Annotated in this window: 57 protein-coding genes and 2 pseudogenes (2 of these 59 running past the window's edge); 28 read left to right on the top strand and 31 right to left on the bottom strand. The window is 68.1% G+C overall.

All coding sequences use genetic code 11. From position 1 onward, the window contains the following. From AC3RCE_RS08725 to cysS, 5 genes and pseudogenes are all read right to left on the bottom strand, one after another. Positions 1-412 (bottom strand): annotated as a pseudogene (locus tag AC3RCE_RS08725) (ACT domain-containing protein); its annotated part reaches 302 nt to the left of the window's first position; the annotation flags it as partial. A 42-nt stretch (positions 413-454) separates the two neighbouring features. Continuing rightward, positions 455-1,420, bottom strand: coding sequence for a tRNA lysidine(34) synthetase TilS (gene tilS / locus AC3RCE_RS08720; RefSeq protein ID WP_492254935.1), 966 nt, complete (start codon positions 1,418-1,420; stop codon positions 455-457). A gap of 202 nt (positions 1,421-1,622) precedes the next feature. Beyond that, positions 1,623-2,600, bottom strand: coding sequence for an acetyl-CoA carboxylase carboxyltransferase subunit alpha (locus tag AC3RCE_RS08715; protein WP_218294027.1), 978 nt, complete (start codon positions 2,598-2,600; stop codon positions 1,623-1,625). A 226-nt stretch (positions 2,601-2,826) separates the two neighbouring features. Continuing rightward, entirely contained in the window at positions 2,827-3,498 is a 672-nt protein-coding gene (locus AC3RCE_RS08710; protein ID WP_218340742.1) for a DNA-3-methyladenine glycosylase family protein, read from the bottom strand. A 48-nt stretch (positions 3,499-3,546) separates the two neighbouring features. Then, entirely contained in the window at positions 3,547-4,929 is a 1,383-nt protein-coding gene (cysS, locus tag AC3RCE_RS08705) for a cysteine--tRNA ligase (RefSeq protein ID WP_369641971.1), read from the bottom strand. A gap of 214 nt (positions 4,930-5,143) precedes the next feature. On the opposite strand from cysS, the pseudogene AC3RCE_RS08700 reads away from it, so the two are divergent. The 6 genes and pseudogenes from AC3RCE_RS08700 (at position 5,144) to AC3RCE_RS08675 (ending at position 10,425) form a co-directional block, all read left to right on the top strand. Then, a pseudogene (locus AC3RCE_RS08700) lies at positions 5,144-6,230 on the top strand (L,D-transpeptidase Cds6 family protein). A gap of 89 nt (positions 6,231-6,319) precedes the next feature. Continuing rightward, a complete protein-coding gene (locus tag AC3RCE_RS08695; RefSeq protein ID WP_492254934.1) occupies positions 6,320-7,615 on the top strand; it encodes a L,D-transpeptidase family protein in 1,296 nt (431 codons plus the stop codon). Then, complete coding sequence (locus tag AC3RCE_RS08690) at positions 7,612-8,193, top strand: peptidylprolyl isomerase (protein WP_218294022.1); 582 nt, start codon at positions 7,612-7,614, stop codon at positions 8,191-8,193. The genes AC3RCE_RS08695 and AC3RCE_RS08690 overlap by 4 nt, the downstream gene beginning before the upstream one ends. A 36-nt stretch (positions 8,194-8,229) precedes the next feature. Continuing rightward, the gene (locus tag AC3RCE_RS08685) at positions 8,230-8,736 is read left to right on the top strand and encodes a peptidylprolyl isomerase (protein WP_218294021.1); all 507 of its coding nucleotides are present in this window, start codon (positions 8,230-8,232) and stop codon (positions 8,734-8,736) included. Positions 8,737-8,763: 27 nt separating this feature from the next. Beyond that, positions 8,764-9,555 (top strand): UDP-2,3-diacylglucosamine diphosphatase, encoded by a 792-nt coding sequence (locus tag AC3RCE_RS08680; RefSeq protein WP_218340738.1) that lies wholly within the window; start codon positions 8,764-8,766, stop codon positions 9,553-9,555. Between the two features lie 36 nt (positions 9,556-9,591). Further along, positions 9,592-10,425 carry a M90 family metallopeptidase gene (locus AC3RCE_RS08675; RefSeq protein WP_492254933.1) on the top strand — a complete coding sequence of 278 codons (834 nt, stop codon included), beginning with the start codon at positions 9,592-9,594 and terminating at the stop codon, positions 10,423-10,425. An 88-nt stretch (positions 10,426-10,513) separates the two neighbouring features. Here the strand turns inward: AC3RCE_RS08675 and mdeB are convergent, their stop codons facing one another. After that, entirely contained in the window at positions 10,514-13,183 is a 2,670-nt protein-coding gene (gene mdeB / locus AC3RCE_RS08670; RefSeq protein WP_492254932.1) for an alpha-ketoglutarate dehydrogenase, read from the bottom strand. Between the two features lie 101 nt (positions 13,184-13,284). On the opposite strand from mdeB, the gene AC3RCE_RS08665 reads away from it, so the two are divergent. After that, positions 13,285-13,752 carry an Lrp/AsnC family transcriptional regulator gene (locus tag AC3RCE_RS08665; RefSeq protein ID WP_218294018.1) on the top strand — a complete coding sequence of 156 codons (468 nt, stop codon included), beginning with the start codon at positions 13,285-13,287 and terminating at the stop codon, positions 13,750-13,752. Positions 13,753-13,764: 12 nt separating this feature from the next. Here the strand turns inward: AC3RCE_RS08665 and AC3RCE_RS08660 are convergent, their stop codons facing one another. Continuing rightward, the gene (locus AC3RCE_RS08660; protein ID WP_492254931.1) at positions 13,765-14,778 is read right to left on the bottom strand and encodes an AraC family transcriptional regulator; all 1,014 of its coding nucleotides are present in this window, start codon (positions 14,776-14,778) and stop codon (positions 13,765-13,767) included. Positions 14,779-14,852: 74 nt separating this feature from the next. Between AC3RCE_RS08660 and AC3RCE_RS08655 the strand changes: the two genes are divergently transcribed. Further along, the gene (locus tag AC3RCE_RS08655) at positions 14,853-16,100 is read left to right on the top strand and encodes an MFS transporter (protein ID WP_492254930.1); all 1,248 of its coding nucleotides are present in this window, start codon (positions 14,853-14,855) and stop codon (positions 16,098-16,100) included. Positions 16,101-16,146: 46 nt separating this feature from the next. Here the strand turns inward: AC3RCE_RS08655 and AC3RCE_RS08650 are convergent, their stop codons facing one another. From AC3RCE_RS08650 to AC3RCE_RS08625, 6 genes are all read right to left on the bottom strand, one after another. Beyond that, a complete protein-coding gene (locus AC3RCE_RS08650; RefSeq protein WP_492254929.1) occupies positions 16,147-17,016 on the bottom strand; it encodes a DUF3014 domain-containing protein in 870 nt (289 codons plus the stop codon). Positions 17,017-17,165: 149 nt separating this feature from the next. Further along, on the bottom strand, positions 17,166-17,837 hold the full coding sequence (locus tag AC3RCE_RS08645; protein WP_218340731.1) for an alpha/beta hydrolase: 672 nt from the start codon (positions 17,835-17,837) through the stop codon (positions 17,166-17,168). Positions 17,838-17,889: 52 nt separating this feature from the next. Then, complete coding sequence (locus AC3RCE_RS08640) at positions 17,890-18,726, bottom strand: DODA-type extradiol aromatic ring-opening family dioxygenase (protein ID WP_218340730.1); 837 nt, start codon at positions 18,724-18,726, stop codon at positions 17,890-17,892. A gap of 110 nt (positions 18,727-18,836) precedes the next feature. After that, positions 18,837-19,259, bottom strand: a complete 423-nt coding sequence (gene arfB / locus AC3RCE_RS08635) for an alternative ribosome rescue aminoacyl-tRNA hydrolase ArfB (protein WP_218294012.1) — start codon at positions 19,257-19,259, stop codon at positions 18,837-18,839. Positions 19,260-19,335: 76 nt separating this feature from the next. Beyond that, a complete protein-coding gene (locus tag AC3RCE_RS08630) occupies positions 19,336-19,815 on the bottom strand; it encodes a type II 3-dehydroquinate dehydratase (RefSeq protein ID WP_492245626.1) in 480 nt (159 codons plus the stop codon). Between the two features lie 220 nt (positions 19,816-20,035). Further along, on the bottom strand, positions 20,036-20,386 hold the full coding sequence (locus AC3RCE_RS08625; RefSeq protein WP_218340729.1) for a hypothetical protein: 351 nt from the start codon (positions 20,384-20,386) through the stop codon (positions 20,036-20,038). Positions 20,387-20,558: 172 nt separating this feature from the next. Here AC3RCE_RS08625 and AC3RCE_RS08620 point away from each other — a divergent pair, with 172 nt between their 5' ends. The 4 genes from AC3RCE_RS08620 to AC3RCE_RS08605 all read left to right on the top strand — a co-directional run bounded on the left by AC3RCE_RS08620 (position 20,559) and on the right by AC3RCE_RS08605 (position 24,031). Beyond that, on the top strand, positions 20,559-22,394 hold the full coding sequence (locus tag AC3RCE_RS08620; RefSeq protein ID WP_492245625.1) for a glutamine--tRNA ligase/YqeY domain fusion protein: 1,836 nt from the start codon (positions 20,559-20,561) through the stop codon (positions 22,392-22,394). A gap of 190 nt (positions 22,395-22,584) precedes the next feature. Beyond that, the gene (locus tag AC3RCE_RS08615) at positions 22,585-23,079 is read left to right on the top strand and encodes a MarR family winged helix-turn-helix transcriptional regulator (RefSeq protein WP_492245624.1); all 495 of its coding nucleotides are present in this window, start codon (positions 22,585-22,587) and stop codon (positions 23,077-23,079) included. After that, positions 23,076-23,540, top strand: coding sequence for a hypothetical protein (locus tag AC3RCE_RS08610; protein WP_492245623.1), 465 nt, complete (start codon positions 23,076-23,078; stop codon positions 23,538-23,540). The genes AC3RCE_RS08615 and AC3RCE_RS08610 overlap by 4 nt, the downstream gene beginning before the upstream one ends. Before the next feature lie 173 nt (positions 23,541-23,713). After that, the gene (locus AC3RCE_RS08605; protein WP_492245622.1) at positions 23,714-24,031 is read left to right on the top strand and encodes a hypothetical protein; all 318 of its coding nucleotides are present in this window, start codon (positions 23,714-23,716) and stop codon (positions 24,029-24,031) included. 78 nt (positions 24,032-24,109) lie between these two features. Here AC3RCE_RS08605 and AC3RCE_RS08600 read toward each other — a convergent pair whose 3' ends face one another. The 3 genes from AC3RCE_RS08600 to AC3RCE_RS08590 form a co-directional block, all read right to left on the bottom strand. Continuing rightward, positions 24,110-24,274: a hypothetical protein gene (locus tag AC3RCE_RS08600; protein ID WP_218294007.1), complete on the bottom strand. Its 165-nt coding sequence runs from the start codon at positions 24,272-24,274 to the stop codon at positions 24,110-24,112. Positions 24,275-24,448: 174 nt separating this feature from the next. Further along, a complete protein-coding gene (gene rbp, locus AC3RCE_RS08595) occupies positions 24,449-24,814 on the bottom strand; it encodes an RNA-binding regulator (RefSeq protein WP_492254928.1) in 366 nt (121 codons plus the stop codon). 122 nt (positions 24,815-24,936) lie between these two features. Then, the gene (locus AC3RCE_RS08590; RefSeq protein ID WP_218294005.1) at positions 24,937-25,176 is read right to left on the bottom strand and encodes a hypothetical protein; all 240 of its coding nucleotides are present in this window, start codon (positions 25,174-25,176) and stop codon (positions 24,937-24,939) included. Between the two features lie 356 nt (positions 25,177-25,532). Between AC3RCE_RS08590 and AC3RCE_RS08585 the strand changes: the two genes are divergently transcribed. Then, on the top strand, positions 25,533-25,862 hold the full coding sequence (locus AC3RCE_RS08585; RefSeq protein WP_218294004.1) for a hypothetical protein: 330 nt from the start codon (positions 25,533-25,535) through the stop codon (positions 25,860-25,862). Between the two features lie 151 nt (positions 25,863-26,013). On the opposite strand, the gene AC3RCE_RS08580 is transcribed toward AC3RCE_RS08585, so the two are convergent. The 3 genes from AC3RCE_RS08580 to AC3RCE_RS08570 form a co-directional block, all read right to left on the bottom strand. Continuing rightward, positions 26,014-26,640 carry a flavodoxin family protein gene (locus tag AC3RCE_RS08580; RefSeq protein ID WP_492245643.1) on the bottom strand — a complete coding sequence of 209 codons (627 nt, stop codon included), beginning with the start codon at positions 26,638-26,640 and terminating at the stop codon, positions 26,014-26,016. Between the two features lie 80 nt (positions 26,641-26,720). Beyond that, positions 26,721-27,194: an SRPBCC family protein gene (locus AC3RCE_RS08575; RefSeq protein WP_218340725.1), complete on the bottom strand. Its 474-nt coding sequence runs from the start codon at positions 27,192-27,194 to the stop codon at positions 26,721-26,723. 96 nt (positions 27,195-27,290) lie between these two features. Continuing rightward, positions 27,291-27,614 carry an ArsR/SmtB family transcription factor gene (locus tag AC3RCE_RS08570; protein ID WP_492245621.1) on the bottom strand — a complete coding sequence of 108 codons (324 nt, stop codon included), beginning with the start codon at positions 27,612-27,614 and terminating at the stop codon, positions 27,291-27,293. A gap of 209 nt (positions 27,615-27,823) precedes the next feature. On the opposite strand from AC3RCE_RS08570, the gene AC3RCE_RS08565 reads away from it, so the two are divergent. Together AC3RCE_RS08565 and AC3RCE_RS08560 are read left to right on the top strand one after the other, a co-directional pair. Next, entirely contained in the window at positions 27,824-28,141 is a 318-nt protein-coding gene (locus AC3RCE_RS08565; protein WP_492245620.1) for a DUF2322 family protein, read from the top strand. A gap of 148 nt (positions 28,142-28,289) precedes the next feature. Continuing rightward, the gene (locus tag AC3RCE_RS08560; RefSeq protein ID WP_492254927.1) at positions 28,290-28,754 is read left to right on the top strand and encodes an SRPBCC family protein; all 465 of its coding nucleotides are present in this window, start codon (positions 28,290-28,292) and stop codon (positions 28,752-28,754) included. Between the two features lie 132 nt (positions 28,755-28,886). Here the strand turns inward: AC3RCE_RS08560 and AC3RCE_RS08555 are convergent, their stop codons facing one another. Next, positions 28,887-29,669, bottom strand: coding sequence for a transporter substrate-binding domain-containing protein (locus AC3RCE_RS08555; protein WP_492245619.1), 783 nt, complete (start codon positions 29,667-29,669; stop codon positions 28,887-28,889). A 400-nt stretch (positions 29,670-30,069) separates the two neighbouring features. Here AC3RCE_RS08555 and AC3RCE_RS08550 point away from each other — a divergent pair, with 400 nt between their 5' ends. Next, positions 30,070-30,318: a hypothetical protein gene (locus AC3RCE_RS08550; protein ID WP_218293999.1), complete on the top strand. Its 249-nt coding sequence runs from the start codon at positions 30,070-30,072 to the stop codon at positions 30,316-30,318. Positions 30,319-30,450: 132 nt separating this feature from the next. Here AC3RCE_RS08550 and AC3RCE_RS08545 read toward each other — a convergent pair whose 3' ends face one another. Further along, positions 30,451-31,749, bottom strand: coding sequence for a phospholipase D-like domain-containing protein (locus AC3RCE_RS08545; RefSeq protein ID WP_492245618.1), 1,299 nt, complete (start codon positions 31,747-31,749; stop codon positions 30,451-30,453). Between the two features lie 148 nt (positions 31,750-31,897). On the opposite strand from AC3RCE_RS08545, the gene AC3RCE_RS08540 reads away from it, so the two are divergent. Together AC3RCE_RS08540 and AC3RCE_RS08535 are read left to right on the top strand one after the other, a co-directional pair. After that, positions 31,898-32,824 (top strand): peptidoglycan DD-metalloendopeptidase family protein, encoded by a 927-nt coding sequence (locus AC3RCE_RS08540; RefSeq protein WP_492245617.1) that lies wholly within the window; start codon positions 31,898-31,900, stop codon positions 32,822-32,824. A gap of 74 nt (positions 32,825-32,898) precedes the next feature. Then, positions 32,899-33,435 carry a pseudouridine synthase gene (locus AC3RCE_RS08535; RefSeq protein ID WP_492245616.1) on the top strand — a complete coding sequence of 179 codons (537 nt, stop codon included), beginning with the start codon at positions 32,899-32,901 and terminating at the stop codon, positions 33,433-33,435. 10 nt (positions 33,436-33,445) lie between these two features. Here AC3RCE_RS08535 and AC3RCE_RS08530 read toward each other — a convergent pair whose 3' ends face one another. Further along, positions 33,446-34,159: a glutathione S-transferase family protein gene (locus AC3RCE_RS08530; RefSeq protein ID WP_492245615.1), complete on the bottom strand. Its 714-nt coding sequence runs from the start codon at positions 34,157-34,159 to the stop codon at positions 33,446-33,448. Then, the gene (gene gstA / locus AC3RCE_RS08525; RefSeq protein WP_369641954.1) at positions 34,156-34,764 is read right to left on the bottom strand and encodes a glutathione transferase GstA; all 609 of its coding nucleotides are present in this window, start codon (positions 34,762-34,764) and stop codon (positions 34,156-34,158) included. Before gstA ends, AC3RCE_RS08530 begins: the two co-directional genes overlap by 4 nt. Positions 34,765-34,880: 116 nt before the next feature. On the opposite strand from gstA, the gene AC3RCE_RS08520 reads away from it, so the two are divergent. The 4 genes from AC3RCE_RS08520 to AC3RCE_RS08505 all read left to right on the top strand — a co-directional run bounded on the left by AC3RCE_RS08520 (position 34,881) and on the right by AC3RCE_RS08505 (position 37,790). After that, positions 34,881-35,771, top strand: coding sequence for a LysR family transcriptional regulator (locus AC3RCE_RS08520; RefSeq protein WP_492245614.1), 891 nt, complete (start codon positions 34,881-34,883; stop codon positions 35,769-35,771). A gap of 188 nt (positions 35,772-35,959) precedes the next feature. Continuing rightward, entirely contained in the window at positions 35,960-36,370 is a 411-nt protein-coding gene (locus tag AC3RCE_RS08515; protein WP_218293992.1) for a PaaI family thioesterase, read from the top strand. Then, positions 36,367-37,386 carry an IclR family transcriptional regulator gene (locus tag AC3RCE_RS08510; protein ID WP_492254926.1) on the top strand — a complete coding sequence of 340 codons (1,020 nt, stop codon included), beginning with the start codon at positions 36,367-36,369 and terminating at the stop codon, positions 37,384-37,386. Before AC3RCE_RS08515 ends, AC3RCE_RS08510 begins: the two co-directional genes overlap by 4 nt. 2 nt (positions 37,387-37,388) lie before the next feature. Continuing rightward, complete coding sequence (locus tag AC3RCE_RS08505) at positions 37,389-37,790, top strand: hypothetical protein (RefSeq protein ID WP_492254925.1); 402 nt, start codon at positions 37,389-37,391, stop codon at positions 37,788-37,790. A gap of 13 nt (positions 37,791-37,803) precedes the next feature. Here the strand turns inward: AC3RCE_RS08505 and AC3RCE_RS08500 are convergent, their stop codons facing one another. The 4 genes from AC3RCE_RS08500 to AC3RCE_RS08485 form a co-directional block, all read right to left on the bottom strand. Next, complete coding sequence (locus AC3RCE_RS08500; protein ID WP_492254924.1) at positions 37,804-38,784, bottom strand: Bug family tripartite tricarboxylate transporter substrate binding protein; 981 nt, start codon at positions 38,782-38,784, stop codon at positions 37,804-37,806. A gap of 32 nt (positions 38,785-38,816) precedes the next feature. Continuing rightward, entirely contained in the window at positions 38,817-40,019 is a 1,203-nt protein-coding gene (locus AC3RCE_RS08495) for a CaiB/BaiF CoA transferase family protein (RefSeq protein ID WP_492254923.1), read from the bottom strand. Positions 40,020-40,027: 8 nt separating this feature from the next. Next, positions 40,028-41,167 carry an FAS1-like dehydratase domain-containing protein gene (locus AC3RCE_RS08490; protein WP_218294456.1) on the bottom strand — a complete coding sequence of 380 codons (1,140 nt, stop codon included), beginning with the start codon at positions 41,165-41,167 and terminating at the stop codon, positions 40,028-40,030. A 99-nt stretch (positions 41,168-41,266) separates the two neighbouring features. After that, the gene (locus tag AC3RCE_RS08485; RefSeq protein WP_492254922.1) at positions 41,267-42,817 is read right to left on the bottom strand and encodes an acetate--CoA ligase; all 1,551 of its coding nucleotides are present in this window, start codon (positions 42,815-42,817) and stop codon (positions 41,267-41,269) included. A gap of 250 nt (positions 42,818-43,067) precedes the next feature. Here AC3RCE_RS08485 and AC3RCE_RS08480 point away from each other — a divergent pair, with 250 nt between their 5' ends. Further along, positions 43,068-43,610, top strand: a complete 543-nt coding sequence (locus tag AC3RCE_RS08480) for a dihydrofolate reductase family protein (protein ID WP_492254921.1) — start codon at positions 43,068-43,070, stop codon at positions 43,608-43,610. 80 nt (positions 43,611-43,690) lie between these two features. On the opposite strand, the gene AC3RCE_RS08475 is transcribed toward AC3RCE_RS08480, so the two are convergent. Continuing rightward, a complete protein-coding gene (locus AC3RCE_RS08475; RefSeq protein WP_218293986.1) occupies positions 43,691-44,128 on the bottom strand; it encodes an Lrp/AsnC family transcriptional regulator in 438 nt (145 codons plus the stop codon). A gap of 131 nt (positions 44,129-44,259) precedes the next feature. On the opposite strand from AC3RCE_RS08475, the gene AC3RCE_RS08470 reads away from it, so the two are divergent. Continuing rightward, positions 44,260-44,799, top strand: a complete 540-nt coding sequence (locus AC3RCE_RS08470; protein WP_369641948.1) for an RBBP9/YdeN family alpha/beta hydrolase — start codon at positions 44,260-44,262, stop codon at positions 44,797-44,799. Positions 44,800-44,844: 45 nt separating this feature from the next. Here the strand turns inward: AC3RCE_RS08470 and AC3RCE_RS08465 are convergent, their stop codons facing one another. Further along, positions 44,845-45,381: a DUF2242 domain-containing protein gene (locus AC3RCE_RS08465; RefSeq protein WP_370627835.1), complete on the bottom strand. Its 537-nt coding sequence runs from the start codon at positions 45,379-45,381 to the stop codon at positions 44,845-44,847. A gap of 362 nt (positions 45,382-45,743) precedes the next feature. Then, positions 45,744-47,780, bottom strand: a complete 2,037-nt coding sequence (locus AC3RCE_RS08460; RefSeq protein ID WP_492254920.1) for a tail fiber domain-containing protein — start codon at positions 47,778-47,780, stop codon at positions 45,744-45,746. 485 nt (positions 47,781-48,265) lie between these two features. Here AC3RCE_RS08460 and AC3RCE_RS08455 point away from each other — a divergent pair, with 485 nt between their 5' ends. The 4 genes from AC3RCE_RS08455 to AC3RCE_RS08440 all read left to right on the top strand — a co-directional run bounded on the left by AC3RCE_RS08455 (position 48,266) and on the right by AC3RCE_RS08440 (position 53,137). Next, a complete protein-coding gene (locus tag AC3RCE_RS08455) occupies positions 48,266-48,700 on the top strand; it encodes a thermonuclease family protein (protein ID WP_369641946.1) in 435 nt (144 codons plus the stop codon). Positions 48,701-48,906: 206 nt separating this feature from the next. Beyond that, positions 48,907-50,190 (top strand): MFS transporter, encoded by a 1,284-nt coding sequence (locus AC3RCE_RS08450; protein WP_492254919.1) that lies wholly within the window; start codon positions 48,907-48,909, stop codon positions 50,188-50,190. Positions 50,191-50,328: 138 nt separating this feature from the next. Next, positions 50,329-51,915: a DUF1800 domain-containing protein gene (locus tag AC3RCE_RS08445; protein WP_492254918.1), complete on the top strand. Its 1,587-nt coding sequence runs from the start codon at positions 50,329-50,331 to the stop codon at positions 51,913-51,915. Positions 51,916-51,925: 10 nt separating this feature from the next. Continuing rightward, positions 51,926-53,137: a DUF1501 domain-containing protein gene (locus AC3RCE_RS08440; protein WP_369641943.1), complete on the top strand. Its 1,212-nt coding sequence runs from the start codon at positions 51,926-51,928 to the stop codon at positions 53,135-53,137. A gap of 192 nt (positions 53,138-53,329) precedes the next feature. Here the strand turns inward: AC3RCE_RS08440 and AC3RCE_RS08435 are convergent, their stop codons facing one another. After that, positions 53,330-54,142, bottom strand: partial view of a DHH family phosphoesterase gene (locus tag AC3RCE_RS08435; RefSeq protein WP_218293980.1) — the 3' portion only. The gene runs 105 nt beyond the window's last position; the window shows 813 of its 918 coding nt (coding positions 106-918); the start codon falls outside the window, past its right edge — the gene reads right to left on this strand; its stop codon occupies positions 53,330-53,332.

Genomic DNA, 54,142 nt, shown 5'->3' with positions numbered 1-54,142 from the left:
TGAAGCTGAAGGTGGTCTTGCCGTCCTTGCCCACGTTCTGGATGATCACGTCGACCTCGATGTTGGCATCGGCCACGGCGCCCAGGATCTGGTGGGCGATGCCCGGCTTGTCGGGCACGCCCAGCACGGAGATCTTGGCTTCGTCGCGGTTGAATGTGATGCCGGATACGACGGCTTGTTCCATTTTTTGTCTTTCTCAAAAGTGATCCGCGTGCGGACCTGGCTTATTCGTTGATGTGGATGCCCCCAGGGCGTGAAGCTGGACAGCCCGCGCATGGACATCACTTTTGTTGTATTTGCCCGCGAGCTCCACCGAGCGGATCTTCGGCAACTTGCTGCCCAGGCTGGCCATCTCGCGCTTTTCCTCGAAGCTCACCGCCGCAGACTTCGGATTTCGGGCCTCAGACACCACGCTGAAGGACACTGCCTCGGCGCGCAGCCGTGGTTCGTGCGATCAGGGGGCCAACACCTCTGGACTGTACCAATCGAGTTCCGGCCCGGACCGGACGGCAAAACCATGCCCGACCTTGATGTGGATGCGGTGGCCGCGTGTGGTGCACGACTGCACCTGGTCGAGCAGTTCATTCAATTGCGCCGCGGCCGCCGTGGTGTGGTGCTCGACGCGCAGCCAGTGGCGCAGCACATTGGCCTGCCGGGCGCGGCTCAGGCCCTGCAAGGCCCGGATGCGCGGCGGTGCGCCCACGATGGCCAGGTCCTGCAGTGCAAGTTCTTCCAGCAGTTCGTCCGCCTGCGCCGCATGCAGGGCGGACCGCGCAAAGGTGTCGCGAAACGCAGGGAATGCGGCCTCCAGCACGGGCAAGATCCTCGCGCGGATGCGGTTGCGCGTGAAGCGCTCATCGGCATTGGTCGGGTCTTCCACCCATCCCTGCCCCTGTGCCCGCAGCCACTGGCGCACGTCAGCCCCGGCCACCCGCAGCAGGGGGCGGTACCAGTCAATGTCCGCGCGGCGCCAGCGGGCGGGCATCGCCGCCAGCCCGGCCACACCGGCCCCGCGCGACAGGGCCAGCACGAGCGTTTCGACCTGGTCATCCGCGTGCTGCGCGATTGCTATTGATTTAATAGCATCATGCGCTTGACTGGCAAGCGCTACCACCTCAAATGCCTTGTACCTTGCCTGCCGTGCAGCGTCTTCCGGGCTTTGCCCCGGCGCGTGGCGGGCGTCCGGGCGCTGCACCGCCAGCGGCACATCCAGGGCTTGGCACAGGTCTTCGCAGTGCCGCGCAAAACCGTCAGCCGCTGGCTGCAAGCCATGGTGCACGTGGATCGCCCGCACCTGGCCAGGCCAGCGCCGGGCGCATGCCAGCAGCAGCGCCGTGGAATCCGCACCGCCGCTGAATCCGACCGCCAGGGGCAGCGCAGGCTCGAAGGCCTGCATGGCCGCGTCGAAGGACAAGGTCATGTCCATGCCTCCCCGTGGCGCCAGGGCAAGGGCCAGGAACCTGTGGCGGCGTCAACAACAACAAGGGCAACAAGGGGGCGGCGGCACATGGCGGCCGATTATCGGCGCCTCCCGGCCACGGCAACGGCGGAGAACCCTGGCCAGAAGCACCAACGGCCCCGCAGGGCCGTTGGTGGTGGGCAGGAAAGCGTCCCCGGAACCGTCAGCGGCTCTCCGCCTTGGTGTCGCTGAACCGGCCGTAGCTTTGCAGGCGGTCATAGCGGCGGTCCAGCAGGTCCTTCGTCTTCAGGTCCGCCACCTGGCGGAACGCATCGCCCAGCGCGCGCTTGAGGAAGGCCGCCATCTGCTTGTGGTCGCGGTGGGCGCCGCCCACGGGCTCGCTGACGATCTTGTCCACCAGGCCCAGCGCTTTCAGGCGGTGGGCGGTGATGCCCAGGGCATCGGCGGCTTCCTGCGCTTTTTCGCTGGTTTTCCAGAGGATGGAGGCGCAGCCTTCAGGGCTGATCACGGAGTAGATGGCGTACTGCAGCATCACCACCTGGTCAGCCACGCTGATCGCCAGCGCGCCGCCAGAGCCGCCCTCGCCGATGATGGTGGTGATGATGGGCACTTCGAGTTGCGCCATCTCGAAGATGTTGCGGCCGATGGCCTCGGACTGGCCGCGTTCCTCGGCATCGATGCCAGGGTAGGCGCCGGGCGTGTCCACGAAGGTGAACACGGGCAGCTTGAATTTCTCGGCCGTCTTCATGAGGCGCAGGGCCTTGCGGTAGCCCTCGGGCTTGCTCATGCCGAAGTTGCGCATCGCGCGCTCCTTGGTGTCGCGCCCCTTCTGGTGGCCCAGCACCATGCAGGCATGGCCGTTGAAGCGTGCCAGCCCCCCCACGATGGACAGGTCGTCCGCGTAGTGGCGGTCGCCGTGCAACTCCACGAAGTCGGTGAAGATGTCGCGCACGTAGTCGAGCGTGTAGGGGCGCTCGGGGTGGCGGGCGATCTTGGTGATCTGCCAGGGCGACAGCTCGCTGTAGATGTCCTTGGTGAGCTGCTGGCTTTTCTTGCTCAGCTGGTCGATCTCTTCCGAGATATCGACGGCACTCTCGGTCTGCACGTAGCGCAGTTCTTCGATTTTGGATTCGAGTTCGGCAATCGGCTGCTCGAAATCCAGAAAGGTCTTTTTCGCCAACGTTGTTCTCCTTGGGGCGCGCCGGGGTGCGGGCGCCACGAATGGCACGCACTGTAACCGACGCGTTACGAGTTTGGTATGACGCTTGTCCAACAAATAAAAAGTCCGCTGTCCGGGGCGCTGCGCACCACCTACAGCCCACGAAACGGGCGCGCCCCACGAGGAGGGCCGCCGCGCTCGCGGCGCTCCCGGGCACGCGGCGCACGGGGACCCAGGGGCATCTCGCTCAGTACGCCACGGGAAGCGGATCCAGCGATCGCCAAATATACCAAGTCGCCACGCTGCACCAGGGCTTCCAGGCCTCGGCCACTTCGCGGGCATCGCTGCGGCTGACCGGATCGCCCGAAAAGTAATTCTGGCTGATGCCGGTGATCAGCCCCACGTCGTCCAGCGGCAGCACGTTGGGGCGCATCATGTAGAAGATGAGGAACATCTCGGCCGTCCAGCGGCCGATGCCGCGGATGGCCACCAGTTCGGCAATGATGGCCTCGTCATCCATCGCGGCCCAGTCCTTCACGTGCAGCTTGCCGCCCTCGAAGTGCATCGCCAGGTCCACCAGGTAGTCGACCTTGCGCGCAGACAGGCCCGCGGCCCGCATGTCGTCGATCTTGAGCTTGAGCACGCTGGCGGGCTTCATGCTGCGGGGCATCGCGGCAAAGCGCTCCCACACGGTCTGCGCGGCCTTCACCGAGATCTGCTGGCCCACGATGGAGCGCGCGAGCGTGGTGAACGCATCGCCGCGTGTCTGCAGCGCCGCATCGCCAAACTGGGGAATCAGGCGCTTCATCACCCGGTCCTTCTTGACCAGGTGCTTGCAGGCCTCCGCCCAGTAGTCGGGCGTGGCCAGCGCCGGCTCGGCCACGAGCACTTCGGATGCTATCTTTTTAGAAGCTGCCACCGGGCGTCCCATCTGCCCAGCAGGCGTTTTCCATGACAAACACAACGATCACTGCGCGGCTTCCCAGGTGGTGCCAGCGGCGGAGTCCTTGAGCACGATGCCCTGGGCCAGCAATGCATTGCGGATGCGGTCGGCCTCGGCGAAATCCTTGCCCGCCTTGGCAGCGGCGCGCGCGGCGATCCGGGCCTGGATTTCGGCTTCGTCCATACCGCCCGCCCCGGCCTGCAGGAAGGCCTTGGGGTCGCCCTGCAGCACCCCCAGGCAACCGCCCAGCGCCTTGAGCAGCCCCGCCAGTTCGGCAGAGCGGGTCTTGTTGACCTCGCCGGCCAGGTCGAACAGCACGGCCATGGCTTCGGGGGTGCCGAAGTCCTCGTCCATCGCGGCCTTGAAGCGGGCGGCATGCGGCGCCGCCCAGTCAATGGCCGCCACCTCGGCGGGCGCCACGAGGTTCAGGGCGGTGTACAGGCGCTTCAAGGCCTGGCGCGCGTCGTCCAGGTGGGCATCGCTGTAGTTCAGGGCGCTGCGGTAGTGGGCCCGCACGATGAAAAACCGCACCGTCTCGGCGTCGTACTTCGCCAGCACGTCGCGGATGGTGAAGAAGTTGCCCAGCGACTTGCTCATCTTCTCGTTGTCCACGCGCACGAAGCCGTTGTGCACCCAGAAGCGCGCCAGGGGCTTGCCATTGGCGCCTTCGCTCTGGGCGATCTCGTTCTCGTGGTGCGGGAACTGCAGGTCCATGCCGCCGCCGTGGATGTCGAAGGTCTCGCCCAGCGTGGCGCCGCACATGGCCGAGCACTCGATGTGCCAGCCGGGGCGGCCCGAGCCGAATTCGCTGTCCCACTTGGCCTCGGGTGGCTCCTCGGGCTTGGAGGCTTTCCACAACACGAAATCGAGCGGGTCTTCCTTGCCATCGAGCACGGCCACGCGCTCACCCGCGCGCAATTCGTCGAGCGACTTGCCCGAGAGCTTGCCGTAGCCGTCGAACTTGCGCACGGAGTAGTTCACGTCGCCATTGCCGGCGCGGTAGGCCAGGCCCTTGCCTTCCAGCGTGCCGATCAGCGAAAGCATCTGGGGCACGTATTCGGTGGCGCGCGGCTCCAGCGACGGGGGCTCGATGCCCAGCGCCGCGATGTCGGTGTGCATGGCGGCGATCATCTCGTCCGTGAGGGCACGGATGGTGATGCCCCGCTCCAGCGCGCGCTTGATGATCTTGTCGTCAATGTCCGTGATGTTGCGCACATAGGTGACGCGGTAGCCACTGCTTTTCAGCCAGCGCTGCACGACATCGAACGCCATCATCATGCGGGCGTGGCCGATGTGGCACAGGTCATAGATGGTCATGCCGCACACGTACATGCGCACATGGCCAGGTTCGAGCGGGGAAAACTCCTCCAATGCACGCGACAGCGTGTTGTAGATGCGCAAACTCATGGGATTTCAGTCACGGGGGATGGGGTGGTTGGGTGAAAAAGGTTCACCCGGCAGCAGGGGGCAAAGGCCCCTGGAGGGAGTTGGCCCAGCAAGGGGCCTCCAGCGAAATCACCCGCGGCAACAGCGCACCGTCATGACAACCCCCTCAGCTACAATCCGCCGCAGTATAAGCCCCCGCCCGGGACAGACGCTGCCCAACACCCTTGAATCCCCCATGAAGCAAGTCCGACGCACCCTCCCCCACCTGCTGCGCCTGCTGGCACTGACCGCGCTGCTGGGCACCGGTGCGGCCCATGCGGACGACTATGCGGAAATCACCCAGCTGATCAAGGCCGGCAAGCCGGCCGAAGCCCTGGTGAAGGCCGACCAGCGCCTTGCCGCCGCCCCGCGCGACCCGCAGCTGCGCTTCTTGCGCGGCGTGGCGCAGGCGGACTCGGGCAAGCCCGGCGATGCGATCACCACGTTCACCAAGCTCACGGAAGAGTATCCCGAGCTGCCCGAGCCCTACAACAATCTGGCGGTGCTGTATGCCAGCCAGAACCAGCTGGACAAGGCCCGCACGGCGCTCGAAATGGCGATCCGCACCAACCCGAGCTACGCCACCGCCCATGAGAACCTGGGCGACATCTATGCCAAGCTGGCCAGCCAGGCCTACAACAAGGCGCTGCAGCTGGATGCGGCCAACGCCAGCTCCGTCAAGCCCAAGCTGGCGCTGATCCGCGAGCTGTTCACTGCGGAAGCCGCAGCCGGCAAGCCCGCTCGCCCCGGGGCCGCGGCCCCCGCGCCGGCGCCAGCCGTGGCGGCCACGCAGCGGCCCGCCGCAACGGCACCCGCCGCCGCAGCGCCCGTGGCAGCCCCTTCACCGGCGCCTGCTGCGCCAGCCAGCGCCCGCACCCGCTGCCGCGGCATCCCCCGCTCCGGCCGTTGCCGCGGCGCCTGCCGCCGCTGCCGGCGATGCGTCCCTGCAGGCCGCCGTTACCGCGGCCGTGCAGGCCTGGGCCGCCGCCTGGTCCGCCAAGGACATGACCGCCTACCTCGGCGCCTACGACAAGTCATTCGATCCTCCCGGCCGCCAGACCCGTGCCGCCTGGGAAAAGGAGCGTGAAGCGCGCATCGTCGGAAAATCCAGGATCAGCGTGCAGATCTCCGACATCTCGGTCGCGGTCAACGGCGACAAGGCCACGGCCCGTTTCCGCCAGGCCTACACGGCCGATGCGCTCAATGTCGCCAGCCGCAAGACGCTGGACATGGTGAACCACAACGGCCGCTGGACCATCGTCCGCGAATCCACCGGCGGCTGACCGTGACGAAGCGCGGCGCAGCCGGCCCTGCGATGGCGGCGGCGCGCGCTTTTTCTGCCTCCCTGCCCTGACCTGAAACGATTTCGCACATGCTTCTGGCGTTGTCCGCACGAAGCCGCCCGGCCGTGGCGGGCGCCCTTTGCCTGGCGGCGCTCCTGCACGCAGCCCCGGTGCTGCCCCAGAGCGCCAAGTCCCGGGGCGCGGCGGCCGCCACCTCGGTCCGGCCCATGCAAGCCGCGGGCTCCACGGCACCCGCCCTGCGCGACGGCCAGGCGGAGGCGCGCCTCATGGGGGTGTACCAGCTCATCGCCGAGGGCCGCCACCGCGAGGCGCTGGCCCACGCCGAGGCCCTGGCGCGCGACTATCCCAACTTCCAGCTGGCGCAACTGGTGGTGGGCGACCTGCTGATGGCGCGCACGCGGCCGATCCGCCGCCTGGGCGATGTGCCCGAGCCCGATTCGGCCCGCAGCATCCAGACGGCTGCCACGCTGGAAGAGCTGCGCAACGAATCGCGCCAGCGCGTGGATGCCCAGCGCAGCCGCCCCCCGGCGCACACCATCCCGGCGCAGTTCCTGGAGCTCTCGCCCCGCTCCCGCCATGCCATCGCGGTGGATGCCTCGCGTTCGCGCCTGTACCTGTTCGAGAACACCCCCAAGGGCCTGCAGCTGGTCGCCGACTACTACGCTTCTGTCGGCAAGCTGGGCATCGAGAAGAACCTGGAAGGCGACCAGCGCACCCCGCTGGGCGTCTACTTCATCACCAGCCGGCTGGACCCCGCCACGCTCAAGGACTTCTACGGCGCGGGCGCGCTGCCCATCAACTACCCCAACCCCCTGGACCAGAGCCGGGGCAAGACCGGTGGCGGCATCTGGCTGCACGGCACGCCGCCCGACCAGTTTGCCCGCGCGCCCCTGGCCACCGATGGCTGCCTGGTGCTGGCCAATCCCGACCTCGAACGCATCCTGCGCACGGTGGAGCCCCGCTCCACGCCCGTGGTCATCGCGCGCCAGCTGCAGTGGGTGGCACCGCACGCGGTACAGGCGGACCGCAAATCCTTCGACGCGGTGCTCAACGCCTGGCGCAGCGCCAAGACCGAGGGCGACATGAGCCGCCTGATGGGTTTCTACGCGCCGGACTTCCAGAGCTACCGCAAGAAACCGCTGCAAGAGTGGTCCCAGGTGCTCCAGGCCGAGACCCGCGCATTGCGGGGCAGGGAACTACACCTCAAGGACAAGTCTTACCTGCGCTGGACAGATTCCGCCGACACCATGGTGGTAACGTTCGGCGAAGTCGCCGCAGGCGCCCGCACGGGCCCCGTCAAACGCCAGTACTGGGCGCGGCGGGGCCAACAATGGCAGATATTTTTCGAAGGAGTGATTGGATGATTTCCAGAAGAAATTCGACCCTGGCGCTTGCCAGCATTGCGCTGACAGCTATTTTTTCAGTAGCGTCCGTACAGGCGCAAGACGCCCCCAAGGTCAAGCTGTCCACCTCGATGGGCGACATCGTGGTGCAACTCGACCCGGCCAAGGCGCCCAAGACAGTGGAAAACTTCCTGGGCTACGTCAAGGACAAGACCTATGACGGCACCGTGTTCCACCGCGTGATCGATGGTTTCATGATCCAGGGCGGCGGCTACACCGCCGACCTGATTCCCAAGCCCACCAAGGCCCCGATTCCGCTGGAAGCCGGCAACGGCCTCAAGAACGACAACTACACCATCGCCATGGCGCGCACGGGCAACCCCAACTCGGCCACGTCGCAGTTCTTCATCAACGTGAAGGACAACGCGATGCTCAATGCTCCCAGCCCCGACGGCCATGGCTATGCCGTGTTCGGCAAGGTGGTGAGCGGCACCGAGGTGGTCGACAAGATCAAGGCCGTGGCCACCGGCAACAAGGGCCCGCACCAGAACGTGCCCACCGCCCCCGTCACCATCAACTCCGCCACCCTGGTGAAGTAACCCATTTTTGATTGACTGATTGAAAGAACCCTTGCCATGAGCAACCCCCAAGTCGAACTGCACATCGCCGGCTACGGCGTCATCACCCTCGAACTCGACGCCGCCAAGGCGCCCAAGTCGGTCGAGAACTTCCTGGCCTACGTGAACAAGGGCCACTACAACAACACCATCTTCCACCGTGTGATCCCCGGCTTCATGGTGCAAGGCGGCGGCTTCGAGCCCGGCATGACACAAAAGGGCACCGACGCGCCCATCGAGAACGAAGCCAACAACGGCCTGAAGAACGCCAACTACACCGTGGCCATGGCCCGCACCAGCGACCCGCACTCGGCCACCGCCCAGTTCTTCATCAACGTGGCCGACAACGGCTTCCTGAACCACACCGCCCCCTCGGCCCAGGGCTGGGGCTATGCCGTGTTCGGCAAGGTGGTTGGCGGCGCCGACGTGGTCGACAAGATCAAGGCCGTGAAGACGGGCCGCAAGGGCTTCCACGACGATGTGCCGAAGGAAGACGTGATCATCGAGAAGGCTGTCGCACTCTGATCTCGCGTTGATCTGACCTCCGTCTCCGTGACGACGACCGTGCCCCGGTTCGAGGAGCTTGCCGCTCCCGCGCACTGGCGCACGGTCGATTTCATTTCCGACCTGCACCTGCAGGCCAGCGAGCCTGCCACCGTGGCCGCCTGGCAGGACTACCTGGCCAGCACCGAAGCGGATGCCCTCTTCATCCTGGGCGATCTGTTCGAGGTCTGGGTGGGGGACGACGCCATCGGCGAAACCGGCAGCTTCGAGGCCCAGGGCTGCACGGCCCTGCGCGCGGCGTCGCAGCGCCTGCCCGTGTACTTCATGCACGGCAACCGCGACTTCCTGGCGGGCCCTGCGTTCCTTGCGCAGTGTGGCATCACCGGCCTGGCGGACCCGACGGTCCTGGTGTTTGATGGCCAGCGCTTCGTGCTGAGCCATGGCGACCTGCTGTGCCTGGACGATGTGGACTACCAGCGCTTTCGCGTGCAGGCCCGCAGTGCCGGGTGGCAGCAGCAGTTTCTGGCGCAGCCCCTGGCGACGCGCCGCGCGCAGGCACGCGGCATCCGCCAGGAGAGCGAGGCGCGCAAACAATCGGGCGCCATCTATGCCGACGTGGACGGCCCGGCTGCCATCGCCTGGCTGCAGGCGGCCCAGGCACATACGCTCATTCACGGCCACACCCACCGTCCCGCCGACCACGCACTGGCCCCCGGCTTGCGGCGTGTGGTGCTCAGCGACTGGGACGCGGCCGCATTGCCGCCCCGCGCGGAAATACTGCGTTTGTCCCGCGCGGGCTTGGAACGGCTGCCCCTGGCCCCCAAGTACCAGCGATCCTGAACTGCGCGGGGCTTCACCTCCCGCCGCCTGATCGCCATGCCCCCTCTCCTCCACCGGCTCTGGAGCCGTGTCCGCGCCACCGTGTCCCCCGTGCCCGACATCTCGGCCACGCTGTGGCTCCAGACCCTGCAGCGCTACCCGTTCCTGGCGACGCTCTCGCTGCACGACCAGTCCAAGCTGCGCGCGCTCAGCGCCCTCTTCCTGCACCACAAGGAATTCCACGGCGCGCACGGCCTGGTGGTGACCGATGCCATGGCCATCGACATCGCGGCCCAGGCCTGCCTGCCCCTGCTGCACTGGGGCGACCCGGCCCGGGCGCTGGACTGGTACGACGATTTCGTGGGCATCGTGCTGCATCCCGGCGAGGCCGTGGCGCGCCGCAAGACGGTGGACGAAGCCGGTGTGGTGCATGAACACACGCAGGTGCTGCTGGGCGAGGCCATGGACCGCGGCCCTATCATGCTCAGCTGGGCACACGCCTCCAACGGGCGTGAGAACACTGAGCGCGGCCACAACGTGGTGGTGCACGAGTTCGTTCACAAGCTCGACATGCGCAGCGGCGAGCCCAACGGCTGCCCGCCACTGCCCGCAGGCTTCATGGGCACGCGCACAGGGCGCGCGGCCTACGAAGCCTGGTGGGCCGCCTGGGAGCCCGCGTACGAACAGTTCCGAGAACGCGTGATCCTGGCCGAGCGCTTCGGCGCGGAACGCCCCTGGCTGGACGCCTACGGGGCCACATCGCAGTCCGAATTCTTTGCCGTGGCCTGCGAGGCCTACTTTGTGAACCGGGACCGGTTCGCGCAGGAGTTTCCGGCGCTGATGCCGGTGCTGGACGCGTTTTTCAAGCGGCCCGCTGTGGCACGTGCATGACCGTTCCCCGCGTCATGCGCCCCACCGCCGCCAGTGAAGAAAGCGCCACAAAGTGGCGGTGGCCAGGTGGCGGCGCCGTCCACACACCCTACCCCGCCAATGCAAACCGGGCTGCGCGCGCCACCGCCGCCGCGTCCACCCCAAAAAACGCCCGCAGCGCCGCCCGAGTATCGCTGCGCCCAAAACCGTCCGTTCCCAATGTCATGAATCGGCGTCCTCCAGGCACGAACGCGCGCACGGTCTCCGGCACGGCGCGCACATAGTCGGTGGCGGCAATCACCGGGCCGCGTGTACCCGCCAGTTGCTGCGTCAGCCACGCCACGCCAGGCCGCGCCTCCCCCTGCAGCGCACGCTGTTCGCAGGCCACGCCGTCGCGGGCCAGCTCGCTCCAGCTGGTCACGCTGAGCACGGTCACGTCCACGCCCTCGCCTGCCAGCAGTTCGGCGGCCTTGACCACCTCGGTCAGGATGGCGCCGGAGCCCATCAGGGTGACGCTTTTGGATGAAATTGGCCCTTCACGGCCGTCCATCAAGCGCGGATAGCTCCTGAAAACATAGCAACCTCGCAGCACACCTTCTGCCGCATCGGCAGGCAGGTCGGGCTGGGCGTAGTTCTCGTTCATCAGCGTCACGTAGTAGAAGACGTCGCGCTGCTCGGTCACCATCTCGCGCATGCCGGCGTCGATGATGACGGCCATCTCGCCCGCGTAGGCCGGGTCGTAGGCCTTGCAGTTGGGGATGGTGGCGGCTACCAGGTGGCTGGAGCCGTCCTGGTGCTGCAGGCCCTCGCCGCCCAGCGTGGTGCGGCCCGAGGTGGCGCCCAGCAAAAAGCCGCGCGCACGCTGGTCTGCGGCGGCCCAGATGGCATCGCCCACGCGCTGAAAGCCGAACATCGAGTAGTAGATGTAGAACGGCAGCATGGCCAGGCCGTGCACGCTGTAGCTGGTGGCCGCGGCCGTCCAGCTGGCGATGGCACCGGCCTCGCTGATGCCTTCTTCCAGAATCTGACCGTCCAGCGCCTCGCGGTAGCTCAGCACCGAGCCGATGTCCTCGGGCGCATAGCGCTGGCCCACGCTGCTGTAGATGCCGACCTGCTTGAACAGGTTGGCCATGCCGAAGGTGCGCGCCTCGTCGGCCACGATGGGCACGATGCGCGGGCCCAGCGTGGCGTCCTTGAGCAGGCTGCCCAGCATGCGCACGAAGGCCATGGTGGTGCTCATCTCCTTGGCCTGCGGCTGCAGCGCGAACTGCGCGTAGCCCTCGATGGCGGGCACGGGCAGCGCGTCGCAGGTGGTGTCGCGGCGCGGCAGGTAGCCGCCCAGGTTCTGGCGGTGGCCGCGCAGGTAGCGCATCTCGGGGCTGTCTTCGGCGGGCTTGAAGAACGCGAGGCTGGTGGCCTGCTCGTCGGACAGGGGCAGGTTGAAGCGGTTGCGGAACTCGATGAGGTCGGTCTCGTCCAGCTTCTTCTGGCTGTGTGTGGTCATCTTGCCCTGGCCGGCCGTGCCCATGCCGTAGCCCTTCTTGGTGTGCGCCAGGATCACGGTGGGCTGGCCCTTGTGGGCGCTGGCTGCAGCGTAGGCGGCGTGGATCTTCACCAGGTCGTGCCCGCCGCGCTTCAGGCGGTCGATCTGCTCGTCCGTCATGCCCTGGGCCAGGGCCGCGAGCTCGGGGTTCTGGCCGAAGAAGTTGTCGCGGTTGAAGCGCCCGTCCTTGGCGGCAAAGGTCTGCATCTGGCCGTCCACCGTGCCTTCGAGCGTGCGCACCAGCGCCCCCGTGAGGTCACGGGCGAACAGGCCGTCCCAGTCGCTGCCCCACACGAGCTTGACCACGTTCCAGCCCGCGCCGGCGAACAGGCGCTCCAGCTCGTCGATGATGCGGCCGTTGCCGCGCACCGGGCCGTCCAGCCGCTGCAGGTTGCAGTTGACCACCCAGACCAGGTTGTCGAGGCCCTCGCGCGCGGCCAGGGTCAGCGCGCTCATGCTCTCGGGCTCGTCCATCTCGCCATCGCCGAACACGCCCCAGACCTTGCGCGCCGAGCAGTCGAGCAGGTTGCGGTGAGTGAGGTAGCGCATGAAGCGCGCGTGATAAATGCTGCTGATGGGACCGATGCCCATCGACCCCGTGGGGAACTGCCAGAAGTCCGGCATCAGCCAGGGGTGCGGGTAGCTCGACAGGCCCTGCGCACCCGCGCCCGGCGCCGTGAGCTCCTGGCGGTAGTGTTTCAGGTCCTGCTCAGACAGGCGGCCTTCGAGGAACGCCCGCGCATACACGCCCGGCGCGCTGTGCGGCTGGAAGAACACCAGGTCGCCCCGGTGCTGCCCCTCGCCCAGGCCTTCACGGGCGCGGAAGAAGTGGTTGAAGCCGCTCTCGAAAAGATCGGCCGCGCTGGCGTAGCTGGCGATGTGGCCGCCCAGTTCGCCATAGGCCTGGTTGGCGCGCACCACCATGGCCAGCGCGTTCCAGCGCACGATGGAAGCCACGCGCTCCTCGATGGCGAGGTCGCCGGGGAAGACGGGCTGGTCCTGCACCGCCACGGTGTTCACATACGGCGTGTTCAGGTCCGGCTGCCAGCCGATGCGCTGCGCGCGCGCCAGGCGCACCAGTTCCTGCAGCATGTGCCGCGCCCGCTCCGGGCCTTCGGTGGCGACCAGCGCCAGGAAGGCGTCGCGCCACTCGGCGGTTTCTTCGGGGTCCGTATCGGCCAACGGTGCGGCCGATGCCGGCGTGAGCAGGTGGTGGTGTGCGGTGGGGGCGTTCATGCCGCAACTGTAGCCATTGCCGCCCCGAATGGGATGCCGTTGTAGCCCACCAAAGCGCCCATCACAGCATTTCATGCGGCCAACAGACTACACTGCAGCACATGAAGCTGGATACCCTGGATTTGCGCATTCTGGCCGAGCTGCAGGCCGACGGTTCCCTGTCCAACGTGGAGCTGGCGCGGCGCGTGCACCTCTCGCCCTCGCCGTGCCTTGCGCGCGTGAAGGCGCTGGAGGCCGCGGGCGTCATCAGCCGCTACGTCGCACTGGCCAACGCGGCCGCCCTGGGCCTGGGGCTCAACGTGTTCATCAGCATCAGCCTGAAGACGCAGAGCAAGGAGGCGCTGGGCGACTTCGAGCAGCGCATCGCCGAGCACGACGAGGTGATGGAGTGCTACCTGATGAGCGGCGACAGCGATTACCTGATCCGGGTGGCCGTGCCCGACATCGGGGCGCTGGAGCGCTTCATCCTGGAGCGCCTCGCCCCCATCACCGGAGTGGAAAAGATCCGCTCGAGCTTCGCGCTCAAGCAAGTGCGCTACAAGACGGCGCTGCCGCTGCCCCGGGCGTAGGGCCCCTGTTTTTCACTCCGCCCGCGCAGTGCTCGGCGGGTGGCCAATGATGCGCTTGTACGCCCGGCTGAACGAGGCCTCCGACTCGTAGCCCAGCCGGTGGGCCGCCACGGCCACGCGCATGCCGTCGCGCGCGATCCAGCGGCGCGCCTGCGACATCTTCACCTTGGCCACGTAGCGCGCCGGGCTCTCGCCCATGGTGCGCGTGAACGATTCGGAAAAGCTCGAGCGCGACGCGCCCATCAGGTCAGCCAGCAGCGGCACGTTCCAGTCGCGCTCGGGCTCGGCGTGGATGGCGGCGATCACCTTGCCGATGCGCGGGCAGCGCACGGCGGCGATCCAGCCCGTGGGGTTGTTGCAGCTGCACTCCACCCAGGCGCGGATGATGCTGGCGGCCAGCGCATCGGCCAGGCGCGCGAGGATCGCGCAGGCGCCCATGCGGTCCTGCTCCACCTCGCGCTCCATGGCGTCGAGCAGCACCGGCACGGTGGTGTCGCGCCGGGCCAGGTCGCCGGCCATCATCACCGCCGGCATCATGGCCATCAGCGGGTGCAGCGGGTCGAGGTTGAAGCGCAACGCGCCGCTGAACAGCACGTCGGGGGCCAGCGGCGGAGGTGGCGCGACGGGGGCCCCCAGGGGCGCGTGGCCCGCATCGCGGCCGTCCACCAGGTAGATGTTCTCGGACACGGGCTTGCGCGCCAGCGAATCGATGTCCACCGGCGGCACGTCGGGCGAGCTGGCCAGCACGTGGAAGCTGCCGTGCGGCAGCAGCACCGCATCGCCCGGGTTCAGGCGCTGCCAGTCGGTACCCGGCGTGCGCAGACAGGCTCCGCCATGGCCCACGAAGTGGAAACGCGCCGAGCGCTGCGCTGGGAAGGCGATGGCCCACGGCGGCTGCAGCACGCAGCGGCCATACTCCACGCCGTCCAGGCGCAGGCCGAGCAGGATCTGGGTCAGCAGGTCCGGCGGCTCCGCGAACGGCTGCTGGGGGATCTGGTTGAAGGGTTTGGACAAAAAGTCAAGCATCTCGGCTTTTACGGCATGGAAACGCCGACATCTTATCCCTACGATGGCTTTCCATCCATCCCTAGGCCTTTCCCGTGTCTTCCTCTCCTTCCTGCTCCGCCTGCCTTGATGCGCCCACTGGTGCCGTCGTTGCCGAGGCTACGCCCGCCCCGCATTCCACCCCCGATCCCACCGAGGCACGCTGGGCCGCCGTGGCCTCCATGGCGCTGGGTGTCTTCGGACTGGTCACGGCCGAATTCTTGCCCGCCAGCCTGCTCACCGCCATGGCCAGCGACCTGCGCGTGAGCGATGGCACCGCAGGCCAGGCGGTCACCGTGACGGCGCTGGTGGCGGCGGTGGCCGCGCCGTCGCTGCCGCTGCTCACGCGCCGCATCGACCGGCGCTTGGTGATGATCGCCTTCACGCTGCTGCTGGTGCTGTCCAACGCGATGTCGGCCTTGGCCGGGAGCCTGGCCACGCTGCTGGTGGCGCGGGTGCTGCTGGGCGTGGCGCTGGGCGGCTTCTGGTCCATGTCGGCCGCGCTGGCCATGCGGCTGGTGCCCGCCTCGCTGTTCGCGCGGGCCATGTCGTTCATCCTCACCGGGGTGTCGGTGGCCACCGTGTGCGCGGCGCCCATCGGCGCGTGGATGGGCGACCTGTGGGGCTGGCGCAGCGCCTTCATCGCGGCGGGGGGCATCAGCCTGATCACGCTGGCCGTGCAGCTCGCGGCCCTGCCCGCCCTGCCCCCGCGCGACAACCCCAACCTCAAGGTGCTGGGCGAGCTGCTGCGCCGCCCGCCCGTGCGCGTGGCGCTGCTGGCCGTGCTGCTGGTCATCTCGGGCCACTTCGCAGGCTTTACCTACATCCGCCCGCTGATGGAGCAGGTCACGCACCTGTCGGTGGCCACCATCACGGCGGTGCTGCTGGGCTATGGCGTGGGCGGTTTCTTCGGCAACTTCGTGGGCGGCTGGATCGCCGGGCGCAGCGAGCGCCAGGCCATCGTGGCCGGTGGGGCCGTCATCGCCGCGCTGGCCGCCGTGCTGCTCGTGGCCGGGCAGTCGGCGGCCATCACGGCCGTGGCCGTCACGCTGTGGGGTTTTGCGTTCGGCGCCTTCCCGGTGGGCTTCCAGACCTGGATCGTGCGGGCCGCGCCCGACCAGGCCGAGGGCGCGGGCGGGCTGCTGGTGGCGGCGTTCCAGATCGCCATTGCCAGCGGCGCCATCTTCGGCGGCCTGATGGTGGACCATGTGGGCGCGCTGGGCGGGCCGGCGTTTGCGCTGGCGGCGCTCACGCTGGGCACCCTGCTGACCCTGCGGCACGGGCCGCGCCCGGCAGCCGCCTGATCGGCCCCCACGACCCGGCAACGGGCCGGGTGGTCCCGCCGCCCCCTCACTGCGCGGGTTTGCGTGCGATCTCGCCGGTCGCCACGCGCTTGCGCAGATCGCGGATCAGCGCCTTGGCGCGGGCCTCGTTGGCGGGCCCCATGCGCACCAGGATCTTCTGTCCGCTGGACAGCGATTCCAGCGCCGGGTCCACGAATTCGTAGCGCACCCAGGGGCGCAGGTTCGGCACATCGGTATTCACCGGCGTGAGCTTCACGCGCAGCGGGCCCTGGGGTTCGGGCGCCAACAGAAGGTGGTCCAGCACGGCCACCAGGCGGTCGTTGAAGTAGCGCCTGGGGTAGCCCAGTTCTTCGTACGCCTGCTGGAACAGCGGATACAGCCGCGCATACAAGGCCACGGCGGACTCCATCGGCACGGCCTCGGCAAAGGCCAGAAAAGCGCTGTAGCGCGCGGCATTGGCGGCCGCGACGGTGGTGGGCGCTTCGCCTGTGCCGTCCACCGCAAACCGCTGCGGCATGGGTTGCACGGGCCACATGCGCGAGGGGGCCTGGGCGCGGCCCAGGTTGTCCACCGTGGCCACCAGGCGGCGGACAAAGCCGTCGGTGATCAGGAACGATGCGAGCTTGTCGCGCCCCACCAGTCCAGACAGCAGCTCGACGACGCGCGCGTCAGATTCGGCCAGCGCGGGCAGGGCCGTTTCTGCCGGGGCCAGTGCATCGACCGGGTTCTGCGGCCCCGAGGCTTCGGGCGCGGCCGCCACGGGGGGCGGCGCAACCGGCGGCTCTGCCTTGCGCAGCCAGAACCACCAGGCAGCTGCGGCGGCCACCGCGCAGGCCAGCATGGCGGCAATGATCCAGGGGGGAGAGGATGTGCGCTCCGGCGCGGGGCGGAACTCGGCAGTCTCTTGATCGGGCATCGGATCTCCTTCAAAACAGGAACAACCCTTGTCCGAGCGGCTTCGGCGCCGGGCGTTCCCTGTCCATCCCACGTGGGGATGGACTTGATTGGAAACCCGCGGGACACCGCGCCGGTAACGCGATGTAGGCCGCCCGCCGAAACCCGCGCTTAAAACGCCGTGGGGGTGGTGGACAGCGACTCCAGCCACGCCACCGTGGCCGCCAGCTCGGAGGGCCGGATCTCGTGCGCGCTGGGGAACTCGTGGTACGCCACCGTCACCGGCAAGGGCGCCATGTGGTGGGCGATGGCCTGTGCATGGGCCAGCGGGATCACGTTATCGTGCGTGCCGTGGCTCAGCCACAGCTGTTTGCCGCGCAGGGCATCGGGCGGCGCCGCCAGGGGCACCACCTGCGCCAGCAGGCGGCTGTGCCAGACCATCGCCGCCTGCATGAGCGCTGGCCGGGTGAGCAGCAGCGACAGCGCCATGATGCCGCCCTGGCTGAAGCCCCCCACCACCACGCGTTCGGGCGGAATGCCCAGCTGCTCGGCGGCCGATTCGATGGTCTTGGCGACCAGCGCGCGGCTTTCGGCCTCCTGCGCTTCGTTGATGGTGCGTTCCCCGCTGGGCTCGATGGAAAAGTCGAACCACGCATGCGAGCCCGGCCCCATGCGAAACGGTGCACGCAGGCTCAGCACATGAAAGCGCTCGGGAACATGGGGCGCCAGGCTGAACAGGTCCTGTTCGTTGCTGCCCACCCCATGCATCAGCACCAGCAGCCAGGGGCGGGGCGCGGTGGCGGCAGCAGGGCGCTGCAAGAAGGTGAGCGGTAGGTTGAGCATGGACAGGCGCCTCGGGCAGTTTTTACGGAGAACGGATGAAGAAGCCTGCGGGTCAATGCGCCGGTTCCAGGGCGAACGCGTCCATCGACAGCATGCTGTACATCACCTCGCGGCTCAGGTAGTGGGCATGCAGGTCGTCGCCCGCGGCGCCCAGCGCAAAAAAGATGGGCAGGAAGTGGTCTTCGGTCGGGTGCGCGCGGCTGGCATGCGGGGCCTGGCTGCGGTAGTTGAGCAGCGCGCTGACGTCGCCGCGCGCCAGCGCTGCTTCGATCCACCGGCTGAACTCCAGCACGTACGGCGCGGGCTCGCGGGCACCGCCAAAGAACTCGGCCAGGTTGTGCGTCATGCTGCCCGAGCCGACCACCAGCACGCCCTGGCTGCGCAGGCCGCGCAACGCAGCGCCCAGTGCATACACCTCGGCCGGGCCGGCGCCCACGGGCAGCGCCACCTGCACCACGGGCAGGTCGGCCTCGGGAAACAGGTGCATCAGCGGCACCCAGGCCCCGTGGTCAAACGGACGGGCCGCGTCGCCCTGCGCGGCCATGCCCGCGGCCTGCAGCAGGCCCAGCACCTCCTGCGCCAGCGCGGGGGAGCCGCTGGCGGGATACTGCAGCTGGTACAGCGCGGGTGGAAAACCGCCAAAGTCGTGCCAGGTGGCGGGCTGCGGCCCGGTCATGACCTGCAAGGAGCGCGCCATCCAGTGCGGCGACATGATCACCACGCCGCGCAGGCCGGGATATTGCCCCTTCAGGCTTTCGCCCCACTGGGTGAGCGCAGGGCCGGTGGTGCCGGCGTCGATGGCAAACAAGGGTGCCCCGTGCGACACGAACAGCGCGGGAATGGCGCCGTGGGGCGCGGCAGTGGCGGGGGTTTGGGCTGTGGCAGACATGGCAACTCCATCCGGTAATGCCTTGAATGTAGGACCGATGGGCCCCGCTACCAAGCCCTGTACGCCAGACAGATTGTTCTACCCATGGTGCCAATGCGGCGAGACTCCGCTCACGAACCATCCCCCCCACCGCGCACCCTGCCCCGCAGCGCCTTGGTCTCGCCGCGCTGGGTCTTGCCTTCCAGGCGCCGCTGTTTGGACCCATAGGTAGGCTTGGTGGCGCGCCGCACACGGGGCGGCACCGCGACGCTGTTGACCAGCGCGTTCAAGCGCTCCAGCGCATCATTGCGGTTTTGGTCCTGGCTGCGGTACTGCTGGGCCTTGATGACCACCACGCCTTCCTGTGTGATGCGGGTGTCGCGCAGGGCCAGCAGGCGCTCCTTCACGTCCCCGGGCAGTGAGGAGGCGCCCACGTCAAAGCGCAGGTGCACCGCGCTGGAAACCTTGTTGACGTTCTGTCCGCCCGCGCCCTGGGCACGCATGGCGGTGATCTCCACCTCGTCCTCGCGCACCTCAAGCGGTCGTGGCGCCATGTTTGCCCTGTCGTGCCGGAGCCGGAATGTGCGGTTAACGCGGGAACGGCAGAAGAAGAGTGAACTTCCCGGCGGCTCAGGCCGCGGGCGGCTGCTGCGCCAGCAACTGCGCCAGGCCGTCGATGGCCAGTCCGTAGCCCAGCACGCCAAAACCGCACATCACCGCCTTGGCCGCAGCCGCCATGTACGAATGGTGGCGATAGGCCTCGCGCGCGTGCACGTTGCTGATATGCAGCTCGATCAGCGTGATGCCCGTGCCCTTGGTGGCATCGTGCAGGGCGACGCTGGTGTGGGTGTAGGCCCCGGCGTTGATGACCACGCCCGCCAGTTCGCCCGCCGCGTGCAGGCGGCCGGCCTCGTGAATCCAGTCCACCAGCGCGCCTTCGTGGTTGCTTTGATGGAACCGCAACGCGAAGCCGTGGCGATCACACGCGTCGGCGCAGAGCTTTTCCACGTCGGCCAGCGTGGCTGCGCCATACACGGCGGGTTCACGCGTGCCCAGCAGGTTCAGATTGGGGCCATTCAGGACAAAAACGGTTTTTTTCTTCACAGACATGCAGCACTCCGGGGCTAGGCACCTGCCACGCTGGCAGGCCAGAGTGCGCGATTATGCGGCGGCCCGCAGGCGCCGGCCCCTTCAGGTATGCCCCACGAGAAAAGCGGCCCCGAAGGGCCGCTGTAAAAGGCAGCCTGTGCAAAGACGCTGCCTGTGAGCGACTGGCGCCCAAGAGGTTGGTTGCAACAATCAGCAGACGGGCCCGCGGGCCCGTCGCCGATCAACGGTCCCAATGGCGATTGTGTCCATGGCCACGATAGCCGTGGTCATGGTGTCGATGGTGGCGGTACCCACGGTCACCGTAGTACACCACGGGTGGCGGGGCGTAATACGCTGGAGGCGGCGTGTAGTACACGGGCCGGGGTGGCGCGTAGTACACGGGCGGCGGGGCCACGTACACCGGGGCGGGTGCGTAGTAGCCATTGCTGGCTCCCACCACCACGCCGGGCACGCCGATACCAACCGACCAATTCACGTCGCCGCGGGCCTGGGCTGCGCCCGTGCCGGCCAGCAATGCCAGCGCCACGCCAGCCGAGGCGGCCATGGCATAGATAGAACGGGTTTTCGTCATGGAAATCTCCTGTTTGAGCGAGGGCAGCCAGCCAAATGGACTCACCTCACCGGTACATAACGCACCAAGTAGCCGAAAGGATGGCATAAAACTGTCTTTACGTTGTGTCTGGACGTATACGCGCCTGTTTCCATGCGTAAACCTTCACGAAACCGGCGCCTAAAATGACCCAATGAGCACCCCAAACCCCGCCAATCCTGCCGCCGGCACCCCCGGCGCTGCCCCCGCAGCATCCCTGGAAACCGCCAAGCCCAGCAACTTTCTGCGCCAGGTCATCGAAAACGACCTGGAAAAAGGCACCTACGCCTCCCGCCGCTGGGGCGGCAGCCCGGGCGACGCCGCCCACCACGCCATCGGCCAGCCCGACCCCGCCAGGATCCGCACCCGCTTCCCGCCCGAACCCAACGGCTACCTGCACGTGGGCCACGCCAAGAGCATCTGCATCAACTTCGGCCTGGCACGCGACTACGGCGGCGTGTGCCACCTGCGCTTTGACGACACCAACCCCGAAAAAGAAGACACCGAATACGTCAACAGCATCATCGACGCGGTGAAATGGCTGGGTTTTGACTGGAACGGCCACCCCAGCGCCCCGCCCTACCAGGCGAGCGACTATTTCGACTTCATGTACCGCGCGGCGGAGTACCTGATCGAGGCCGGCCACGCCTACGTGGACGAACAGACCGTCGAGCAGATCCGCATCAACCGCGGCGACTTCAGCAAGCCCGGCACCGACAGCCCCTTTCGCAGCCGCACCCCGGCCGAAAACCTGGCCAAGTTCCGCGAGATGAAGGCCGGCCTGCACGAAGACGGCTCCATGGTGCTGCGCGCCAAGATCGACATGGCCAGCCCCAACATCAACATGCGCGACCCGGCCATCTACCGCATCCGCCGCGCCACGCACCACAACACCGGCGACACCTGGTGCATCTACCCGATGTACACCTACGCGCACCCCATCGAGGATGCGCTGGAGCAAATCACCCACAGCCTGTGCACGCTGGAATTCGAAGACCAGCGCCCGTTCTACGACTGGCTCCTGGAGCGCCTGACCGAAGGCGGCCTGCTGGCCAGCCCGCCCCCCCGCCAGTACGAATTCGCGCGCCTGAACCTCACCTACGTCATCACCAGCAAGCGCAAGCTCGCGCAGCTGGTGTATGACCACAAGGTCAGCGGCTGGGACGACCCGCGCATGCCCACCATCGTGGGCCTGCGCCGCCGGGGCTACACGCCCGAGGCCATCCAGACCTTTGCCGAACGCATCGGCGTGACCAAGAGCGACAGCTGGATCGACTACAGCACCCTGGAAGGCTGCCTGCGCGAAGACCTGGAGCTCAAGGCCTTCCGCGGCATGGCTGTGCTCAACCCCGTCAAGCTGGTGCTCACCAACTGGGACGACGTCATGGGCGCGGGCCACCTGGAGCCCTGCACCCTGCCCTCCCTGCCCCACCCCCCTGAAGGCGTGGAAAGCCCCGAGCGCCACTTCACCATCGGCAAGGAAGTCTGGATCGAACGCGAAGACTTTGAAGAAGTGCCCCCCAAGGGCTACAAGCGCCTGTTCCCGGGCAACAAGGTGCGCCTGAAGGGCGGCTACGTCATCGAATGCACCGGGTGCACCAAGGATGCCGCTGGCAACATCACCGAAGTGCTGGCCACCGTGGTGCCCGACACCAAGAGCGGCACCCCCGGCGCCGACAGCGTGAAGGTCAAGGCCGCCATCACCTGGGTGGGCGTGGCCGACGGCGTGCAGGCCGAAGTGCGCATGTACGACCGCCTGTTCCTGGACGCCCAGCCCGACGCAGGCGGCAAGGACTTCATCGAAAGCCTGAACCCGAACAGCCTGAAGGTGGTGACAGCCATCGTGGAGCCGTCATTGGCCAATGCACGGCCAGACGACAAGTTCCAGTTCGAGCGGCATGGGTATTTTGTGGCGGACCGGGTGGATCACGCGGCGGGGAAGCCGGTGTTCAACTTGGCGGTGGGTTTGAAGGATTCCTGGGGGAAGTGATTTCTCTCTGAACAAAGAAAGGCCGGCAGACTGTGAGGTCTTCCGGCCTTTTGCTTTTGGGCTGATGACAGCTTAGAGCCCAAAGCGGACCTTCTGGGTTCAACAGAAACCACTCGTTACTTGACCGGCCAATCTTCGTGAACTTCTGCCCATATTGACAACTAGTTTCCAATAATGGAAACTAGTTGTCATGAATCGGCAAAATCCAGTCCCAACTGCGCCTAACCTAGGCGCCGTAGCCGTCACCCAGTTGACGCTGTCCGTGTTTCGCGTGAACGGCGTGTTGTTGCAGTGGGGTGACCAGCTGGTCGCGCCTCTCGGTCTGACCAGCGCTCGCTGGCAGATGCTGGGCGCCATAGCGCTGGCCAGCACGCCACTGACCGCCCCTCAGGTGGGCGAAGCGATGGGCGTCACGCGGCAGGGGGCGCAAAAGCAACTCAACCTGCTGCTCGAACAGGGGCTTGTCGAGGCGCATCCGAATCCGACGCATCGGCGCTCGCCGGTTTACGCCTTGACGCCACAGGGTTTGACCCTGTACCGCAAGGCCGATGCCATGTGGACCGCACGAGCTGCCGAATTGGCTACGCTGATTCCGGCTGCCCAATCCAGCATTGCCACACAAACGCTCGAATCAATGCTGCGTGAGCTGCAGAACGTCAACACCTCTTCAAAGATCAAATCATGAAATCGAAACTCCATGCAATCTTCGGATCTGTCGCGCTGCTTTGCATCACCACGTTCTGGCTATCGACCGTCGTGTCAGAGTTTTTCATGGATCAGGCAAGTGTCGCTGTCGTCAAGAACGCGGTGTTGAGCGGTATGTGGCTATTGATCCCGTCAATGGTTGCCACGGGCGGCAGTGGTTTTTCACTTGCGAAGGGCCGTGGCGGTCGCCTCGTCAGCGTCAAGGGTCGACGCATGAAGCTGGTGGCAGCCAACGGCCTGTTGGTGCTGCTGCCCAGCGCTTTCGTACTGGCGTCTTGGGCCAATGCCGGTCGTTTCGACGGCGTATTCTATGCGTTGCAAGGTGTGGAGCTGTTGGCGGGGGCAGTGAACTTTTCACTCCTCGTGATGAACATGCGCGATGGCCTCAAACTCAGCGGTCGGCTCACGTCCACGCGATCTCTACCTGGAATATCCCGCTGACCTTGTCTGCCGAGGCATGTTCACAATGATGTACAGGTACAGGTCGAACGCCTTTGGTTAGAGTGGTTAAACAAAACGGACGACCGCTTGTGGCCGTAGACAGACTTCTGCCTGCCGATTCCCCGCACGGCACCAGGCGGTGGGCGCCGCGCTTTTACGATACAAACACCGCCATGCCTCACACCCAGCCCTTGTCGGCCACGTTCACTCCCACCTTCGCCCACGTGCCGCCCGGCCCGGTGGCGGGCCCCTTGCAGTTGTTGCCGCTCAACGCCGGGGTGGTGTCAGTGCACACCGCCGATGGGGCGCATGTGGGTTCGCTCAAGCTGGTCGGCGGGGTCTGGAAGTTCAAGGCCATGGGCTACGGCGCTGACGGTGGCATGGAACCGGGCCACGGCCGGCTGACGGATCAGCACAACATGCAGTTCGCCACGCTTGATGCATCAGAGGTGAGCGCACGCCTGCTAGGCGCTTTGGGAAGCCCTCCGTAGGAGGCCTCCAGGCGGGCCTAGGTTGGCCGGCCATTTTTTTCTTCACGGACGGCGCCGCTTCCGCGCCCCTTGCGGACATCAATGGGTGCCATCGTTCGTCTGTTTTCCCGTCAATGCGGAGCAAATCAGCTCCACGGCGAAGGCAAGCCCCAGGACGACCCCGCCTGCGGTTGAAGACCCCAGGAAGAGCAGCGCCAGCCCCAGGACGAGCGCAGCCAGGGAGAACCAATGGATGGATTTCATGTGATGTGCTTCCTTGGTTTGCCGTTCTTCAGCTCACCAATGGCTGGATTCTGCCCCAGTGCACCGCGCGCGCAAGGTGGCCCGCGCCGCTGTGGGGATGGCTCCATGCCGCTGGGCCGGGACGAAAAAAAAACCGGCTCCGCGGAGCCGGTTTTTCAGAGGAAGCTGCCGGGTTCAGTAGCGCCCGCCGCCGTAGCCACCCGTGCCGTAGCCGATGTCCGAGCGTTTGCTGGCACTGTAGCCGCCCGCGCTGTAGCCGCCCGCGCTGTAGCCACCCGAGCCGCCACCCTCTTCGCGGGGGCGGGCGAGGTTCACGACAATCGCGCGCCCATCGACGGACATGCCGTGCAGCGCGGTGATGGCGGCCTGGGCGACTTCGGCGGACGCCATTTCCACAAAGCCGAAGCCCTTGGAGCGACCGGTTTCGCGGTCCATCATGACCTTGGCGGAGGAAACCCGGCCAAACTCGGCAAAGTTGCTTTCCAGGCTGGAATCGGTCACGGAATAGGGCAGGTTGCCCACGTAGATCTTGGTGCTCATGGAGGAGCCTTTCTGAAGGAGGGCGCGCAACGCAGGGCGCACCGTTGGGACAAGGGTGTGCGGACCGGATGTCCGCCACAACGGGGAAGCGTGGATGGGGTCTGCGGTGGACAGGCCATCCATCAGCACACGGGGGGATGCGGCATGCACGTTTGCAGCCAGCCCTGGGTAACGGCAAAGAGCCGGGCGGCTTCGCGCGAGGCAAAGGCTTTGTCGAAACGGAAGACACGGCAGTAGCTGCCGTTGCCTTGGGAACGATGGACCGAGAAGGAGGCGCGGAAGCGGCCGCAGTCGGTCGGGTGTGTCGCGGGCGAAACGACGTACTGGCCCATGGAAATGGCGGTCTTTGAAATCTGGTTCATTCAGGATCGCAGGCTTGGAAATCGACCTGCGTGAGCATCGAGGGACTCGGTGGGCTGCAGCTCTACAGACCCACTGGGCGACAAAGGTCGCAAAAGGCGGCTGGACTGGGGCGGATGGCCGCCACAGAGCAGGCGTTGCGGTGACGGCACGCGTCAAGGGCCGTGACTGCAACCCAGTCAGTATATATCAATTCGCATTTGAATTTGAATTAATATTCTTTTTAGTTTTAAAAGGCGCGAAATTGGGCAGTGCCGGAGCATCCGCGCCAGCAATGCGCCGGGTTTTGCTACGCTTGCCGGCGCTGCCTGCGCGTGTTCCCGCTGCGCCGGTGGTTCTTTTTTCCTCCTGTCGCTCCATGCCCCGCCGCAAACTCCACCACCACGTCTATGTCGTCGAGCTTTCGAAGGACGTGCTGAACGAGCCCCGCTTTCGCAAGAACAATCCCGGCTACATCGACGGCAAACCCTGCGTGTACGTGGGCATGACGGGCCTGGACCCGGACGTGCGGTTTGACAAGCACAAGGCAGGCATCCAGGCGAACCGGTTTGTGCAGCAGTACGGCCTGCGCCTGCTGCCCGACCTGTACGAAGGCTTCAACCCCATGAGCTACGAAGACGCGGTGGACCGGGAGATCGAGATCGGCATCGACCTGCGCTCGGCGGGGTTTGGGGTGTGGCAGGCCTGAACCGGTGCCCGCGCGCGCAGGGGCCGGTGCGTCTTTCTTCCTGGAATCGGTTGCGCTTCAGTTTTGATAGCTGCCAGCGCTCATCCATCCAGCGCCAGCAGCCCATTTCACTGAAATCTCAGCGCGCTGGCCAGAAGGCCACAAGCCAGCCTCAGTGCACACGCCCCCGCACAAACTGCAGCGTGGTGTGGGCCACGCGTGCCCCCAGGTACCGCGCCGTGGCCAGGTCTGCCTCTGGCGGCACCACGTCGGCACCCTGGTCGGTGTTGGACTGCGCGGCGGCGCCCAGCCAGAAGCCCAGGCGGTTCAGGTCTTCCTCCGACCCGGTGGACGAGCAGTTGCCCGGGGGCAGCGCCAGGTTCACCCAGTGCATGCCGTGCTGCGCGGCGAACAGGGCCATCTGCATCAGGGTGGAAAGCTTGTCCCCCGAGCGCGAGCCGGAGTTGGTGAAGCCCGCGGCGATCTTGTCCTTCCAGCCGAGGCCTTTGGCCATGACCACGTTGGACGTGGCTTCCTGAAAAGCCTTGAACTGCGCAGAGGCGCTGGCGACATAGGTGGGCGCGCCGAAGATGATGGCGTCGGCGGACGCGAGGTCATTCCATCGCGAAGGCGCTTCTTCCACGGTCATGAGGAGGGGCTCGGTGCCCTCCACCTGCGCCACGCCTTCTTTCACGGCCTGGGCCTGCCGGGCCGTGTGGCCATAGCCGCTGTGAAAGACGATGGCAATGCGCACACCAGGGGCGCGGGTGGGTTGGGGAGTGGGCGTCGTCAGGGTCATGTTCATGCTTGAGTTCATGGGTTGAGAAACTGTGGGTGAGGGATATGAGGGAGGTTGGCTAGGCCGTGGCAAGCTGGGCGTTAGGGGCCTTCGCGGCTGTGCACCACCTGCTCCAGGCGCTCCAGAATGCGCGGCCACAAGCCGCCCATGCGCTCGAAGCTGATGCCATCGTTGGGCCGGAAACCCGCCTGCTCCATGCGCAGCAGCGTGCCGCCGCCGTGCTCCTGCAAGGTCCAGGTGATGTGGGTGATGAGCCCATTGGCCGACTCGGTGCCGTTGCCCCAGCGGTAGGCGAGCTGGCTGGGCTCCTCCACCAGGGTCACCTCGCAGTGCGTCACGCCCGACCAGCCCGGCAGCGGCTGCGCGCGCACCGTGAAGCGGTGCCCCACCTCGGCCACGAAGTCGTTTGGCATGAGCCACTCCTGCATCAGCCAGGACTGGGTGAGCGCGCGCCAGACCTTCTCGCGCGGGTGGGGTAGCTGCCGCTCAAACACCAGGGACCGGGTGCCTTGCGCCGTGGGGGTGGGGCCATGGGATCGGGTTGCGTCAGCCATGGCGCACCGCCTGCAAGGTGAGCGCGACGGCAGCCTCGGGGCTGGAACGGTGATGGCGGTTCTGCATGGTGTCTTTGCTGGAGTGGAGTTGCGCAGTCATTGGTCCATGCGTCCGAGCAGGTTCTCCAGGTCATCCAGGCGCTGGTTCCAGAAGCCGGCATAGACGCTCATCCAGTCCACCAGGGGCTCCAACCCTTCGCGCCGCACCTGGTAGTAGGTTTCGCGCCCGGCACGGCGGTCTTCCACCAGCCCCGCGCGCTTGAGCACGGCCAGGTGCTTGGACACTGCGGGTTGCGAAATGTGGGAATGCCCCGTCAGCACGTTCACGGTCTGCTGCCCCTCCCGGGACAGCTGCTGGAAGATGGAACGGCGCGTGGGGTCCGACAACGCCGCGAAGGTCAGGTCTTCAGGGGATTTCACAGGATATAACTCATTGGTTATGGGTGACGAATAATAACCAAACAGCTATGAATTGGTCAATCCTTCGTAAAAAGATTCAGGCGCGCTGCGCGGGACACGGGATCGTTTGTGCGGCCCACCGGGTGGCACGACAATGCGGGCCCACACGATCCATCCATTCGCTGCGGGCCGGGGAATCCGCCCGTGGCACCCACCCTTTGTCCTTGCCCATGAATTTCGCAAACCGCCTTCAGCTGCTTCCTTCCACAAGCCACCTCGCCGCCCTGCACCTGCTGGACGCTGGCGGCCAGGTGCTGGCCACCATCGAGAACAAGCCCGGCCAGACGGGTTCGCTGGCCGTGTATGCCGCGCTGGCGGCGCTGTATGGCGGCCGCATCACGCCCGCGGCCGCCACCCTGGGGCTGGAGTGGTACGCCGAGCATGTGGCCGACGCGCAGGCCTTCCCGGGCAAGCACCCCAACATCGACCGGCTGCTGGCCTGGGCCCAGGGCAGCGAGAGTTTTGGGGCCCGCACGGTTTCCGCCTGAAACGAAAAAAAACCGCGGTGGCAGCGGCGGCTTGTCGAAAACGCGCGGGCCCGTTCGTCGTCAGGGTGTGAACACGTTGAATGAGCGATATGGTTGAGCGGCTCACGCCTTCATCCACCCTGATGTCCACCCCCAAGGAGACCCCAGCATGACCACCAACACCCCCCCCACAGGCACCGTCACCCTGCACCGCGTGCTGCGCGCACCGGCCGAGCGCATCTACCGCGCGTTCCTGGACCCCGACGCCATGTGCAAGTGGCTGCCGCCCCATGGGTTCACCGGCCGGGTGCTGAGCCTGGATGCCCGCGTGGGCGGCACCTACCGCATGCAGTTCACCAACTTCAGCAACGGCCAGACGCATGCGTTTGGTGGCGAGTATGTGGAGCTGGTTCCGGGCGAGCGCATCGTGCACACCGACCGGTTCGACGACCCCAACCTGCCGGGCGAGATGCGCACCACCATCCAGCTGAAAAAAGTGATCGTGGGCACCGAGGTGTCCATCGTGCAGGCGGGCATTCCGGCCGTGATCCCCGCCGAGGCGTGCTACCTGGGCTGGCAGGAGTCGCTGCAGCTGCTGGCGCTGCTGGTGGAGCCGGAGATTCCGGCGGAGTAAATCGGTGCCGGCCGGGCCATGCACACGGCCCGGCCGCAAGGTGAACGGCAGCGCACCGGCAGGCGGTGCCGCGCCACGCGCCCGCCGCCCCAGCCCCTCCCCTTCCCTCAATTCACATCACATCACATCACTTCACTTCAGCCACTTGTCGGCGGCTTGCTTGATGGTGCCCCGGCTGTCCACCAGGCCCCACACGAAGCCCATCACGCGCACATAGTCGGCATCGTCGGTGGGCAGCATGAAGCCCAGGTAGTTCTTGGGCGTGAGCGGTGCATCCACGAACGCGGCGTGCAGGCGCGGGTCGGCCTTGGCATAGTGCAGGGCCTCGTACGTCTCGGTGATCATCACGTCGCCCTTGCCCTCGGCGATCAGCGCGGGGATCTCGGCGTTCTTGTCGTGCGTGCTGACCTGGGCTGTTTTCAGGTTGGCCAGCACATAGGTTTCGTTGGTGCCCCCGGGGTTCTTGATGACACGCACCGTGGGCTGGTTCATCGCGTCCACGCTGGTGTATTTGGCCTTGTCGGCCGCGCGCACCAGGGCCACCTTGCCGAAGGGTGCGTAGCCGGGCAGCATGTCAAAGATGCGCATGCGGTTGACGTTGCGCGTGATGCCGCCCACCGCCACATCGAACCTGTCGCCCTGCAGGTCCTTCACCAGGTTGGGCCAGGTGGTGGGCACGTATTCGATCTTCACACCCAGCTCCTTGGCCATGGTCTCGATCACGTCGATGTCATGGCCCGAGTAGCCCGCGTCGGTCTTGATGGCAAACGGGCGGTAGTCGCCAGGCGTGCCCACGCGGATGACCTTGGCCTCCATGATCTTGTCGAGCCGGGGGCCGGCCTGCGCGGCCTGGCTGAAAGCAAGGCTGGCCACCAAGGCGGCTGCGGCAAGGGCGAGGATTTTCTTGGGGATCATTTCGAGGTTCTCCAGTGGGTGAAAGGTGGCTTGGCGAAGGGTGTGGCAGCACGGTGCACCGGCCACGCGGGCCGCAGCGGCCGGCACACCCCGTCGCCGCAAACATTACAGCAGGCCCCCGGGCAAAAGCCAGGGGCGTTCATCCGGGGTGGTGCCAGCGGCGCAGGACGGGCAGTGCACGCGTGCATGGACGCGCGTTGACGGCAGCGTTTGCACAACACCCCAGCGTTGCAAGCGGCGTGCCATGCAGGCCCGCACCGCGCAGGGGCCGGCACGCCCAGGCTCCGTCCACGGCCAATGCTCTATTTTTTATAGCATATTGCGCTTGTCCAATAAGCGCTACGCGCCCATTTCTTGTCAAACTCGGTTACCCTGCCCGGTTCAGCAACAAGGACTCGCCATGAAAAAACTCAACGTCACCATCCAACTCGAAATGACCGTGCCCGATGACTGGGAGCTGGCCGATACCTCCGAGGGCACGCCCGTCATCAAGCTACCCGATGGCAAGTACATGGACATCGCCATCGAACCGCTGTTTGCGGCCGACCCCGAAGACCTGTGGGCCAGCACCGACGACGAGGACGTGCTGGACGACATCCTCGACATGGTGGACAGCGAAGCGGTGACGTACGAGTTTGTGACGCACTGAGCGGTGGGACAGGGGACAATGCCGGCGTGGGGCGCCCCCGCCCCACGCCGCATCCAAAGCAGAAAACTACACTTTTGATAGCGGCCGGCGATTTCACCATGAGCGCTGGCGCCCTATTTCACCCAAGCACCATTACAGCTGCGAGCGCAGCCAGCCCGTCAGTTTCTCGTGCGCCTTCTCCCGCAGCGGGCGGTCCCGCCAGGCCTCGTACGTCACGCGGCGTGACCGCCGGATGTCGTCTTCAAACACCGCTGTCTGGCGCCTGGCGAATGCCGCGTCGTACACGTTGAGGTTGGCCTCGTCGTTCAGGCGGAACGAGCGGTTGTCGAAATTGGTGGAGCCCACCGACACCAGCAGCTGGTCCACGATCATGACCTTGCAGTGGTACATGGTGGGCGTGTACTCATAGATCTCGGCCCCGGCCTGCAGCAGCTCGCCCCAGGTGGCGCGGGATGCGGCTTTCACCGTCTCGGTGTCGGTGTGTTCGCCGGGGGTGACCAGGCGCACGCGCACGCCGCGCGCCAGGGCGTCCATCAGCAACTTGCGGGTCAGTTCATCGGGCACGAAATACGCCACCGACAGGTCGATGCTGCGCTCGGCCGCCGTGATGGCCAGGTGGTACATGAGCTGCATGCTCTCGCTGCCGCTCGAAGGCGAGCTGGAGAACATCTGCGCCTTTTGCGTGCCCGCCGGCGCGATGGCCGGGAAGTACGCCTCGCCATGCAGCACCTTGCCGGTGACCTTGAGCCAGTTGTCCAGAAATGTGGCCTGCATCTGCGCCACGGCGGGGCCGCGCACCAGGTAGTGCGAGTCGCGCCAGTGGTCGGGGTCCTGTGCGTGGCCCGTCCACTCGGGCGCGATGCCCACGCCGCCGGTGAACGCCACCTGCCCGTCCGCCACCAGCAGCTTGCGGTGGGTGCGGTTGTTCAGGCGCGCCAGGTTGTACCAATGGGGCTTGTGGAACTTCTCGATCTGCACGCCCGCCTCCTTCATCTCGGCCAGGTAGCTCTCTTCCATCTTGGCGCTGCCCACCCAGTCGAGCAGCACATGCACCGGCACGCCGGCGCGGGCGCGCTCGCTCAGGGCGTCGGCAAACTGCTTGCCGATGTCGCCCGACCAGTAGATGTACGTCTCGAACGTGACGCTTTTTTGCGCCGCCTGGATGGCCGCCAGCATGGGCGGAAAGATCTGGTCGCCGTTGAGCAGCTCGGTCACCGCATTGCCGCCCACGATGCCCGGGCCCAGCAGGCTGCCCAGCGCGCGTTCGAACTGCGGGTGGGCGGTGCTGTACAGGCGCGGCAGTTGTTGCTGCACCTTCTTCTCGCCGGCCGTGAAGTTGAGCGCCAGCAACACCAGCGCGCCCGTGGCCAGGGCCGTGAGAAAAACCGTGAGCAGGGTGGAAGGGCGGCGGCGGTGGGCGGCTTTCGGCATGGCGCGATGGTAGGTGGCGGCCCGGCGGAGCAATGTAGGCGGACACCGCCAACACCGGGGGCACAATCGCTGGTGCGGGTCGCGACAGCGGCCGCATCGCACCGTCTCCCCAAACACACACCACTGCGCTTTTTATCCCTGCCCTGCCGTGTCTGAATCTGCCCGCCCTGCCCTCGTCCACCCAGCCCTCCCCATCAACCGTCGCAGCGCCCTGGTGGGCGCGGCGGGTCTTCTGGCGCAGCCCGCCATGCTGGGGCTGCTGCACGCCAAGCCCTTGCCACCCGCGCCCACCGTATGGCCCCAGGCGCTGCAGGTGCCGGGGGGCGTGGCGCGGCTGTCGCTCGGGCCCGCGGCCATGCGGCCGGTGGCGCAGGTGCGCCAGGGCGATGTGGATGTGCCGCTGCGGGTGGTGGGCGATGCCATCGAATGGACCGCCCTCGTGGGCATCCCGCTGGCCGCCGCGCCCGGCGATGCGTTCATCACCGTGCTGGCCGAAGGCGGCGGCAGCCCGCGCCTGGTGCACTACACCGTCGCGCACAAGCAGTACAAGGAGCAGCACCTGCAGGTGTCGCCGCGCACGGTGGACCTCTCGCCCGAGGACCAGGCACGCTACGAGCGCGAGCGCGAGCACCAGGCCGGGGTCATGGCCACCTTCACCGAGCAGCCCGCGGGCCAGGCGCCGGCATCGCCGCGCATGCGCGTGCCGGTGCCGGGGCGGCGCTCCAGCTCGTTCGGGCTGCGGCGCGTGTTCAACGGCCAGCCGCGCAACCCGCACAGCGGCATGGACATCGCCGCGCCCACGGGCACGCCCATCGTGGCGCCGCTGGCGGGCCGGGTGATCGACGTGGGCGACTACTTCTTCAGCGGCGGCACGGTGTGGCTCGACCACGGCCGGGGCCTGCTCACCGTGTACGCCCACCTCAGCAGCAAGGACGTGCGCGTGGGCGACGTGGTGAACGCGGGCGACGCGTTCTGCAAGGTGGGCGCCACCGGCCGCGTGACCGGCCCGCACCTGCACTGGGGCGTGATGCTCAACCGCACCATGGTGGACCCGGCGCTGTTTGTCCCCGCATAGCTATTATTTTGATAGCTTCTTGCGCTTGATGGACAAGCGCCAGCGGCCAATTTCATTCAAACACAATTCCCCGCATGACCTCGCGCCTGATCCGCTTCAACAAACCCTATGGCGTGCTGAGCCAGTTCACCGCCGAAGGCAAGTGGCAGGGCCTGAAGGACTACATCGACCTGCCCGGCGTGTATGTGGCGGGGCGGCTGGACGCCGACAGCGAAGGGCTGCTGCTGCTGACCAACGACGGGCCGTTGCAGGCCCGCATTGCCGACCCGCGCTTCAAGATGGAGAAGACCTACTGGGTGCAGGTGGAAGGCATCCCGGGCGAAGCCGCGCTGGCCGCGCTGCGCAGCGGCGTGGTGCTGAACGACGGCCCCACCCTGCCCGCCCGCGCGCGCCTGCTGGCGCCCGCGCCTGCCGTGTGGGCGCGCAACCCGCCCATCCGCGAGCGCAAGGCCATCCCCACCGCGTGGATCGAACTCATCATCCGCGAAGGCCGCAACCGCCAGGTGCGGCGCATGACGGCCGCCGTGGGCCACCCCACGCTGCGGCTCATCCGCGCGGCCATCGGGCCCTACACGCTCGACGGGCTGGCGCCGGGCACCTGGGCCGATTGAATCGAGGCAGCTACGCCGCCACCGCGTCCATGCGGCGCGACAGTGCCGAGCCGCGCGCCCGCAGGAACACACGCAGCCCTTCGGCATAGTCCGCACTGACGGCCTGCTGCACCGAGGCGCGCGCGGCCAGCGCTGTGCGCCAGCGCAGCACACGTGGCAAGCCTTGCCAGAGACCCAGGCCGTCCACGCCCGGCAACGTGTCGATGACGTCGAAGTACCGGAACACGGGGCCGAACACCACATCCACCATGCCGAAATCCGGCCCCGCAAAGTACGGCCCCGCGCCGCTGAACGCACCCAGCGCTTCTTCGAGCTGCACGAAGCGGCCGCGCAGCTCCTGCGCGCGGGCCCGCAGCGCGGCTTCATCCGGCGCGGCGTAAAAAGCGCCGATGGTGTTGAGCACCGTGGAGCCAAATTCCATCCACGCACGGTGGCGGGCGCGCTGCAGCGGGTCCTGCGGGTGCAGTGTGGGCATGGCGACCTCGTCCAGGTACTCGCAGATCACCGCCGACTCGAACAGGCTCTGGCCGCGCACCTGCAATACCGGCGTCTTGCCCAGCGGCGAGAGGGCCAGGAACCAGTCGGGCTTGTGGGCGAGGTCGATGGTGCGGCGCTCGAACGCCAGGCCCTTCTCGCGCAGCACGATGGCCACGCGCTGCACATACGGGCACAGCGCGTGCGAGACCAGCGTGAGCGCGGGCGCGCCAGCCGCTGCTGCGCTCACGGTGCCAGCCCCTCGGCGCGCAGCGCGGCCTGCACCTGCGGGCGGGCCGCCACGCGTGCCATCCAGGCCTGCAGATGCGGGTAGGCCGTGAGCGGCATGCCCAGCAGGTGGGCCCAGTTGACGATGGTGAAGCCATACGCATCGGCCACGCTGTACGCGCCCGCCAGGAAGTCGCTGCGCGAGAGCACGGCATCCAGCTCCGCAAAACGCGCGGCCAGCTTGGCCTTGGCCGCCTGCCGCGTGGACTCGGCCGTTTCCTTGTGCCACAGCCAGGGGCTGAAGCCCTTGTGCAGCTCGGTGCTGACGAAGGTGAGCCACTCCAGCACGGCCAGGCGCTCGCGCGAGCCGGGCTTGCCGATCAGCGCCTGCGCCGGGTCCAGGTCGGCCACGTACTGCAGCAGCGCCGCGCCTTCGGTGTGGCGCGACTGGTCGTCCAGCTCCAGCAAGGGCACGTAGCCGCGCGGGGAGATGTCGAGGTAGCTGGCACCCGTCTCGGTGGTGTGGTGCGCCAGGTCCACCTTGGTCAGGTCGAAGGGGACGCCGACCTCGCGCAGCGCAATGTGGACGGCGAGCGAGCAGGCGCCGGGGGCGTAGTAGAGCTTCATGGCAGTGGCGGGCTTTCTGTGCAAAAAGGGGTTGGGAGCATCGCCGCTGCACACAGCGGTGGCACGGGCGACAGGCAGAATTTATGATTGCATTTATGCAAAAAAAATACGCATTCATGAAAACATCCATTGCACCAGCGCAATACCGCCTGGGCGCCGCCGAGCTGGAGGTGCTGCTGGCCATGGTGCGCACCGGCACGCTGGCGGCGGCCGGTGAGCGACTGGGCGTGGATGCGTCCACCGTGTTCCGCGCCATCCAGCGCATCGAGCGCGGGCTGGGCCAGCCACTGTTCGAGCGCTCGCGCGCGGGCTACCGCGCCTCGGAGCTGGCCCAGGCCCTGACCGAGCAGGCCGAGCGCGTGGAAGCCGCGCTGGAGGCCGCTCGCACCGCCACGCAGGCGCAGCCCGAGCAGGTCTCGGGCACGGTGCGCATCTCCACCACCGACACCATCCTGCAGGGCCTCATCGCCCCCGCCCTGCAGGTGCTGCAGCCCCGCCACCCGGCCCTGGTGTACGAGCTGCATGCAGGCAATGAACTGGTGAGCCTCACGCGGCGCGACACCGACATCGCCGTGCGCGCCACCAGGCGCCCGCCGCAACATCTGGTGGGCCGGCAGCTGGGCATGATCCGTTCGGCGCTGTACACCGCAGCCTCGAACCCGCTGGCACTGTCCGACGTGGAGGCGGGCCGCGCGGCCTGGGTCGCGCCCGACGACTCCATGCCCGGCCACCCCTCGGTGCGCTGGCGCAAGAAGCAGTACCCCAGGGCGCAACCCACCTACCGCGTCAACAGCCTGCTCACCGTGATGGAACTGGTGGCCCGGGGCGCGGGCGTAGGCGTGTTGCCCACCTTCCTGGCCCAGGGCCGCGGCGACCTGCGCCCGCTCACCGGCTCGCTGCCCGAGTGCGACAACGGGCTGTGGCTGCTCACGCACCCCGAATCGCGCCACCTGCGGCGCATCGCGGCGGTGTACGGGCACCTGGCGGACACGGTGCAGCTGCCCTGAGGGACTCCGGCGATTCCTGCGGCCCGGCCCATTCCGCCGGCCGGCTCCAGGGCTTTTGGCCCGGCCTGCGGATGGGCGCGCAGGCCGGGCAGCTTCATGCCCAAGGCATTTTGTACTAATACAATTATTTTTCAAAAGTACAATTTGCCTCCACCACCTGCCCTGCAGACAGGTGCGAGGAGTTCACATTGCCCGATACCCTCTCTCCCCCAGGCACGGGCTGGAAGGCGCGCAGCCTGGCCGGCTTCATCCAGCACGCGGGGCCGCTGTGGGCCCAGCGGGAAGACCATGGCTGGGCCTATGGCTTCGCGGTCGGACCGCAGCACCTCAACCCCGCGGGGGCGGCCCACGGCGGCGCGCTGATGACCCTGATGGACCACGCCCTCAGCGCCGTGGCCTGGGAAGCCTGCGGCCGCAGCCCCTGCGTCACGCTGCAGCTCGATTCCCATTTCGTGAGCCCGGTGCGGCCCGGCCAGTTCGTCGAGGCGCGGGCCGAGGTGATCGAGCGCACCGGCAGCCTGGTCTTCATGCGCGGCGAGCTGCGCGCGGGCGCGAGCCTGGTGCTGACGGCCCATGCGCTCATGAAAGCCATGAAATGAAGCCGGCCAGCCCCGCACCGGCATCTGCCCGCCGCCACGCCGTGGCCGAAATTCCTTTGTACCCTGACAAGGAGCGCGCCCTGGACATTCCCGCCCACCACAGCCTGATGGCCCTCTTCGGCGCCCGGCCGCACCACGGCGCTGCAGCCGACGCGGCCACAAATGGGTTTACGCTTGCCGGTTTGAAGCTCCAGAACCCGCCCATGGCCTCCCGCTCCAAGCCCGCCCCGCCCCCCGCCGACACCAAGCCGACCAAAGGCGTGCGCGTGCGGCCCGTGCCCGCCGTGACACGCTCCATCGCCATCCTGCGGCTGCTGGGCGAGCACAAGCAGCCGCTCACGCTGAAGACGGTGGCCGAAGCCTTGCACCTGGTGCCCAGCACCTGCCTGCACATCCTGCGGGTGCTGGTGGCCGAAGACCTGGTCACGCTCGACCCGTCGACCAAGCGCTACGCGCTGGGCACCGGCATGATCAGCCTGGCCCGCAGCGTGCTGGAGGGCGGCGGCTTCACGCAGCTGGTGCAGCCGGTGCTCGACCGCCTGGCCGCGCAGTTCGGCGTGACGGCCATGGGGGTGGAGATCACATCGCGCCAGACGGTGATGGTGCTGGCGCTGTCCCGCTCCAGCCAGCCGTTTCGGGTGCACACCGATGTGGGCAGCCAGTTCGAGACGCTGGTCAGCGCCACGGGGCGGCTGATCGCGGCCTACAGCGGCGAAAGCTGGCCCGCGCTCAAGGAGAAATTCGCCCGGGTGGTGTGGGACAAGGCCCCCACGTACACCACCTGGAAGAAGGAGGTCGAGCTCACGCGGTCCCGGGGCTGGAGCCTGGACCGCGACAACTTCATGGCCGGCATCACGGTCGTGGCCGTGCCCGTCTTCGCGCCGGGCGGACGGCTGGTCCATACCCTGGTGGTGGTCGGGCTCAGCAGCCAGATGGGTGCCGCCGTGGTGCAGCAGCTGGCCCAGGTCATGCAGCGGGAGGCGGCCGAGCTGTCTCGCCTGCTGGGCGGGAGCTGACCATGCCGGCGCCCGGTACCGCGGCGGCACAGACCCTGCTCAAGACCATCACCATGCCCGCGGACATCGATGCCAGCGGCCAGGTGCCCACGGGCTGGCTGCTGGCCACCATGGACCTCGCGGGGGCCGTGCTGCCGGGGCAGCATTTTGGAGCGCCGGTCGAGCTGGTGGGGCTGTCCGACGTCACGCTGCTGGCCCGGCCCCGGCTGGGCCAATGTGTGACGTTCACGGGCCGCCTGGTGTCCAGCAGCGGCGAGGATGCGTGTGTGGCCATCGAGGCCTGGTGCGAGGAGCGCGGCCGGACGGGGGGCACCCCGCTGATGCGCGCCCAATTGCGCTATGTGCCCGCCACCATCGAAGTGCCCGGGAATCTCTTCCCGGGCACGTTCCAGGCGGGCTCCTGAGCGGAGCCTTGCGTCAGTCCGCGCGGATGCCCGCGGCCTTGATGATGGGCGCCCAGCGCTGGCGCTCCTTCCTGGCGAACTCGATCAGGGCCGCGGCCGTTCCCCCCGCGGGCTCGAAGCCCAGTTCCAGCAGGCGCTGGCGCACTTCGGGCCGGGCCAGCACCTTGTTGACCGCCGCATTGAGAACACCGGTCACCGCCGCCGGCGTGCCCCTGGGCGCATACAGCGCGTTCCACGCCACGAACTCGAAACCCGGATGGCCCTGCTCCGCGATGGGCTTCACGCCGGGCGCCAGGTTGCTGGCGGTTGCCGACGTGACGCCAATGGCGCGCAGCTTGCCGGCCGCGATGTGGGGCCGCAGCGCCAGGGGCGTGTCGATGACCGCCGGCAGCTGGCCACCCAGCACGTCGGTCACCGCGTTGCCCGAGCCTTTGTAGGGCACGCCGAACAACGGGGCCGACGAGCGCTCCTTCAGGAACTCGACCACCAGGCGCGCCGAGGTGCTGGGCATCGCGATGTCGGCCGAGCGGGGGGCGCGTTTCACGGATTCGAGCAGTTCCGCCACGGAATGGTGGGGGGCATTGGCCCCCACCGCCAGCACCATGGGAAACGTGCCCACCATGGCGATGGGTTCGAAATCCTTCTCGGGGTCGAACGCCAGCTTCGCATAGAGAAACTGGTTGAGCACATGGGTGGCGTTGGTGCCCATGGTCAGGGTGTAGCCGTCGCCCGGGGCCTGGGCCGCGAGCTCGGTGCCCAGGTTGCCACCGGCACCGGCCCTGTTCTCGACGACGATGGGCTGGCCCAGTTCCCGGCCGAGCTGCTCGCCCAAAAATCGGGTGGCCACATCGGTGCCCTGCCCCGCGGCATAGGCCACGATGATGCGGATGGGCTTGGTGGGATAGCTGGGGTGCTGGGCCTGGGCCTGCGCGTGGGCAGCGGGCATCGCCCACAGCAAACTGGCAGCGGTCATGATGGCAGCGAAGGTTCGCATGCTTGTCTCCTTTATTTTTTGTGCTCTGCAGATCAGAGAGGGCGGGTGCGCGCGACACCCCGGGTATACAGGTCCCGCCTCTGGGCGTCATTGAATCCGAGATCGGCCAGCACCTCGTCGGCATGCTGGCTGAAAGCCGGGGGCGGCGCTCCCGGCAGGGCCGGGGTGCCGTACAGCCGCGCCGGTCCGCGCAGCGCCGTGAACGCGCCCTGCCGGATGATCATCTCGCGGTGCGCGCAGTGCGCCTGGGCCAGCGCCTGCGGCACGTCGTTCACCACCCCGGCGGGCACCCCCACACGCATCAGCGCCTCGCACAGCGGCTCGCAGTCTTGCGTGGCAATCGCGGACTCGATGATGTCCTTGAGCGCCTGGCGGTGCGCGATGCGGTCTGCGTTGGCGTGGAACCGGGGATCCTCGGGCAGGCCCGGGCACCCGATGTGCTGGCTGAAACGGCGGAATTGGCCATCGTTGAGGATGCCGATGAACACATGCCCGTCGCGCGCCCTGAACTTGTCGTACGGGGCGATGTTGGGGTGCGCGCTGCCCAGCAGGCCCGGGGCCTTCTTCGACGCGAACCAGTTCGATGCATGCGGCAGCAGCAGGCTCAGCGCCGTGTCGTACAGCGTGGCCTCCACCCGCTGCCCGGCACCGCTTTTGTGCCGGCTGCACAGGGCCATGAGGATGCCGGTGAGCGCCACATAGCCCGTCAGATGGTCCACGATGGGAATCCCCATGCGCGTGGCGCCCGTGGCCGATTCGCCGTTGATGCTCATCAGGCCGCACTGCGCCTGCAGCACCGCGTCGTAGCCTGGCAGGCCGCCCAGCGGCCCGTCGCGGCCAAAGCCCGAGATGGCGCAGTAGATGAGGCGCGGGTAGCGTTCGGCCAGCACGTCTTCGTAGCCCAGGCCCCATTTCTCCATGGTGCCGGGCAGGAAGTTCTCCACCAGCACATCGGCATCCCGCAGCAGGCGGTGCAGCACCTCGTGCGCGTCGGGCTGGCTCAGGTCCAGGCTGATGGCCTTCTTGCCCCGGTTCAGCGCGGCGAAGTACGCGGAGTGGCCCATGTCGTCGTATGGCGGTCCGAGGTGCCGGGTCTCGTCGCCCCCTGGCGGCTCGATCTTGACCACCTGGGCGCCATTGTCGGCGAGCATCTGGGTGCATAGGGGGCCTGCGAGCACGCGGGTGAGGTCCACCACCCGCAGGCCTTCCAGCGCCGGGGCGCTGAAGCTTGTCATGCTGCTATTCACCCGCGGCGGGGCAACACCACCACGCCACCGCCAAGCACCGACAGCTCGCCGTCCTGGTTGTGCGCCTCCTGTGCGATCTCGACCAGGTGCTTGCCGCCCTCCTCGAACTTGCGCGTGACCTTGCCCTTGATGAAGAGCATGTCGCCCTCGGGGTTGTGGCGGCGAATCTTGCAGCTGGCCTTGTGCAGGAAACCCGTGTCGCCCATCCAGTTGGTGAGGTGGTGCGTGAGCCACGAGGTGCGCTCGGGGCCGTAGTCGTACGCGCCGGGCGCGCCCACTTCGAGCGCGAAGTCTTCTTCCCAGTGCACGCGCTCGGGCACGTCCGGGATGCCGAAGCGGTTCTTGATGCCCACGCCCGGGTGCGCGTCGATCAGCTTCCAGGCCAGCTTGTTGGCGCGGATGTACAGGCCGCCCCAGCCCTGCGCGTAAGCGATGAAGCCGGTCACGGTCATCGGCCCCTTGAACATGGTGGGCAGCTCGTCGCCCACGTTCACGTCGTCCCAGTAGCGGGGCGTGGCGCCGCGCACTTCCTCGTTGCGGTAGAGCTTGTAGGCCTCGTTCAACTCTTCGTCGGTGTACTGGCGCGGGCCGCGTTCGCGCACGTTCTGGTATTTGCTGCCCTGCTCCCGCGCATGGTCGCGCTCGGTGCGAAAGCACCAGCTGTCGGCCTCGGCCACCTTGTCGCCGTCCTGGTTGAAGAAGTCCACGTGGTAGATCTGCTGGATGGCCCGGCCGGCAAAACGCGTCTGGTGCTCGATCAGGTCCTTGAGCGAGGCCTCGGTCGAGATCACGTCGTTGCGGCGCACGGGCTTGTGCCAGGTCCAGTCCGCACCCGACCACATGGCGTGCACGCCCGGCAGGCCGCCCACATAGCCCGACACGATGCGGCTTGTGGCGAACAGGAAGCTGGGCAGCGCGACGATGCCGCCGTAGTGGCTCCTGGCCGCGTAGTCGGGGTCGCACCACAGGGGGTTGTCGTCGCCGATGCCGTGCGCGTAGTGGCGGATGTTGTCGCGCGTGGCCTCGTGGCACCAGGGCTCGGCGGTCTGGCCGATCTTGATGCCGATGCGCTCGCGCAATTCATCGAGGCCGCTGTCGGTGATCTTGGGAAAGCTGCGCTGCGGGGTGGTGGCAATGGACATGGGTGGAGTCTCCTTGGGGTGGTGGTGGTGATGAATGAATGGATGGATGGACGGACAGACGGAGGGAAGAAGGGACCGCGGGTGGCGGGGTGCTCAGGCGCAGGCCACCGCTTCGCGCTCCCGCAAGACCTTGCGGTGCACCTTGCCGGCGGGGGTCTTGGGCAGCTCCGCCACGAACGCGATGTGGCGCGGGTATTCGTGCTGGCTGAGCTTGGTCCTGACAAGGTTCTGGATCTCGTCGATGAAACCCTCGCTGCGCTCGCGGCCTGACACGACGAAGGCCTTGACGACCTGCCCGCGCAGTGCGTCGGGCACGCCGATCACGGCAGCTTCGAGCACGTCCTCGTGCATGAGGATGACGTTCTCGATCTCCACCGCGCTCATGGTCCAGCCCGCGGAAATGATCACGTCGTCGGCACGGCCGCTGTGGAAGAAATAGCCGTCCTCGTCGGTGCGGCCCAGGTCCTTGGTGGGTATCCACTGGCCGCGCCGCAAGACCATGAGCTGCCCCGTGGTGCCCGGCGGGCAGATGTGCCCCTGCGCGTCGTGCACCTCGACCCGGGTGCCGGGCACGGCCTTGCCGAGCGAGCCGCGCTTGACCGGGAAGTCGCTGGCGCCGGGGTAGCTCACCAGCACCACGCCGATCTCGGTCGTGCCGTACATGCTGCACACCTCCAGGCCAAAGCGCTCGTGCACGAAGTCGGCCGTGTCGTCGTCGATGGGCTCGCCGGTGAACGACAGCTTCGTGAAGTGATAGGCGTGGTCGCCCGCCTTGCCGCAGTTCTTCATCATGCGGTAGTGCGTGGCGGCGGCCGACATGTTGGTGAAGCGGTGGGCCGACAGCGCCTGCAGCAGCCGCTCGGCGTTGAACCGGCCGCTGTAGCTGCCGATCGTCAGGCCTAGCGCCAGCGGCGCCAGCGTGCCATGCCACAGGCCGTGCCCCCAGGCGGGGGACGACGGGCACATGAAGCGGTCGCCGGGGCGCAGCCCCGTGCCGTACAGCGCGGCCACCATCAGCGTGACCAGCGCCTTGTGGGTGTGCTTCACGGCCTCGGGCAGCTCCCGCGTGGTGCCGGACGTGTACTGGAACACGGCCAGGTCGTCGGCCCGCGACGTGCTGGCGTAGGTGGCAGGCAGCGCCTGCAGCTGCTGCCACAGCGCGTCATCGAAGACCTCGAACGCGGCGGTGCCCAGGCCCTCGACGACCCCGCGCTTTTCCTCGTTGGTAATGAGTAGGCTCGGCTTGCAGTCGCCCACCCGCAGGCGTACGCCGTCGGGGCCGAACAGCGTGAACAGCGGCACAGCAATGGCGCCCCGCTTGATCACGCCGAACATCGCCGTGTAGAACGCCCGCGAGGGCTCCAGCATGATCGCCACACGGTCGCCGCGCTGCACGCCGCGGCCTTCGAGAAAGTGTGCGAAACGGGCCGAATCCCGCGAGAGTTCGTCGAAGGTGATGGTTTCGTCCACGCCATCGGCGCGGCAGACGATCACCGCATCGCGGCCCGCACCGGCATGGCGGTCCACGCACTCATGGGCGATGTTGAACGCAGTGCGGTCCCCATCGAAAAGATCCCACAGGCGCTCGGTCGCGAAGTGGCTCTGGGCATCGGCGTAGCTGGCGTAGTCGGTCAGGCGTTTCATGGCTGCATGGGCTCTGTGTGTCGGTGCATGCAGTCTCGATTCTTCGACATTGATTGTCAAATACGACCATAAATTGTCTCAATACAATCTTTAAAAATGCACTCCATCGGCTCCTAGCGCTATTCGCGTGCCCGCGCGAACGGGGTTTCAAGGGCCCCGCGAGGCCGCGCGCAACGCACCATTGCTGCCAGTACGCTGTCACCAGCGCGCACTACAGTGCAGGGCCACCCACCGACCGGAAGGAATCCGCGTGACCACCCAGTTCTATGGCGCCTCCAGCCTCGACGGCTTCCTCGCCACGCCCGACCACGACCTCGGCTGGCTGCTGCAGTTTGGCGAGATCGAGGGCTCCAGCTACCCCGCTTTCATCCGCGATGTGGGCGCGCTGGCCATGGGCTCGCACACCTACGAATGGATGCTCAGAAATGCCATCGACGCGGGCCAGCCCTGGCCCTACCCGCAGCCCACGTGGGTGTTCAGTTCGCGCAGGCTGCGCGCGATTCCCGGTGCCGACGTGCGCTTTGTGCAGGGCGACGTGCGGCCCGTGCACCAGGCCATGGCGCGGGCCGCAGCAGGGCGCAATGTGTGGATCGTGGGTGGCGGCGAACTCGTGGGGCAGTTCCATGACGCGGGCCTGCTGGACGAGCTGATCGTGCAGATCGCACCGGTCACGCTGGGCGCGGGCGCGCCGCTGTTTCCGCGGTCCATCGTGCAGCCCACGCTGCGCCTGAAGTCAGTGGCCACGCTGGGCGGCATCTTCGCGGAGCTGCGCTACGAGGTGCCGCGGCCGTAGAGGCAAGATTTGCTATATTTTATATAGCAACCTAGATTGATACTGCAAGCGCCGCAAGCCGTCCCGTCTTGCACGTCCCCTCACGCCAGCGGCACCGCCTTGTGCACGGGATGGGACAGCACCAGCGATGTGGACACGCTGCCATGGGCCGCCAGCGCATCGACCACACGCTCCAGGTCGGCGGGCTGGCCGAAGGCGCAACGCACCACGAAGCAGTCCTCGCCCGTCACGCGCACGGCATCCAGCACTTCGGGCATGGACTGGAACAGCTGCACGTAGCGCTTGATGTGCTCGTGCGTGGTGCGCACCCGCACCACGGCCTGCAGGCCCAGGCCCACGGCGGCCAGGTCGATGCGCGCCGCGTAGCCCGAGATCACCCCCGCGTCCTCGAGCTTCTTCACGCGCTCGCTCATCGCCGGCTGCGACAGGCCGATCTTCTTGCCCAGCGCCGACAGGCTCTGCCGCGCATCGTCCTGCAGGGCCATGAGGATCTGCCGGTCTTTCTTGTCCAGTTCCACGGGGATGGTTCCTTTGCGATGCTTTCAAGGTTTGGGGGCGCGCTTTCCGATGAAGCCCGCTGGCCGCGGCGGCATGGTTTTCCTATCGTCGGGGGGCAGTGATGGATCTGCTTTCACGACAAGGAACACCAATGGCGACGCGACCTGTTTTGCTCATTCCCGGCATCCACAACTCCGGCCCCGGGCATTGGCAGTCATTGTGGCAAACCCGGCACGCGGACGTGGCGCGCGTGGAGCAGGCGGACTGGGATCACCCCGTGTGCGACGCGTGGGTACAGGCGCTCGACGACGCCATCGCGGCGGCGGCGCAGCCCCCCATCCTGGTCGCCCACAGCCTGGGCTGCCTGGTGGCGGTGCACTGGGCCGCACGCCACCACCGGCCGCTGCACGCCCTGCTGCTGGTGGCCGTGCCCGACCCCGAGGGCCCGGCGTTTCCCGCCGATGCCCGGGGCTTCTTCCCGCTGCCCGCCGCGCTGCCGACAATGCACAGGCTCATGCTGATGAGCAGTACCAGCGATCCCTACTCCACCCCCGGTTTTTCGGCGCGGTGCGCGGGCGCGTGGAACGCCGAACACGTGGTGCTGGGCGCGCTCGGCCATGTGAATGCCGACAGCGGCCTGGGCGACTGGCCCGCGGGATGGGAGCAGGTGGCGCGCTGGCGCGGGCAGTGAGGCCGCCGCCCGGCTTCGCCAGGCCCCGCGCATCCCGCAAGGGCCTCAGCCTCCGGCCGCCTGGGCCTGGTCGATCGCCAGGTACCGTTTGACGAGGTCAAAGAAGCTCTCGTAGAACGTGTCCTTGGAGATGGTCTCGCTCCCCACCTTGACCAGCGATTCGCTGCTGGCGGAAAACGGCAGCGAGACCGAGCCGATGGCGCCCACGCCCACGCTGGCGGAGTTGTTGGTCTTGCGCAGCGCATAGGTGTCCTGCAGCGCGGTCACGAACCCCAGGCTCACCTTGCCATCGCTGGCCTCCGGCAGGCACACCACGCGCACCACCATCTGCAGGTGCGACTCGGCCTCCGGCTGGAAGCTCTTCTTGCCTTCCACCAGCTCCGTCTGGTGGGTGGAGATGATGTAGCCCTGGCTCAGCAGCGCGCGGCGCGAGGCCTCGCAGGTCTGCTGCGGGGTGGCATCGAACAGGCGCGAGTAGGTGGCCACCGATCCGAAGTTCTCCGGCACGGCGAAGGTCTTGGCACCCGTGGCCGAGCAACCTGGCAAGGCCAGCGCCGCGGCTCCTGCCGCCAGGGCCGCCACGAAAGTCCGGGCGCGGCGCAGAGCCGGCGCCCCGCCGGGAAATCCGCGGGAGGAAGGCGCGCCCAGGGCGCCTGGATCAATGGGGGTGGTCGAAGGAAAGCTCAAACCGGCACTCCTTTTGTGTCATGGATCATCATCGGCCGCGCCTGCCCGCAAGCGGGCGCCAGCCCAAGAGGTGGTGTGACGGGCCAGGCCGCCCGCAGTTCCCTTGCGCGAGGCAACGGGGTCGCCGGCGGCGGCCCATTGCGATGGCTTCGCAGTATGGCCCGCATGGCGGGGTGGCGATGTCAGCGGGCAGCCCGTTCCCCCGCACACAAGGTATCAAATTGCTGCGCCCTGGTCCGCACCGCTGCGCCCGCGCCTCAGGGCCTGGCCTGGGAGAGAAGCTTTTCCAGCCGCTGCAGGCGCTGGGCCATGGCGGCCAGTGCCTCCTCCTTGGCCTGCAGGTCCTTCTGGAGCGCATCGATCCTTTGCTGCTGCGCCACCGTGCGCTTGTCCAGCGCCTGGACACCCGCCAGCGCCACGCCGTCAGGATCGATGGTGGCAATTTTCGTATCGCTGTCCCCCAGGCGGAAAGCGGCGGAAAAATCCTGCGCCATGGGCCCCATGTGGCGCACCGCAAGGCCTTCTGTCTTGTAGTTCCAGGTGGTCACCGGCACCGCGCGCAGGCGCCGCAACACGTCTTCACCATCGACCGCCGCAAAGTTCTCCTTGAGATTGCGGTCGGAGACGGAGGACCACGAGCCGCCCCCCGCGCCCACCGCGACCCCGGCCGCCAGGCCCGCGTCGGTGTAGATCGTGAAGCCGCCCGAGGACCGGAAGATGGCCTGGTTCGTGCCCGACGGGGTGATCGCGGCATCGCTGGAGCGGTCGGTCCACACAAAGCTGCCGTAGAAATTGGACCCGCCGGTGGACAGATAGCTCATGCGCAGGCCGGTGGTGGCCGCGGCATTCGTATACAGGTTCACGCCGCCCGCGGCCCGCACATTGAAGGAATTGTTCACCCCCGCGCGGAAGTAGGTTTCTGGCGAGCAGGACACGCCGCCGTCGCAGAAGGTGGGAAACGAACGGTCGGCAAAAACGAACGAGCCCTGCCGCGCGTTGGTATGCGCGCCCATCCCCAGCGCCACCGACGCGAAGCCGGAGGCGACGTTGTACAGCCCCATGGCCACGGAGTTGCCGTTGGCCGCCACCGTACCCTGCCCCACGGCGAAGCCATAGTCGCCCGAAGCCCTGGCGTTGTAGCCGAACGCCGTGGAATACATGCCGATGTTGGCGTCGTCCCACTGGGTGCCGTCGATCTGCCCGGCGCGCAGGGACGCTTTTTGCGGATACCACAGGAACCGCGTGCCCGGGCCTTCGGCCGGCGCGCCCCCCATGCCGTTGGAAAAGTCGCCCACCGACAGGATGGCGCCGTCGTTGTCCACACGCACACGCTCCTTGTCGTGGTTTTGTCCATCCAGGTACAGGCCGCTGGCAGACAGCGACAGCAGTGGCGTATTGCCGGCCGAACCCAGCGTGGCGGCACCGACCAGCTTGAGGTTGACGAGCGCGCTGGCCGTGGTGGCAGCCTGCTGCACGGCGGGCGCGAACTGGACAGCCCCCGTTAGGTCACCCGTGGCGCCAGTGGCCCCCGTCGCGCCGGTGGCCCCGGCCGGGCCCGTGGCTCCCGCGGGACCGGCCGCACCCGCTGGCCCGGCCGCGCCAGCCGCCCCTGCGACGCCAGCGGAGCCGGTGGCGCCCGTCGCTCCCGTGGCGCCAGCCGCGCCTGCCTGCGCCACCAGCGCCCAGACGGCAGGGCTCACGGAGGGGTCGGCGTTGATCGAGTCCGAAGCCGAGACCTGCAGGTAGGTCGAGCCGCCCTGGCTGACCAGCGTGCCGGAGGCATAGGCCGTGGCCGCGGACCAGGCACCCATGTAGCTGCCCGCAAACGAGCCGGCCGCCCCGGTGGCCCCCGTCGCACCGGCGGGGCCCGCGGTGCCCGTGGTTCCTGCCGCGCCTGCGGGCCCCGTGGCCCCCACAGGCCCCTGAAGCCCCTGAGGCCCCGCACCGCCGGCGGCGCCGGTGGCCCCCGCGGGCCCCTGGGGCCCGGTCGGCCCCGTGGGGCCGGTGGCGCCCGTGGCCCCCACGGCCGAAGCCTGGCACGGACCGAGCACGCCGGCCGCTCCGTAGCACACCCGGTTGGCCACCGCCGGGGAAGCCCCGATCCCCGGTGCGGCGATGGCGCCGCCCTCATCCACGCGAAAGCGGATCTGCGTTCCGCTGGCGTCCTTGACGGCAAACCCCGAGCCCGCCGCCGGCCGGATCGTGACGTCCGCCGCCTGCGCGGCAGGGCCCCACATCGCGGCCGCAAGCAGGCTGAGGAACAACGGGCTGGCATGAACGCGCGGGGAGGACATGGTCGGAAGCTCTTTCTTCGGTGATTTCTTGCCTTGCGGAGACGGGGGATGGCGGCCGCGCGGGCACGCCACTACAGCGGGGCCGCACACCCCGCCTGGAGGGCGGCCGTGGCAGGCTTGCGCCCTCGCCCACCGGCCCGGCCGCGCAGGTGGGCGCTTGCATGCCGAATCACGGTCGCAGGCCCTGGCCCCATGGGTGAAACATTTTCTCACAATGACCACCCAAAACCCTGCCTGAACCCCGCCCCGGCGGTTCAACGGTGGCGCGTTGATGCGTGCCCGCCACAGCGGCCACCGGACGGGCAAAGACGACGCACACGCAGCCGCCACCGGAGTGGGAGCAGAGTGCCGGAAAGCTACACTATTGATAGCTAGAATCCATTGAATATCAAGCGCCACCCTCCAGTCCGTCCATCAAAGTGGCAGGAGGGTGCGCACCGCCGCCGCCCCCTCGGCCCGACCCGCTTCCCCGCTTCGCTCCATCCATGCCGCTCGCCACCCTTTTGTGCCTGGTCGTCGCCATCAGCGACGGCGACACCCTCACCGCGCGCTGCGGTACGCCCGGCGCCTACCGGCAGGTCAAGGTGCGCGTGGCCGCCATCGACGCACCCGAGTCGCGCCAGGCCTTCGGACAGAAGTCCCGCCAGAACCTGGCGCGGCTGTGCTTCAGGCAGCGCGCCACCTTGCAGGCCGTGGACCGGGACAGCTATGGCCGCACGGTGGCCAATGTGCGCTGCGCAGGCACCGACGTGGCCACGGCCCAGGTGCGGGCTGGCCTGGCCTGGGTGTACACGCCCTACGCCGCCAGCCACCCGCACCTGGCGCCGCTGCAGCAGCAGGCGCGGGGCGGCGGCGCGGGCCTGTGGTCCCAGCGGCGCCCGCTGGCGCCCTGGGACTACCGGCACCGGCACGGCCGCTGAAGCCTTCCGCGCCCCCAGGGCAAGGTGCACGCTCGCCACGGCGGAGGATGCGGCGGCGCGGTCGGCCCAGCACGGCGCCACTTTGAGGGATTTGCGCGGCGCGGGCCCGGGCGGCGCCGCACAACCGGTAGCATCCAGGGTCCTTCGCACCAGGCCTGGCGGCGCATTGCACCGCACCGGGCCGATCCGTCACCCCTCCCCCGCCCATGTCCACCCCTGAGCCCACGCCCATGGCGCCCGCCGCCAGCGTCTACCGCCATTCCGGTTTTGTTTCCTTTCTGATCGCCCGCGTGGTGGCCGTCGTGGCCACGCAGGTGCAGGCCGTGGTGGTGGCCTGGCAGGTGTACGACCTCACGCGCGAGCCGCTGGCGCTGGCCTATGTGGGCCTGGCGCAGTTCCTGCCCATGCTGTGCCTGCTGCTGCCGGCGGGCGACCTGATCGACAGGTTCGAGCGCAAGCGCATCCTGGCCATCAGCTGGAGCGTGGGCGGGCTGTGCAGCGCCCTGCTGTGGTGGCTGTCGGGCCACGGGGCCAGCGGCGTGGCGGGCATCTATGCGGTGCTGGTGCTGTACGGCTGCTCGCGCGCGTTCTCGGGCCCGGCCATGCAGAGCCTGCTGCCGCAGATCGTGCCGCGCGGCCAGCTCGCGCAGGCCATCGCGGCCAACAGCATGCTCATGCGCGTGGCCAGCATCGGCGGGCCGCTGCTGGGCGGGCTGCTGTATGCGCTCGGCGGCGGCGAACTGACCTACGCCGTGTGCTGCGCCTGCTTCGGGCTGGGCGTGGCGCTGCTCCTGCGCGTGGTGGTGGCGCACGCCACGGCGCCCGGGCCCACGCAGGGGACGATGTTCGAACGCTTCGGGGCGGGCATCACCTTCATCCGCTCGCGGCCGATCATCCTGGGCACCATTTCGCTGGACCTGTTCGCGGTGCTGCTGGGCGGCGTGGTGGCCCTGCTGCCCATCTATGCACAGGAGGTGCTGCACGTGGGCCCCGCGGGCCTGGGGGCGCTGCGCAGCGCCATGGCCGTGGGCGAGGTCGGCGCGGGGCTGTACCTGAGCATGCGCCCCTTCAACCGCCATGTGGGACGCACCATGTTCGTCGCCGTGGCGGTGTTTGGCGCGGCCAACCTGGTGTTCGCGCTCTCCAGCTGGTTCTGGCTGTCGTTCGCGGCGCTGATGGTGGCCGGCGCGGCCGACATGGTGAGCGTGTACATCCGCGGCGCGCTGGTGCAGTTCTCCACGCCCGACACCATGCGCGGGCGGGTGAACGCGGTGAACATGCTGTTCATCGGCTCGTCCAACGAACTGGGCGAGTTCCGCGCCGGCACCAGCGCGTCGTGGCTGGGCGTGGTGCCGGCGGCCGTGGTGGGCGGCCTGTGCACGCTGGGCGTGGTGGGCGGCTGGATGCTGGCGTTCAAGACGCTGCGCACGGTGGACCGCTTCGAGGAAGCCGCGCAGGCCACCGGCGCTGCGCCCGCGGGCGCGCGGTAGCAGGCGGGCGGAAACCAATCGACACATCCTCCGGGCCGTTTGTGTCGCGCAGGTAAAACCCGCCGCACAGGCTTGCGCGGCGGCGCGGGGCGGCGCACCATGCGCCCACTTGCACCTGGCCTGCCGCCCAACCTCTCCATGACCTCGCCACCACGCCCCGCCCCCTTGCGCCGCCGCACCGTGCTCGCGGGCTTGCTGGGCGCGGCGGCCGGGGCGCTCCCCGGCATGGCTTGCGCGACGGGGATGGAGGCATGGAGCACCGCCGACGAGCCCACCCTGGCCCGCCTGCTGGACCGCATCACCTGGGGCTGCACCGCCCAGGGCGCGCAGGCGCTGGCCCCCCAGGGCGCGCAGGCCTGTCTGGCCGCCCAGTTGCGCCCCCCGCCCGCCGCGCTGCCGCGCGAAGCCCAGGCCCGCATCGACGCGATGACCATCTCCCGCGTGCCCGCCGAGGCGCTGGCCCTGGAAATGGACGCACGCCACCGCGCCGCCAAGGCCCTGCCCACCGAAGACGCGCGCAAGGCCGCGCTCAAGGCCTGGCAGCAGGACATGCGCGCCCTGCAGCAGGAGGCGGCCGAGCGTTTCGTGCTGCGCGCGCTGTACACGCCCGCGCAGCTGCGCGAGAAGATGACCTGGTTCTGGATGAACCACTTCAACGTGTTCGCGGGCAAGGGCAGCCTGCGCGCGCTGGTGGGCGACTACGAGGAGCGTGCCGTGCGCCCCCATGCGCTGGGCCGCTTTCGCGACCTGCTGGGCGCCACCGCGCGCCACCCGGCCATGCTGCGCTACCTGGACAACGCGCAGAACGCAGCCGGCCGCATCAACGAAAACTATGCGCGCGAGCTGATGGAGCTGCACACGCTGGGCGTGGACGGCGGCTACAGCCAGCAGGACGTGCAGGAGCTGGCGCGCGTGCTGACCGGCGTGGGCGTATCGCTGCGCCCGCCCGGCGAAGAGCCGCCGCGCATGAAGCCCGCACTGCGCCGCCATTACGTGCGCCAGGGGCTGTTTGAGTTCAACCCCCAGCGCCACGACTGGGACCCCAAGACGCTGCTGGGCCAGCCCTTGCGCGCCGAAGGCCTGGCCGAGGTGGACGAAGCGCTGGACCGCCTGGCCCGCGCTCCCGCGACCGCGCGCTTCGTCACGCGCAAGATCGCGCTCTTTCTGGTGGGCGACAACCCGCCGCCCGCGCTTTTGCAGACGCTGGCCCGCACCTTCGAACGCACCGATGGCGACATCGCCGCCGTGCTGGAAGCACTCTTCAACGCCCCCGGATTTCGCGCATCGCTGGGCCAGCGTTTCCGCGACCCGGTGCACTATGTGCTGGCCGCCCTGCGCCTGGCGCAGGGCGACGCCGTACTGCCCGGCGCGGAGCCCGCGCTCGCCTGGCTGCAGCGCCTGGCCGAGCCCCTGTACGGCCGCGCCACGCCCGACGGCTACCCGCTCGATGCGGCCGCGTGGTCGGGCTCCGGGCAGATGTCCACGCGTTTCGAGATCGCCCGGGCCATCGGCGCCGGGGCCGCCACGGCCCCCGCCCCGCGCGAGGACGGGATGGCCGGGCCAGCGGCACCGCAGCGCACACCCCCGCCGCTGGCGCAAAGCGCCTACGTGCGCGCCCTGCAGCCCGCCTGGTCCACCGCCACGCGCAACGCGCTGGCCCAGGCGGCGTCGCCGCGCGAATGGAACCTGCTGTTCCTCGCATCACCCGAATTCATGCATGGATGAGGAGGACACCATGCAACGCAGACACCTTCTTCAGGCCCTGGGCGCCAGCGCGCTCGGCGTCGCCAGTGCAAGCGTTCTGGCCGCCCCGCGCGCGCAGGACGTGCGCTTTCTGCTCGTGTTCCTGCGCGGCGGCTACGACTGCGCCAGCCTGCTCGTGCCCACGGCCAGCAGCTACTACTACGAGACGCGGCCGAACATCGCCATCGCCCGCCCCGGGCAGGACGGCGGCGCGCTGGCGCTCACGCCCGACTGGGGACTGCACCCCGCGCTCGCGGATTCCATGCTGCCGCTGTACCAGAAAAGCCAGCTGGCCTTCGTACCCTTCGCGGGCACCGACGACCTCTCGCGCAGCCACTTCGACACCCAGGACAGCATGGAACTGGGCCAGCCCGTGGGCGGGCGGCGCGACTACCGCTCGGGCTTTCTGAACCGGCTGGTGGCCGAACTCGCCGCTCCGGCGGCCGGCGCAGCAGCCACGCCGCAGCCCATGGCCTTCACCAGCACCCTGCCCCTGGTGCTGCGCGGCGCGGTGGACGTGCCCAACACCCTGCTGAGCGCGGTCGCGGGCCGCAGCGGCGTGGACGCGCGGCAGGCCCAGCTCATCGAATCCATGTACCGGGGCACCCCGCTGGCCACGCCCGTGGCCGAGGGTTTTGCCACGCGCGAGGAAGTGGCCCGCACCATGCAGGGCGAGATGGAGGCCGCCAGCCGCAACGCGCTCAGCACCAAGGGCTTCGAGGGCACGGCCCGGCGCATGGCGCGGCTGATGCAGACGCGCTACCAGCTGGGTTTTGTGGACGTAGGCGGCTGGGACACCCATGTGGCCCAGGGCGCGGCCACGGGCGCGCTGGCCAACCGCTTCGAGGAGCTGGGCCGGGGCCTGGCCGGCTTTGCCGACGAAATGGGCCCCGCATGGAAATCCACCGTGGTCGTGGTGGTGAGCGAGTTCGGCCGCACCTTCCGAGAAAACGGCAACCGGGGCACGGACCACGGCCACGGCACCGTGTTCTGGGTGCTGGGCGGCGGCGTGAATGGCGGGCGCATCGCGGGCGAGCAGCAGGCCCTGAGCGCCACCACGCTGTTCCAGAACCGCGACTACCCGGTGCTCAACGACTACCGCAGCGTGCTCGGTGGGCTGTTCGCGCGGATGTACGGGCTGAACGCCGCCGCCGTGGCACGGGTGTTTCCGGGGGCAAAGGCGGCCGACTTGCGGCTGGCGTAGCCTCGGGGGTCAATGGCACTGGCCCGACGATGCCCCAGAGCTGCGCAGGGCGTTTGCGCACGCCCGCCCTGGGCCGGGAGAGATCCGTGCAAGGGCCGCCCCGCCGCACTGGCTGCGTTTCCCTTCCCGCATCGCGGAGCATTCGAGAGAAGGGGGAAGGCGCGAAGCGACCCAGCTGCGTTTGCCCCTGCCTCAGGCGTTGAAGGTGCCCGTCAGCAGCTCGGGCAGGCGCTCCACCTTCATCTTGAAACCGCAGGCCTGCGCATGGCCGCCCCCGCCCATGCTCTCGGCCAGCGCGATGCAGTCGAAATTGCGCTGCGCGCGCAGCCCGGCCTTCACGCCCTTGGCGCCCGCGCTCCACATCAGCGCGAAGGTCCCCGTCTTCGCCGACAGCATGTCGCCCACCAGGCTGTGGAACATGCCGGGGGCGTTCACCATCAGGCCCTCGATGCCGTTGAAGACCAGCGGCTGCGCGCCCTCGGCGATGTCGGCCGCGAGCTTGCGGTACTTTTCATCCATGGCCGCGCCCCGCGCCATGAACAGCGTGAGCTCTTGCGGCGTGAAGGATGCGATCTCGCGCCAGCGCTCGAAGGTCTGCGCCTCCATGTCGAGCGCCGACAGGAAGCCCGCGCTCTCGGCGAACTCCCACTTCCAGATGTCGCGGTCTTCCACGTACTGCAGCAGCGCCGGGACGGGTTCGTGCGGGTGGAAGAACTCCCACGCCAGGCGCGCGCCCGACTTGCCCATGTCGAAATGCACCACGCCGCAGCGGCAGGCAAAGCCCGTGAGCTTCTCGGCCGCGCTCTTGTGGTGGTCCAGCATCACCAGCTTGGCCGCGCGCTCGTCGATGGCGCGCAGCACCTCGGCCGAGAAGGAGAAATCAAGGATGTAGACCGCGCGGCCCGCGACGGGTGGCAGGTCGTCCACGGTGTTGACATCGCCATGGTCCAGCCCCACGTACTCGGCGCTGTCGCCGTAGTAGAGCCAGGCGGCCAGCGCGGCGCC

The sequence above is a fragment of the Acidovorax sp. GW823-FHT05D11 genome, assembly GCF_058795695.1.
This window is presented reverse-complemented; position numbering and strand designations above follow the sequence as displayed.

Bases quoted from the DNA above. Each gene is read 5' to 3' on its own strand.
- AC3RCE_RS08650 (WP_492254929.1), bottom strand. From the start codon at position 17,016: ATGCCCGATCAAGAGACTGCCGAGTTCCGCCCCGCGCCGGAGCGCACA.
- gstA (WP_369641954.1), bottom strand. From the start codon at position 34,764: ATGAAGCTCTACTACGCCCCCGGCGCCTGCTCGCTCGCCGTCCACATT.
- AC3RCE_RS08590 (WP_218294005.1), bottom strand. From the start codon at position 25,176: ATGAACCAGATTTCAAAGACCGCCATTTCCATGGGCCAGTACGTCGTT.
- AC3RCE_RS08690 (WP_218294022.1), top strand. From the start codon at position 7,612: ATGATTTCCAGAAGAAATTCGACCCTGGCGCTTGCCAGCATTGCGCTG.
- AC3RCE_RS08495 (WP_492254923.1), bottom strand. From the start codon at position 40,019: ATGACAAGCTTCAGCGCCCCGGCGCTGGAAGGCCTGCGGGTGGTGGAC.
- AC3RCE_RS08450 (WP_492254919.1), top strand. From the start codon at position 48,907: ATGTCCACCCCTGAGCCCACGCCCATGGCGCCCGCCGCCAGCGTCTAC.
- AC3RCE_RS08695 (WP_492254934.1), top strand. From the start codon at position 6,320: ATGCTTCTGGCGTTGTCCGCACGAAGCCGCCCGGCCGTGGCGGGCGCC.
- AC3RCE_RS08660 (WP_492254931.1), bottom strand. From the start codon at position 14,778: ATGCTTGACTTTTTGTCCAAACCCTTCAACCAGATCCCCCAGCAGCCG.
- AC3RCE_RS08675 (WP_492254933.1), top strand. From the start codon at position 9,592: ATGCCCCCTCTCCTCCACCGGCTCTGGAGCCGTGTCCGCGCCACCGTG.
- AC3RCE_RS08445 (WP_492254918.1), top strand. From the start codon at position 50,329: ATGACCTCGCCACCACGCCCCGCCCCCTTGCGCCGCCGCACCGTGCTC.
- AC3RCE_RS08640 (WP_218340730.1), bottom strand. From the start codon at position 18,726: ATGTCTGCCACAGCCCAAACCCCCGCCACTGCCGCGCCCCACGGCGCC.
- AC3RCE_RS08620 (WP_492245625.1), top strand. From the start codon at position 20,559: ATGAGCACCCCAAACCCCGCCAATCCTGCCGCCGGCACCCCCGGCGCT.
- AC3RCE_RS08685 (WP_218294021.1), top strand. From the start codon at position 8,230: ATGAGCAACCCCCAAGTCGAACTGCACATCGCCGGCTACGGCGTCATC.
- AC3RCE_RS08580 (WP_492245643.1), bottom strand. From the start codon at position 26,640: ATGACCCTGACGACGCCCACTCCCCAACCCACCCGCGCCCCTGGTGTG.
- AC3RCE_RS08470 (WP_369641948.1), top strand. From the start codon at position 44,260: ATGGCGACGCGACCTGTTTTGCTCATTCCCGGCATCCACAACTCCGGC.
- AC3RCE_RS08560 (WP_492254927.1), top strand. From the start codon at position 28,290: ATGACCACCAACACCCCCCCCACAGGCACCGTCACCCTGCACCGCGTG.
- AC3RCE_RS08610 (WP_492245623.1), top strand. From the start codon at position 23,076: ATGAAATCGAAACTCCATGCAATCTTCGGATCTGTCGCGCTGCTTTGC.
- AC3RCE_RS08500 (WP_492254924.1), bottom strand. From the start codon at position 38,784: ATGCGAACCTTCGCTGCCATCATGACCGCTGCCAGTTTGCTGTGGGCG.
- AC3RCE_RS08555 (WP_492245619.1), bottom strand. From the start codon at position 29,669: ATGATCCCCAAGAAAATCCTCGCCCTTGCCGCAGCCGCCTTGGTGGCC.
- AC3RCE_RS08605 (WP_492245622.1), top strand. From the start codon at position 23,714: ATGCCTCACACCCAGCCCTTGTCGGCCACGTTCACTCCCACCTTCGCC.
- AC3RCE_RS08460 (WP_492254920.1), bottom strand. From the start codon at position 47,780: ATGTCCTCCCCGCGCGTTCATGCCAGCCCGTTGTTCCTCAGCCTGCTT.
- AC3RCE_RS08665 (WP_218294018.1), top strand. From the start codon at position 13,285: ATGAAGCTGGATACCCTGGATTTGCGCATTCTGGCCGAGCTGCAGGCC.
- AC3RCE_RS08520 (WP_492245614.1), top strand. From the start codon at position 34,881: ATGAAAACATCCATTGCACCAGCGCAATACCGCCTGGGCGCCGCCGAG.
- AC3RCE_RS08510 (WP_492254926.1), top strand. From the start codon at position 36,367: ATGAAGCCGGCCAGCCCCGCACCGGCATCTGCCCGCCGCCACGCCGTG.
- AC3RCE_RS08550 (WP_218293999.1), top strand. From the start codon at position 30,070: ATGAAAAAACTCAACGTCACCATCCAACTCGAAATGACCGTGCCCGAT.
- AC3RCE_RS08545 (WP_492245618.1), bottom strand. From the start codon at position 31,749: ATGCCGAAAGCCGCCCACCGCCGCCGCCCTTCCACCCTGCTCACGGTT.
- AC3RCE_RS08615 (WP_492245624.1), top strand. From the start codon at position 22,585: ATGAATCGGCAAAATCCAGTCCCAACTGCGCCTAACCTAGGCGCCGTA.
- AC3RCE_RS08645 (WP_218340731.1), bottom strand. From the start codon at position 17,837: ATGCTCAACCTACCGCTCACCTTCTTGCAGCGCCCTGCTGCCGCCACC.
- AC3RCE_RS08565 (WP_492245620.1), top strand. From the start codon at position 27,824: ATGAATTTCGCAAACCGCCTTCAGCTGCTTCCTTCCACAAGCCACCTC.
- tilS (WP_492254935.1), bottom strand. From the start codon at position 1,420: ATGACCTTGTCCTTCGACGCGGCCATGCAGGCCTTCGAGCCTGCGCTG.
- AC3RCE_RS08575 (WP_218340725.1), bottom strand. From the start codon at position 27,194: ATGGCTGACGCAACCCGATCCCATGGCCCCACCCCCACGGCGCAAGGC.
- AC3RCE_RS08535 (WP_492245616.1), top strand. From the start codon at position 32,899: ATGACCTCGCGCCTGATCCGCTTCAACAAACCCTATGGCGTGCTGAGC.
- arfB (WP_218294012.1), bottom strand. From the start codon at position 19,259: ATGGCGCCACGACCGCTTGAGGTGCGCGAGGACGAGGTGGAGATCACC.
- mdeB (WP_492254932.1), bottom strand. From the start codon at position 13,183: ATGAACGCCCCCACCGCACACCACCACCTGCTCACGCCGGCATCGGCC.
- AC3RCE_RS08585 (WP_218294004.1), top strand. From the start codon at position 25,533: ATGCCCCGCCGCAAACTCCACCACCACGTCTATGTCGTCGAGCTTTCG.
- AC3RCE_RS08455 (WP_369641946.1), top strand. From the start codon at position 48,266: ATGCCGCTCGCCACCCTTTTGTGCCTGGTCGTCGCCATCAGCGACGGC.
- AC3RCE_RS08600 (WP_218294007.1), bottom strand. From the start codon at position 24,274: ATGAAATCCATCCATTGGTTCTCCCTGGCTGCGCTCGTCCTGGGGCTG.
- AC3RCE_RS08625 (WP_218340729.1), bottom strand. From the start codon at position 20,386: ATGACGAAAACCCGTTCTATCTATGCCATGGCCGCCTCGGCTGGCGTG.
- AC3RCE_RS08630 (WP_492245626.1), bottom strand. From the start codon at position 19,815: ATGTCTGTGAAGAAAAAAACCGTTTTTGTCCTGAATGGCCCCAATCTG.
- rbp (WP_492254928.1), bottom strand. From the start codon at position 24,814: ATGAGCACCAAGATCTACGTGGGCAACCTGCCCTATTCCGTGACCGAT.
- AC3RCE_RS08505 (WP_492254925.1), top strand. From the start codon at position 37,389: ATGCCGGCGCCCGGTACCGCGGCGGCACAGACCCTGCTCAAGACCATC.
- AC3RCE_RS08440 (WP_369641943.1), top strand. From the start codon at position 51,926: ATGCAACGCAGACACCTTCTTCAGGCCCTGGGCGCCAGCGCGCTCGGC.
- cysS (WP_369641971.1), bottom strand. From the start codon at position 4,929: ATGAGTTTGCGCATCTACAACACGCTGTCGCGTGCATTGGAGGAGTTT.
- AC3RCE_RS08485 (WP_492254922.1), bottom strand. From the start codon at position 42,817: ATGAAACGCCTGACCGACTACGCCAGCTACGCCGATGCCCAGAGCCAC.